Annotated in this window: 37 protein-coding genes (2 of these 37 only partly in view); 27 read left to right on the top strand and 10 right to left on the bottom strand. The window is 74.1% G+C overall.

The genetic code is table 11. The features are described from left to right. The 12 genes in view from ACIQ7Q_RS30375 to ACIQ7Q_RS30320 are tightly spaced (at most 44 nt apart) and all read left to right on the top strand, a layout consistent with a single transcriptional unit that may run on beyond the window. Window positions 1–2,684: the final stretch of an amino acid adenylation domain-containing protein gene (locus ACIQ7Q_RS30375; RefSeq protein ID WP_403869077.1), read on the top strand. The gene continues 12,748 nt to the left of window position 1, outside the view; the window shows 2,684 of its 15,432 coding nt (coding positions 12,749–15,432); its start codon lies beyond the left edge, outside the window; it ends in the stop codon at window positions 2,682–2,684. Next, window positions 2,681–10,015 carry a beta-ketoacyl synthase N-terminal-like domain-containing protein gene (locus tag ACIQ7Q_RS30370; RefSeq protein WP_403869073.1) on the top strand — a complete coding sequence of 2,445 codons (7,335 nt, stop codon included), beginning with the start codon at window positions 2,681–2,683 and terminating at the stop codon, window positions 10,013–10,015. The genes ACIQ7Q_RS30375 and ACIQ7Q_RS30370 overlap by 4 nt, the downstream gene beginning before the upstream one ends. Before the next feature lie 15 nt (window positions 10,016–10,030). Then, the gene (locus tag ACIQ7Q_RS30365; protein WP_403869071.1) at window positions 10,031–10,282 is read left to right on the top strand and encodes an acyl carrier protein; all 252 of its coding nucleotides are present in this window, start codon (window positions 10,031–10,033) and stop codon (window positions 10,280–10,282) included. Beyond that, on the top strand, window positions 10,279–11,547 hold the full coding sequence (locus ACIQ7Q_RS30360) for a beta-ketoacyl synthase N-terminal-like domain-containing protein (protein WP_403869068.1): 1,269 nt from the start codon (window positions 10,279–10,281) through the stop codon (window positions 11,545–11,547). The genes ACIQ7Q_RS30365 and ACIQ7Q_RS30360 overlap by 4 nt, the downstream gene beginning before the upstream one ends. Window positions 11,548–11,580: 33 nt before the next feature. Further along, window positions 11,581–12,831 carry a hydroxymethylglutaryl-CoA synthase family protein gene (locus ACIQ7Q_RS30355; RefSeq protein ID WP_403869065.1) on the top strand — a complete coding sequence of 417 codons (1,251 nt, stop codon included), beginning with the start codon at window positions 11,581–11,583 and terminating at the stop codon, window positions 12,829–12,831. Next, the gene (locus ACIQ7Q_RS30350; RefSeq protein WP_403869062.1) at window positions 12,828–13,580 is read left to right on the top strand and encodes an enoyl-CoA hydratase/isomerase family protein; all 753 of its coding nucleotides are present in this window, start codon (window positions 12,828–12,830) and stop codon (window positions 13,578–13,580) included. The genes ACIQ7Q_RS30355 and ACIQ7Q_RS30350 overlap by 4 nt, the downstream gene beginning before the upstream one ends. Beyond that, entirely contained in the window at window positions 13,577–14,341 is a 765-nt protein-coding gene (locus ACIQ7Q_RS30345; RefSeq protein WP_403869060.1) for a polyketide synthase, read from the top strand. Before ACIQ7Q_RS30350 ends, ACIQ7Q_RS30345 begins: the two co-directional genes overlap by 4 nt. 44 nt (window positions 14,342–14,385) lie before the next feature. After that, window positions 14,386–20,766 carry an SDR family NAD(P)-dependent oxidoreductase gene (locus ACIQ7Q_RS30340; protein ID WP_403869057.1) on the top strand — a complete coding sequence of 2,127 codons (6,381 nt, stop codon included), beginning with the start codon at window positions 14,386–14,388 and terminating at the stop codon, window positions 20,764–20,766. Window positions 20,767–20,791: 25 nt separating this feature from the next. Beyond that, window positions 20,792–28,930, top strand: coding sequence for an amino acid adenylation domain-containing protein (locus ACIQ7Q_RS30335; protein WP_403869053.1), 8,139 nt, complete (start codon window positions 20,792–20,794; stop codon window positions 28,928–28,930). 40 nt (window positions 28,931–28,970) lie between these two features. Next, the gene (fabD, locus tag ACIQ7Q_RS30330) at window positions 28,971–29,849 is read left to right on the top strand and encodes an ACP S-malonyltransferase (protein ID WP_403869050.1); all 879 of its coding nucleotides are present in this window, start codon (window positions 28,971–28,973) and stop codon (window positions 29,847–29,849) included. Continuing rightward, entirely contained in the window at window positions 29,846–30,694 is an 849-nt protein-coding gene (locus ACIQ7Q_RS30325; RefSeq protein WP_403869047.1) for a 4'-phosphopantetheinyl transferase family protein, read from the top strand. Before fabD ends, ACIQ7Q_RS30325 begins: the two co-directional genes overlap by 4 nt. Window positions 30,695–30,725: 31 nt before the next feature. Beyond that, window positions 30,726–31,259 (top strand): flavin reductase family protein, encoded by a 534-nt coding sequence (locus ACIQ7Q_RS30320; RefSeq protein WP_403869044.1) that lies wholly within the window; start codon window positions 30,726–30,728, stop codon window positions 31,257–31,259. A gap of 103 nt (window positions 31,260–31,362) precedes the next feature. On the opposite strand, the gene ACIQ7Q_RS30315 is transcribed toward ACIQ7Q_RS30320, so the two are convergent. The 7 genes from ACIQ7Q_RS30315 to ACIQ7Q_RS30285 all read right to left on the bottom strand — a co-directional run bounded on the left by ACIQ7Q_RS30315 (window position 31,363) and on the right by ACIQ7Q_RS30285 (window position 37,427). Further along, window positions 31,363–31,575: a hypothetical protein gene (locus tag ACIQ7Q_RS30315; protein ID WP_403869041.1), complete on the bottom strand. Its 213-nt coding sequence runs from the start codon at window positions 31,573–31,575 to the stop codon at window positions 31,363–31,365. Window positions 31,576–31,674: 99 nt separating this feature from the next. After that, window positions 31,675–32,811 carry a Fic family protein gene (locus tag ACIQ7Q_RS30310; protein WP_403869038.1) on the bottom strand — a complete coding sequence of 379 codons (1,137 nt, stop codon included), beginning with the start codon at window positions 32,809–32,811 and terminating at the stop codon, window positions 31,675–31,677. Window positions 32,812–32,947: 136 nt separating this feature from the next. Next, entirely contained in the window at window positions 32,948–33,949 is a 1,002-nt protein-coding gene (locus ACIQ7Q_RS30305; protein WP_403869035.1) for a BTAD domain-containing putative transcriptional regulator, read from the bottom strand. Between the two features lie 19 nt (window positions 33,950–33,968). Continuing rightward, entirely contained in the window at window positions 33,969–35,120 is a 1,152-nt protein-coding gene (gene solA / locus ACIQ7Q_RS30300; RefSeq protein ID WP_403869032.1) for an N-methyl-L-tryptophan oxidase, read from the bottom strand. Then, entirely contained in the window at window positions 35,117–35,881 is a 765-nt protein-coding gene (locus ACIQ7Q_RS30295) for a thioesterase II family protein (RefSeq protein WP_403869029.1), read from the bottom strand. Before ACIQ7Q_RS30295 ends, solA begins: the two co-directional genes overlap by 4 nt. 27 nt (window positions 35,882–35,908) lie before the next feature. Next, window positions 35,909–36,997 carry an LLM class flavin-dependent oxidoreductase gene (locus ACIQ7Q_RS30290; protein WP_403869026.1) on the bottom strand — a complete coding sequence of 363 codons (1,089 nt, stop codon included), beginning with the start codon at window positions 36,995–36,997 and terminating at the stop codon, window positions 35,909–35,911. 145 nt (window positions 36,998–37,142) lie between these two features. Next, entirely contained in the window at window positions 37,143–37,427 is a 285-nt protein-coding gene (locus ACIQ7Q_RS30285; RefSeq protein WP_403869023.1) for a phosphopantetheine-binding protein, read from the bottom strand. A gap of 294 nt (window positions 37,428–37,721) precedes the next feature. On the opposite strand from ACIQ7Q_RS30285, the gene ACIQ7Q_RS30280 reads away from it, so the two are divergent. The 8 genes from ACIQ7Q_RS30280 (at window position 37,722) to ACIQ7Q_RS30245 (ending at window position 46,280) form a co-directional block, all read left to right on the top strand. Next, window positions 37,722–38,543, top strand: a complete 822-nt coding sequence (locus tag ACIQ7Q_RS30280; protein WP_403869020.1) for a BTAD domain-containing putative transcriptional regulator — start codon at window positions 37,722–37,724, stop codon at window positions 38,541–38,543. Between the two features lie 99 nt (window positions 38,544–38,642). Continuing rightward, window positions 38,643–39,449: a thioesterase II family protein gene (locus ACIQ7Q_RS30275; RefSeq protein ID WP_403869017.1), complete on the top strand. Its 807-nt coding sequence runs from the start codon at window positions 38,643–38,645 to the stop codon at window positions 39,447–39,449. After that, window positions 39,446–40,714, top strand: a complete 1,269-nt coding sequence (locus tag ACIQ7Q_RS30270; RefSeq protein ID WP_403869014.1) for a beta-ketoacyl-[acyl-carrier-protein] synthase family protein — start codon at window positions 39,446–39,448, stop codon at window positions 40,712–40,714. Before ACIQ7Q_RS30275 ends, ACIQ7Q_RS30270 begins: the two co-directional genes overlap by 4 nt. Beyond that, window positions 40,711–41,997 carry a ketosynthase chain-length factor gene (locus ACIQ7Q_RS30265; protein WP_403869011.1) on the top strand — a complete coding sequence of 429 codons (1,287 nt, stop codon included), beginning with the start codon at window positions 40,711–40,713 and terminating at the stop codon, window positions 41,995–41,997. Before ACIQ7Q_RS30270 ends, ACIQ7Q_RS30265 begins: the two co-directional genes overlap by 4 nt. Window positions 41,998–42,022: 25 nt before the next feature. Next, on the top strand, window positions 42,023–42,286 hold the full coding sequence (locus ACIQ7Q_RS30260) for an acyl carrier protein (protein ID WP_356635859.1): 264 nt from the start codon (window positions 42,023–42,025) through the stop codon (window positions 42,284–42,286). Beyond that, the gene (locus ACIQ7Q_RS30255) at window positions 42,283–43,566 is read left to right on the top strand and encodes an FAD-dependent monooxygenase (protein ID WP_403869008.1); all 1,284 of its coding nucleotides are present in this window, start codon (window positions 42,283–42,285) and stop codon (window positions 43,564–43,566) included. The genes ACIQ7Q_RS30260 and ACIQ7Q_RS30255 overlap by 4 nt, the downstream gene beginning before the upstream one ends. Beyond that, a complete protein-coding gene (locus tag ACIQ7Q_RS30250) occupies window positions 43,563–45,197 on the top strand; it encodes an FAD-binding oxidoreductase (protein WP_403869005.1) in 1,635 nt (544 codons plus the stop codon). The genes ACIQ7Q_RS30255 and ACIQ7Q_RS30250 overlap by 4 nt, the downstream gene beginning before the upstream one ends. Before the next feature lie 138 nt (window positions 45,198–45,335). Further along, complete coding sequence (locus ACIQ7Q_RS30245; RefSeq protein ID WP_403869002.1) at window positions 45,336–46,280, top strand: MBL fold metallo-hydrolase; 945 nt, start codon at window positions 45,336–45,338, stop codon at window positions 46,278–46,280. A gap of 80 nt (window positions 46,281–46,360) precedes the next feature. Here the strand turns inward: ACIQ7Q_RS30245 and ACIQ7Q_RS30240 are convergent, their stop codons facing one another. Beyond that, window positions 46,361–46,810, bottom strand: a complete 450-nt coding sequence (locus tag ACIQ7Q_RS30240) for a nuclear transport factor 2 family protein (RefSeq protein WP_403868999.1) — start codon at window positions 46,808–46,810, stop codon at window positions 46,361–46,363. 295 nt (window positions 46,811–47,105) lie between these two features. Between ACIQ7Q_RS30240 and ACIQ7Q_RS30235 the strand changes: the two genes are divergently transcribed. Further along, entirely contained in the window at window positions 47,106–48,101 is a 996-nt protein-coding gene (locus tag ACIQ7Q_RS30235; RefSeq protein WP_403868996.1) for an acyltransferase domain-containing protein, read from the top strand. 100 nt (window positions 48,102–48,201) lie between these two features. Here ACIQ7Q_RS30235 and ACIQ7Q_RS30230 read toward each other — a convergent pair whose 3' ends face one another. Both ACIQ7Q_RS30230 and ACIQ7Q_RS30225 read right to left on the bottom strand, forming a co-directional pair. Continuing rightward, window positions 48,202–48,993, bottom strand: coding sequence for an SDR family NAD(P)-dependent oxidoreductase (locus ACIQ7Q_RS30230; RefSeq protein WP_403868994.1), 792 nt, complete (start codon window positions 48,991–48,993; stop codon window positions 48,202–48,204). A gap of 408 nt (window positions 48,994–49,401) precedes the next feature. Beyond that, window positions 49,402–49,695 (bottom strand): antibiotic biosynthesis monooxygenase family protein, encoded by a 294-nt coding sequence (locus ACIQ7Q_RS30225; protein ID WP_403868992.1) that lies wholly within the window; start codon window positions 49,693–49,695, stop codon window positions 49,402–49,404. Window positions 49,696–49,935: 240 nt separating this feature from the next. On the opposite strand from ACIQ7Q_RS30225, the gene ACIQ7Q_RS30220 reads away from it, so the two are divergent. From ACIQ7Q_RS30220 to ACIQ7Q_RS30195, 6 genes are all read left to right on the top strand, one after another. After that, window positions 49,936–50,919, top strand: a complete 984-nt coding sequence (locus tag ACIQ7Q_RS30220; protein WP_403868989.1) for an ATP-binding cassette domain-containing protein — start codon at window positions 49,936–49,938, stop codon at window positions 50,917–50,919. Then, window positions 50,916–51,770 carry an ABC transporter permease gene (locus tag ACIQ7Q_RS30215; protein ID WP_403868986.1) on the top strand — a complete coding sequence of 285 codons (855 nt, stop codon included), beginning with the start codon at window positions 50,916–50,918 and terminating at the stop codon, window positions 51,768–51,770. Before ACIQ7Q_RS30220 ends, ACIQ7Q_RS30215 begins: the two co-directional genes overlap by 4 nt. 85 nt (window positions 51,771–51,855) lie before the next feature. Then, window positions 51,856–54,687, top strand: coding sequence for a DEAD/DEAH box helicase (locus ACIQ7Q_RS30210; protein ID WP_403868983.1), 2,832 nt, complete (start codon window positions 51,856–51,858; stop codon window positions 54,685–54,687). Continuing rightward, window positions 54,687–55,949 carry a hypothetical protein gene (locus tag ACIQ7Q_RS30205; protein WP_403868980.1) on the top strand — a complete coding sequence of 421 codons (1,263 nt, stop codon included), beginning with the start codon at window positions 54,687–54,689 and terminating at the stop codon, window positions 55,947–55,949. Before ACIQ7Q_RS30210 ends, ACIQ7Q_RS30205 begins: the two co-directional genes overlap by 1 nt. Window positions 55,950–56,709: 760 nt before the next feature. Further along, the gene (locus ACIQ7Q_RS30200; protein WP_403868977.1) at window positions 56,710–57,456 is read left to right on the top strand and encodes a DUF5819 family protein; all 747 of its coding nucleotides are present in this window, start codon (window positions 56,710–56,712) and stop codon (window positions 57,454–57,456) included. Beyond that, a protein-coding gene (locus tag ACIQ7Q_RS30195) for an HTTM domain-containing protein (RefSeq protein WP_403868974.1) crosses the window boundary here: on the top strand, window positions 57,453–57,671 show its beginning. It continues 1,011 nt past the right edge of the window; 219 of the gene's 1,230 nt are visible here — the first part of the coding sequence; its start codon is at window positions 57,453–57,455; the stop codon falls past the right edge of the window. Before ACIQ7Q_RS30200 ends, ACIQ7Q_RS30195 begins: the two co-directional genes overlap by 4 nt.

Genomic DNA, 57,671 nt, shown 5'->3' with positions numbered 1-57,671 from the left:
TGTTCTCCGGAGGCGGCGAGCAGGCCGGCGCCGCCGGAGCGCACCGCGAGTACCGGATGCCGCCGGCCCTGTCCCACACCCTCGCCACCGTCGCGCAGGCCATGGGAGTGCCCCCGTTCACCGTGCTGCTGGGCGCGTTCGCCGCCGCCCTGTCCCGGGCCACCGGGCACCGCTCCGTCCTCATCGCCGTCCCCACCTACGGGCGCACCTCAAGGGACGAGGACAGGACTGTCGGCTGCTTCGTCAACACCGTGCCGCTGCGCATCGACCTGGAGCCCGGCCGGCCGGTGGCCGCCTGGCTGGCCGAACTGAACCAGCACGTCCGCGGCGCCCTCGGCCACGCCCGCATGCCCTACCCGCACCTCGTCGACCTGTGCCGGGCAGCAGGCGGCGCCGACGCCGTGCCCACCGTCACCCTCGCCTACCAGAACTGGACACGCACCGACTCCGGCGCCGGCAGGCCGGCCGGCGGCTGGGAGCCGGTGTACCGGCGCGGGCAGCGCGGCCACTTCGACCTCGGCCTGGAGGTCACCGACACCCCCGAGGGCGTGGAGATCCTCGCCAACCACCGCACCGCCGTCCTCGACGGCGCACAGGTCGACGGCTTCGTCGACGACCTGCGGCGCATGGCGGGCGAGCTCGAGCACGGCGCCGCCACGGTGGGGCAGCTGCTCGACCCCGCCGCATCCACCCTCGTCGCCCGCATCGACGCCACCGTGCGCCGCCACGGGCAGGCCACCGCCGTCGAGGACGGCAGCGACAGCCTCACCTACGCCGAACTCGACGCCCTGTCCGACGACATCGCCCGCCGCGTCTCCCGTCTGACGCCGCCCGGCGCGCCCGTCGCCGTACTGATGCACCGCACCGTGCGGCTGCCCGCCGTCCTGCTCGGCATCCTCAAGAGCGGACGCCCCTACGTGCCGCTGGACGACTCCTACCCGAGCGAACGGCTGAAGCTGGTCGTCGAGGGCGCCGGCTGCGAGGTGGCCGTCGCCGACCGCGAGCTGACCTGGCTGCTGCCGCAGCGGCTGCGGATCGTGGACCCCACCGCCACCGCCACCGCCACCGGCGACGACGGCGCCACCGGCGACGACGGCGCCGGGACCAGGACCGCGGCCGAGGCCGGGGCCGGTGTGTGCCGGCCGGACGACCTCGCCTACCTGATGTTCACCTCCGGCAGCACCGGACGGCCCAAGGGCGTCGGCGTCACCCACGCCAACGTCGTGCACACCCTGGAGGCGATCGCCCGCACGGTCGGCATCACCGACCACGCACCGGCACGGCTGCTGGCGGTCACCACCGTGTGCTTCGACATCTCCGTCCTCGAACTGTTCCTCCCGCTGCTGAGCGGCGGCACCGTCGTCGTCGCCGAACGCGCCGACGTCATCGACGCCCGCCGCCTGGCCCGGCTGCTGACCGAGCGCCGCATCACCGCCATGCAGGCCACCCCCGCCGGCTGGCAGCTCCTCGTGGACGGCGGCTGGAGCGGCCGGCCGGAGCTGACCGCCCTGTGCGGCGGGGAAGCACTGCCGCCCCACCTCGCCGCCGCGCTCGCCGAACGCACCGGCAGCCTGTGGAACGTCTACGGCCCCACCGAGGCGACCATCTGGTCCACCATCGCACCTGTCACCGCCACCGGCCCCGTCCACCTCGGCGAACCGATCGGCGCCACCGACCTCCTGCTCACCGACACCGCCGCCCGCCGCGCAGCGGCACCGGGCGAGAGCGGCGAACTGTGGATCGGCGGCCCCGGCGTGGCCCGCGGCTACTGGCAGCAGCCGCAGCTGACGGCCGAACGCTTCACCGGCCATCCGCTGCGCCCCGAGGGCGGCGGCCGATGGTTCCGCACCGGCGACCTCGTACGCCGCGACGACGACGGGCGGCTGATCTTCCTCGGCCGGGCCGACAGCCAGGTCAAGGTCCGCGGCCACCGCATGGAACTGGGCGAGATCGAGACCGTGTTGGCCACCCACCCCGCGATCGCCCGCGTCGTCGTCGCCGTGCGCGGCGAAGGCCCCTCGGCCCGGCTCCTGGCGATCGCCGTGCCGCGCGCCGGCGCCGGCCTGCCCGATCTGGGCGAACTGCGCGAGTACGCCTCGGCGACGCTGCCGCCGTGGATGCTGCCGGACCGCCTGGTCGCAGCCGAAGAGCTTCCGCTCACCCCCAACCGCAAGGTCGACCGCCAGGCGGCCCTGCGCCTCGCGGACACCACCCCCGCGGCCACCCCACCCAGCCGCCCCGCCGCTCCCGCACCGGCGCCCGCTCCTGCACCGGCGGCCGCGCCCGCTCCCGTACCGGCGGTCGCACGCGCGGACCTCGCGCGGCACGTCGGCCGGCTGTGGGCCGAACTGCTCGAACTCGACGACGTGCCGCACGACCGGAGGTTCTTCGACCTCGGCGGGAACTCCCTGCTGCTGGGACGGCTGTTCGCCCGGCTCGACGACGCCTACCCCGGCACCGGCCTGGAACTGGCCGACCTGTTCGCCCGGCCCACCGTCGACGACCTCGCCGGCCTGCTCGCCACCCGCCTGGACGCAGCCGCCACCACCACGGCCCCCGAACCGCGACCGGCCCCCGAACCGCAACCGCGACCGGTCTCCGGCAACGCCCCGGACCCGGTCGCCTCCGCCCGCCCCTCCCGCCGTGAGCTGCGGCGCGCGTTCCGACTCGGAGACGAACGATGACCCCACCCCCCGGCCCCGACCTCGCGCAGGACCCGAACGCCGTCGCCGTCGTCGGCATGGCCTGCCGGTTCGGGCCCGCCACCTCCGTCGACCGGCTCTGGGAGCTGCTCGAGCAGCAGCGCACCGGCATCCGCCGCTACAGCACCGACGAGCTGATCGGCCTCGGCCACGACCCGCAGACCGTGCGGCACGAGGCGTTCGTGCCGGCCGGTGCCGTCCTGGAGGACGCCGACGCCTTCGACGCCGAGTTCTTCGGCTACAGCGCCCAGCACGCCGAGTGGCTCGACCCCCAGCAGCGGCTGCTGCTGGAAGTGGCCTGGCACGCCCTGGAGGACGCCGGGTTCGCCCCCGACGACACGGGGCTGCGCACCGCCGCCTACGTCTCGGTCGGACAGCCCGTGCGGCCACCGGTGGCGATCACCGAGCTCGACGCCGCCGGGATGATTCGTTTCTCCTCCTCCGACAAGGACTTCGCGGCCGGCCGCATCTCCTACAAACTCGGTCTGACCGGCCCGAGCATGACCGTGCAGACCGCCTGCTCCAGCACTCTGGTCGGCCTGCACCTGGCCGCCGAGAGCCTGCTGGCCGAGGAGTGCGACCTCGCCGTGGTCGCCGGCGCGTCGCTGCACTTCCCGCAGGCCGGCTACCTCGCCGCCCCCGGCATGATTCTCTCGCCCAGCGGCCAGTGCCGGCCCTTCGACGACAGCGCCGACGGCACCGTGTTCGGCAACGGCGGCGGCGCCCTCGTCCTGCGCCGCCTCGCCGACGCGCTGCGCGAGGGCGACCCGGTACGCGCCGTGCTGCGCGGCAGCGCCGTCAACAACGACGGCGCCCGCAAGATGGACTACCACGCACCCTCCCCCGAGGGGCAGGAGGCGGTGATCCGCGAGGCACTGGCCGTCGCGGGCGTCGACCCGCACTCGGTGGGCTGCCTGGAGACCCACGGAACCGGCACCCACCTGGGCGACCCGGTCGAATTCGCCGCCCTGGAACGCGTCTACGGCGGCGAGCGGCCCCACCCGGCGGCCGTCGGATCGGTCAAGTCCGTCCTCGGCCACCTCAACACCGCCGCCGGCGTCGCCGGCGTCATCAAGGCCGTCCTGGCGCTGGAACACGCCACCGTGCCCCGCCAGGTCCCCTTCAGCGAACCCAACCGCGCCCTCGGCGGAGCGGGCGGCCTGCGCATCGCACAGGACAGCGTCGTCCAGGACGGCTGGCCGGTGCCCGACGGGCCGCGCCGCGCCGCCGTCAGCTCCTTCGGTATCGGCGGCACCAACGCCCACGCCGTCCTCGAACAGGCCCCCGGCCCCGCCCCGGCCGGCGACGGCGACCCCCACGACCGCGACGGCGAGGGCCGGGTGCGGTGGGCCGTGCTGTCCGCCCACACCGAGACCGCGCTGCGCCTCTGGGCCGCCGCCCTGGCCGGCCCGGTCGCCGCCCTGCCGCTCGCCGACGTCGTGCACACCCTGCGCACCGGACGCAGCCACCGGCGGGTGCGATGCGCACTGTCGGCCACCACCCCGGCCGAACTCGCCGCCAAACTCCGCGCGCTGGCCAACGGCGCAGACCTGAACGCCGACACCCCGCCCGCAGACCTGCGCACCTGGCTCACCGGCCACGGACCCCTGCCCGGCACCGGCACCGGCACCGGCACCGGCACCGGCACCGGCGCGGGGGCCGGTGGGTCCGAGGGGCGTGCCGCCCGGCGGGTGCGGCTGCCCGGCTACCCGTTCGCCCGCACCCGCTGGCCGCTGCCGGGCACCGGCCAGGCGCGCACCGTACGGCCCGACGAGGCGGTCGCCGCCGACCATGTGGTCGCCGGCCGGCCCGTGCTGCCCGCCGCCGCCCAGCTCGACCTCGCCCTGACCGCCGCCCGGCACACCACCCCCGCGGCCACCGGCCTCGCCGACATCGCCTTCCACCGCCCGGTGGAGGTGACCGGACCCGTGACCCTGCGCGCGGTGACCGACGGCGACAGCGTCCGCATCGTCTCCGACCACACCCACACCCAGGCCCGCGTCCTGACCGAACAGGCCGACGCCCCCCACCGCCCCGACACGGCCACCCTGCACGCCCAGTACCCCGACACCGCGCAACCGGCCGAGCTGTACCGGTACTTCGAGGACAACGGCGTGAGGTACGGCCCGGCCTTCCAGGTGCTGCGCGAGCTGCGCCACGGCCCCAGCGGCGCGCTGGCCGAAGTCGCCGTCACCCCCGGCACGAGTGACGGCTGGGGCGGCGGCGGGCAGAGCCTGTCGCCGTACGTCCTCGACGGCGCCCTGCAGACCGTGATCGGTTGTGTGCTGCGCGAGGACCTGGGCGGGCAGACGTTCATCCCGTTCGCCGTCGACGCGCTGCACGTGCACGGCGAGCTGCCGCACGAGGTGTGGGTGCAGGTCCGCCCGGTACGCCTGGCCGGCGGCGGCCGCCAGGTACGCAAGTACGACGTGCACGTCACCGCACCCGACGGCACACCGGTCCTGACCCTCACCGGCCTGGCCCTGCGCCCCACCGGCCCCGCCACGTCCGCCGTGCCGGCCCCCCGGGCCGCGCAACTGCCGTCCGCGGTGCACCTGTTCGCGCCCGCCACCGAGCCCTGCGATCCCGGCACCATTACCGACGAGCGGCCCGCTGCGCTCGTTGCCATCGGCGACACCCCGCTGGAGGGCGCCGACCTGACACTGCCCGATCCGGCCGGCCCGCAGGCCGCCGCGGCCGCCGGCGCCGAGATCGCGGGCCGGCTGCCCGACGGCGGCCGGCCCGTCATCGTCTGGCCCCTGGCCGCCACCGCGAACCCCGCCCCCGGCCGGCCGGCCGCCGACGCGCTGCGCGTCCTGGCGCTGCTGCGCGCCCTGCTGGGCCCGCTCGCGCGGCGCGGCGCCCGGATCGTGGTGCCCTTCCCCGTGGACGCCCTCGACGACGCGGCCGCCGTCACCGGCGGCGGACTGGCCGCGCTGGGCCGCTCGCTCACCGGGGAGAACCCGCGCTTCGACCTCACCGCCCTCGCCGTCGGCTCCGACGCCGACCCGGGCGCCTGGAGGCGCGCCGTGCACGCCGCCGCCCAGGCGCCGGCCGGCGGCCGGCTGACCGCCGGGCGCGACGGCACCCTCACCCGCACCGTGCTGCGCCCGCTGACCGTCCCGGCGTCCTCAAAAGCCCCGTTCCGCCGCGGCGGCCGCTACTGGATCAACGGGATGGGCGGCCTGGCCGCACTCCTGGCCGGTCACCTCGCCGACACCTACGGCGCGCACATCGTCTTGACCGGCCGCTCCGCCGCCGACGGCGAACGCGCCGCCGAGATCGGCCGGCTGGCCGAACGCGCGGCCCGCGCAGGCGGATCGGTGACCTACCACCGGCTCGACAGCACCGACGCCGACGCCGTGCGCGCCCTCGCCGACCGGCTGCACGGCGAGGGCGCCGTGCACGGCGTCGTGCACCTGGCCGGGACGCTGCGCGACGCGTTCATCCTGCGCAAGGACAGCGCCGACGCCGACGCCGTGATCACCACCAAACTCACCTCGGCCGCCGCGCTGGATGCGGCCACCGCCCACTGGCCGCTGGACTGCTTCGTCGTCTACTCCTCCGTCTCCGGCGCCCTCGGCAGCCCCGGCCAGGCGGACTACGCCTTCGCCAACGCCGCCGCCGACGAGCTGATCGCCCGGCGGGCCCGACGCGTCGCCTCCGGGACGCGCCAGGGGCGTTCGCTGTCCGTCGCCTGGCCCTACTGGGCCGAGGGCGGCATGCGCACCGGCGGCGACGCCGAACAGGTCCTCGGCGCGCTCGGCATGCGCCCGATGCCGGCCGACGCCGGCCTCACCGTCCTGGAAACACTCCTCGCCGCCGCCGACGACGCCGCGGAGCCCACACCCGTCGTCCTGTACGGCGACCGCGAGCAACTGCTCGCCTCCTTCCCGCTGCTGGGCACCCCACCGCCCCCTGCCGCACCCGCCACGGCCGCGCCCGCCGTGCCCGATCCCGCCCCCGGCGCGAAGACGGAGACACAAGCGGAGACGGTGGCGGTGGAGGGCGCGTTGACGGACCGGCTGCGGGCCGCCGTCGCCGAGGCCACCCGCACCCCGCTGGGCGACGTGCGACCCGACAGGCCCTTCGACGACCTCGGCATCGACTCGCTGCTCGCCATCCGCGTCGTCGAACTGCTGGAGAAGGACTTCGGCCGGCTCTCCAAGACGCTGCTCTTCGAGTGCCGTTCGGTCGCCGAACTCGCCGAACACCTCATGGAGGAGTTCCCCGAGCGGTGCGCCGAACTGACCGGAACCACCGCCACCGACGCCACCGCCGCTGCTGTGGCCGCGCCGGAGGCCGAGCCGCCCGCCTCCTCCACGGCCCCCCTGAACACCGCCCCCGCGCCCGCCGAGCACCCGCAGCCCGCCCCGCCCGGCGCCGGCGCCGACCCGCGGGCCGTCGCGATCATCGGCGTCGCCGGACGCTTCCCCGAGGCCGACGGTCTCGACGAACTGTGGGCCAACCTCCTGGCCGGCCGCGACAGCATCACCGAAGTGCCGCGCGAACGCTGGGACGCGGCCGCCCTCTACGACCCCGACAAGTCCCGCGTCGACCGCACCTACACCAAATGGGGCGGCTTCCTCGAGGGCGTGGAGAACTTCGACGCACCGCTGTTCAGCATCTCGCCCCGCGAGGCCGGCACCGTCGACCCGCAGGCCCGGCTCTTCCTCGAAGCGTGCTGGGCCGCCCTCGACGACGCCGGCTACACCCCCGACACCCTGGTGACCACCGGTGAGCGGGTGCACCGCAAGGACGTCGGTGTGTTCGTGGGCGCCATGTACGGGGAGTACCAGCTCCACGAGGCGGAGGAACGGCTGCGCGGCAACCCGGTCCTGGCCAACAGCGCCTACTGGTCCATCGCCAACCGCGTCTCGTACTTCTTCGACTTCCAGGGCCCCAGCACGGCCGTCGACACCGCCTGCTCCTCCGCGCTCACCGCCATCCATCTCGCGGTGGAGTCGCTGCGCGCCGGCAGCTCCAAGGTCGCCGTCGCCGGCGGCGTCAACGTCCTGATCCACCCCAACAAGTACTTCATGCTCGGCCAGGGCAGGTTCGCCGCCAGCGACGGACGCTGCCGCAGCTTCGGAGCCGGCGGCGACGGATACGTCCCGGGCGAGGGCGTGGGCGCGTTCGTCCTCAAACCCCTCACCGACGCCCTGCGCGACGGCGACCACATCCACGGCGTCATCCGCGGCACCGCCGCCAACCACGGCGGCCGCACCAACGGCTACACCGTGCCCAACCCGCGCGCCCAGGCCGACCTCGTCACCAAGGCGCTGCGCGACGCGGGCCTTGCGGCCACGGACCTCGACTACATCGAGACGCACGGCACCGGCACCTCGCTCGGCGACCCCATCGAGATCCGCGGCCTGGCGTCCGCGTTCTCCCGCGACGGTGTCAAGGGCGCGGGGAACCTGCCGATCGGATCGGTGAAGTCGAACGTCGGCCACCTGGAGTCGGCGGCCGGCGCGGTGGCCCTGGCGAAGGTGCTGCTGCAGATCCGCCACCGCACCCTGGTGCCGTCGCTGCACGCGAGCCCCGCCAACCCCGAAATCGACTTCGACCGTGTGCCCTTCACCGTCCAGCAGAGCACCGCGCCCTGGCACACCCACGACGGGGCCGACCGGCCGCTGCGGGCGGGCATCAGCTCGTTCGGCGCCGGCGGCGCCAACGCGCACATCGTCGTCGAGGGCCCGCCGCCCGCCGCCCCGCGGCCGCCCGCCGAGCGGCAGCAGCCGGTGGTGGTGTTCCTGTCCGCCCGCACCCCGGCGGCCCTCACAGCCACCGCCCGGCGCCTGCACACCCACCTCACCGAAGCCCGCGACCGCGGCCGGCAGCCGCACCTCGCCGACATCGCCCACACCTTCGCCGTCGGACGCGCCGACCTGGAACACCGCGCGGCGCTGGAGGCCGACTCCTTCGACACGCTGCTCGACGCCCTCAAGGCCCTCGCGGCAGGCCGCCCCCGCCCCTGGCGGCGCACCGAGGCCACCGCCGACGACCCGGTACGGGTGTGGCTGGACGGCGGCCGGATCGACCGCGCCACCGTCGGCGGCGCCGGCCCCACCGCCCGGCGCATCCCGCTGCCGCACTACCCCTTCGAGCGGATCCGCTGCTGGTACGACCTCCAGATCGAGCACCTGCACCACAAGGGCCTGGGCACCGCCGGCAACGAACCGTCCCTGTCCCGCCCCCACCTGCGCGACTTCGGCCGCACCCCGGCACAAGGCAGCCCGAGCGGTGCCGCGAGCACGGAAGGCGCCCCGAGCGGTGCCACGAGCGGTGCCGCGAGCGGCAGTTCGGCCGGCGCCGCAGCCGGCGCCGCGGCCTCCACCCCGCTCGCCGGGCCGACCGGCACCACGCCCCGCCCCCCGGCCGCGATCCGCCTGTCCGGCCCCCGGCCGGCGCCCGCGACCGATCAGCCCGAACCCCAGGCACAGGAGACGCCACCCATGACTCGTGACCGCAAGATCTCCCTCCGGCCGCTGGGCGCCGCCCCGGCCCCCGCGGTCGCCCCCGCCGCGCCCGCCCCGTCTCCCGCAGCCGCACCCGCGCCTGCCGTGTCCGCTCCGGCGGTCGCTCCCGCCGCGGTGGACGGCGCGTTCGCGGACCGGGTCGCCGAGGAGGTGGGGGAGGTGCTGGCCGGGGTGCTCTACATGGAGCCCGCCGATCTCGACCCGGAGCAGAGCTTCCAGATGCTCGGTGTCGACTCCATCCTCAGCGTCGAGTTCATCGCCCTGATCAACGCCCGCTACGCCACCGACATCAAGGCCACCGAGCTGTACGACCACCCGACGCCGGCCGCGTTCGCCCGCCGTGTCGCCCAGCAGCTGGGCGGCACACCGCCGCCCGCCCCGGCCCCCGCCGCCCCCGCCGCGCCCGCGGCGCCCGTGGCTTCAGCTCCGGCGCCCGTGCCGGCGCCGGCACGGGCGACGGCCGACGTTCTTGCCACGCTGCGCGAGCAGCTCGCCCAGACCCTGTACTGCGACGTGTGGGACATCGACACCGACGCCACCTTCAACAGCCTGGGCCTGGACTCGATCCTCGGTGTCGAGTTCGTCGCGTTCCTCAACAACACCTACGGCCTCGACGAGAAGGCCGGCGTCCTGTACGACCACCCCAGCCTCGCCGCGCTCGCCGCCCACATCACCTCCCGCGCCATCCCCGCCCCGGCCGGCGGCGGCGCCGATGCCGGCGCGGGGGCGCCGGCCGTGAGCGCGGCGGACCTCGACGCGCTGCTCGCCGCCGTACGCGACAACCGGCTCACCGTCGAGCAGGCGCTCTCGCTCCTGCCCCAGCACACCTGAGAGGACGAACCACCCATGACCGAGGACGAGATCTTCGCCGTCATCCGCGCCCAGATCGTGGACGTACTGCCCGAGACCGCCGACATCGAGATCACCCTCGACCACAGCATGCGCGAGCTGGGCGCCAACTCCATCGACCGTATGGACGTGGTGATCGCCGCCCAGGACGAGCTGGGCATCACGGTGCCCGGCGCGGCCCTCACCAAGGCCGACGACCTGCGTTCGCTGGTCGCGGTCTTCCGCGCCCACCACAGCACGCACGCGTGAGCCGGCAGCCCGGCCCGGTGGCCGTCACGGCCGCCGCGGTGCTCACCCCGCTCGCCGAGGACCTGGACGGCTTCACCGCCGCCCTGCTCGCCGGCCGCAGCGCGGTGACCCTCGGCGGCGAACAGGGCGACGCGCTGCCCCTCGCCGCCCTCGCCGCCTTCGACCTCGCCTCCTGGGCCGGGCGCCACCTCGCCGACGCACCTGAGGCCGCGGCCCGGCTGCGGAAGGTCGCGGGCCGCGCGGCGCTGCCCGCGCGCAGCGCCGCCTGCGTCGCGCTGCGCGCCGTGCGCGACGCCCGCCTGGAAGAGGAGCAACTCGCCGATTCCACCGTGCTGATCGTCGCCGGCAGCAACCTCGCCCTCGCCCACCAGGCGCAGACCGTCCTGGGCCACGACCGGGCGCCCGGCCGGCTGCGCGCCTCCTACGCGCTGACCCACCTCGACGTGGACGTCGTCGGCGCGGTCAGCGAGCTCACCGGCATCCGTGCCGAGGGCTGGGCGCTGGGCGGCGCGTCGGCCAGCGGCACCCTCGCACTGATCCAGGCGGCACGCACGGTGGCCGCCGGCTGGGCCGAACGCGCCCTCGTCGTCGCCCCGGTGGCCGAACTGTCACCGGTGGAGGCCGAGGCGCTGCGCCGCACCGGCGCGATGGCGCACGAGCACTTCCGCGACGAACCCGCCCACATGTGCCGCCCGTTCGACACCGCCCGCCAGGGCTTCGTCCGCGGCGAGGGCGCCGCCGCGTTCGTCCTGGAACACCCGGACGCCGCCCACCGGCGCGGAGCCCCCGTGCTGGCGGAGATCACCGGCCACGGGCAGCGCCTGGACGCCCGCCGCGGCACCGAGCCCGACGCCGCCGGCCAGGAGGCGGCCATGCGCACCGCGCTCACCGCCGCGGGCATCGGCCCCGGCGACATCGACTATGTCAACGCGCACGGCACCGGCTCCAGGCTGGGCGACGCGACCGAAGCAGCGTCGCTGCAGGCGGTGTTCGGCATCCGGCCCTCGCTGCGCATCAACTCCACCAAGCCGCTGACCGGCCACTGCCTGTCCGCGGCCGGGCTGATCGAGGCGGTCGCCACCGTCGCGCAACTACGGGCGGGCACCGTTCACCCCAACGTGAACCTGCACCAGCCCGACACCGCCCTGCCACTGGCCGGCCGCACCGCCGAACAGCGGCCGCTGCGCTGCGCGCTGAGCAACAGCTTCGCCTTCGGCGGCATCAACGCCTCCGTGGTGATCCGCCTCCCCGACCCCCGGCCCTGAAGCCGCACGATCCTGTCAGTTACGGAGAAGACCATGAAGCAGGTCGGCATCGAAGCCATCAACGCCTACTGCGGTGAGACCTACGTCGACGTGCCGACCCTGTTCGCGGCCCGCGGCCTCGACGACAGCCGGATCGGCAACCTGATGATGGCCCGCAAGAGCGTCGCCTTGCACTGCGAGGACGCCGTGTCCTTCGCCGTCAACGCCGCCAAACCCCTCGTCGACGCCCTCACCGACGCCGAACGCGACTCGATCGAACTCCTCATCGTCGGCACCGAGTCCGGCGTCGACTTCGGCAAGTCGCTCGCCACCTACGTCCACGACCACCTCGGCCTGCCGCGCAGCTGCCGCCTGTTCGAGACCAAGCAGGCCTGCTACAGCGGCACCGCCGCCCTGCAGATGGCCGCCGCCGTCGTCGCCGCCAGCCCCTTCGAGGGCACCAAGGCCCTCGTCATCAGCAGCGACGTGGCCCGCCCCGTGCCGCACACCTACGTCGAACCCAGCCAGGGCGCCGGCGCCATGGCCATGCTCGTCGGCGACAACCCCGTCGTCGCCGCCTTCGACCCCGGCGCCAACGGCTTCCACTCCTACGAGGTCATGGACACCTGCCGCCCCGACCCGGAGGCCGAGGCCGGCGACACCGACCTGTCGCTCCTGACGTTCATCGACTGCCTCAAGGGCTCCTTCACCGACTACGCCCGCAAGGTCGAGGGCGCCGACTTCGTCGACACCTTCGACCTGCTGGCCATGCACACCCCCTTCCCCGGCATGGTCAAGGGCGCACACCGGGCCGCGCTGCGCAAACTCAAGCGCGGCCTTGCCCCCCAGGCCGTCGAGGACGACTTCACCACCCGCCTCGGCGCAGCCATCCAATACCCCCAGCAGGTCGGCAACATCTACGCCGGCACCGTCCACCTCGCTCTCGCCTCCACCATCGCCAACGCCGTCGTCGACGGCGAACGCCGCGTCGGCGTCTTCTCCTACGGCTCCGGCTGCGCCTCCGAGTTCTACAGCGTCACCATCACCCCCGACTCGCAGCGCGCCGTGCGCGCCATGGGCATCCGCGAAGCACTCGACGCCCGCTACGAGCTGAGCATGGACGAGTACGACGAACTCCTGACCGCAACCGCCGAACTGAAGTTCGGCATGCGGGACTTCACCTTCGACCTCGACCGCTTCCCGCAGATCACCAAGGCCCGCTTCACCGGCGGACGCCGCCTGGTCCTGTCCGCCGTGCGCGACTACCACCGCGAATACGTGTGGCTCGACGGAGGCGCCCGATGACCGCCGTCACCCTCACCCGCGCCCGCGGCGTGATCCGCGCCCGCCTCGAGGACCCCGACCGCCGCAACGCCATCACCGCCCTGCTCCTGGACAACCTGCACGCCGCCCTGGACGCCGCCGAGGCCGACCCCGGCTGCCGCGTCCTGGTCCTGTGCGCGAGCGGCGACGACTTCTGCGCCGGAACCGACCTGTCGGACGGTGTGCCCGACACCCGTCACGCCACCGGCGCCATGGAAGAACTCCCGTACTGGCGACTGCTGGAACGCCTGACCCGCACCCCCGTCGTCACCATCGCCGTCGTCGACGGGCGCGCGAGCGCCGGAGGAGTGGGACTGGCCGCCGCCTGCGACCTCGTCATCGCCGGCCCCGGCGCCCGCTTCCGGCTCACCGAAGCCCTGGTGGGCCTCGTGCCCGCGATGGCCCTGCCGTTCGTGGCCCGCCGCACCGGCGAACAGCGCGCCTTCACCGCCACCCTGCTGGCCGAAGACCTCGATGCGGCCGCAGCCCTCGCCGCCGGCCTCGCCGACGAGGCCACCATCGACGCCGAAGGCGCACTGCGCCGCACCCTGGTCCACCTCAGCCGCGTCGACCGGAACACCACCGGCGCACTCAAGGAATACCGGGCCCGGCTCTTCCCCCGCGACACACACCTGGGCCTGGACGCCACACGCACCTTCCTCGACCGGCTCGCCGACCCGGCCGTCCACCGGCTCATCGGCCGGCTGGCCACACCGGAGCGTGCCGCATGAACGCACCCGCCGATACCGTCGTCCGGCTCACCCGGGAAGGTCCGCTCGCCGTCGTCACCCTGGACGACACCGCAAGCCGCAACACCTTCTCGCCCGCACTGACCGCAGGACTCGTCGACTGCGTCGAACGCGCCGCCGCCGACCCGCACACCCGCGCCGTCCTCGTCGAAGGCCGGCCCGAACTGTTCTGCGCCGGCGGCACCCGCCGCGAACTGATCAACTTCGCCCGCGGCGACGCCACCTTCGACACCGACGACTTCTTCCGCGTCTTCGCCCGCTGCCCGCTGCCGGTGATCGCCTCCCTCCAGGGCCACGCCATCGGCGGCGGCCTCGTCCTGGCCCTGTACGCCGACTTCGCCGTCTTCAGCGAACGCTCCATGTACGCGGGCAACTTCATGAACTACGGCTTCACCCCCGGCATGGGCGCCACCCACCTGTTCCCCTCCCGCTTCGGCCGCGAACTGGGCACCGAAATGCTCTACACCGCACGCAACTACCGCGGCGCCGAACTACGCGAGCGCGGCGCCCCGATCCGCGTGGCCGCGCACGCCGACGTACCGCGCACCGCACGGGAGCTGGCGCTGTCGATGTGCGGGCCGCCCCGCGCCTCGGTCGAACTCCTCAAACAAGAACTCGCCGAACCGCTGCTGGCCGCCACCGACACCGCGATCGCCCGCGAGGCCGCCCTGCACCGCACCTCGTTCCGGCTGCCCGAGGTGCTCGAACGCATCGTCGCCGGATACGGCGACACCGGCCGCTGACCGCACGACCGCCCGCCCCTGCCATGCGAGGACCGAGGGAACCGATGGACGCGAAAGAGATCCTGACCCGATTCAAGAACGGCACCCTGGACACCGCGTCCACCACCGCCGCCCTCCTGCGCACGACCACCCCGCCGACGACGTCGCAGCCCCCCGCCCCGGCCGGCCCCGGGCCGGCGGCCACAGCCGCGACCGGCACGGTGGACCGCGCGCAGGCGGCGGCGCTGCTGCGAGCGGCCGCGGGGCAGGGCCCCTCGCCGGCGCCCGGCCCGGGCGACGCCCCGGTACCCGCTTCGGCGAACCGGGCCCCGGCCGGCCAGGCGACCGCACCGGCAGCCCCAGCCGCGGCGCGCGACGCGGTCAGCCGCGCGCAGGCGGCAGCGCTGCTGCGAGCAGCCGCCGCCGAGGCAGGCCGCGCCGTCCCGGCGACGGCCGGCGCTGCGGGAGGGACCCGGCCCGCGGCGCCCACCGGTGCGGCAGCCGAGGCCGGCGGTGTGGACCCCGCTGCAGCGGCCGCAGTCGACGCGGGCCGCCACGCTTTCGCGACCGGCACGGTGGACCGCGCGCAGGCGGCAGCGCTGCTACGGGCGGCGGGGGAGGGCTCTTCGCCCGCGCCCGGCCCGGGCGACGCCCCGGCGCCCGCGGAGGGCGGCGTGGACCAGGCGCAGGCGGCGGCGCTGCAGCCGGCAGCCGCCGAGGCGAACCCCGCTCAGGCGGCCGCGGCCACCGCCCCGGCGGGCGGCGAGCGGGAGGCCATCGCCGTCATCGGCTACAGCGCCCGCTTCCCGGGGGCCGGTGACGCCGACACGTTCTGGCAGCGGCTCCTGGACGGCGACGACCTCGTCACCGAGGTGCCCGCCGAACGGTGGCGGATCGAGGAGCACTACGACCCCAGCCCCGAGGCCGAGGGCAAGTCCGTGTCCAAGTGGGGCGCGTTCGTCGACGACGTCGACCGGTTCGACGCCGAGTTCTTCAAGATGCCGCCCCGCGAGGCCGAACTCACCGACCCGCAGGCCCGCCTCTTCCTCCAAGAGGCCTGGCGGGCCCTGGAGCACGCCGGGCAGCGCACCGCCGACCTCGCCGGCACCCGCTGCGGCGTCCACGCCGGGGTCATGATGAACGACTACCAGGACCTCATCGAACGGACCAGCGAACACGCCCGTCTCGCCCAGGTCATGCAGGGCAACTCCAACTCCCTCCTCGCCGCCCGCATCGCCTACCACCTCGACCTCAAAGGCCCCGCCGTCACCGTCGACACGGCCTGCTCGTCCTCCCTCGTCGCCCTCCACCAGGCCTGCCAGTCACTGTGGCTCGGCGAAGCCGACATGATGCTCGTCGGCGGCGTCACCCTCTACCTCACCGAACTGCCGCACGTGTTCATGAGCCGCGCCGGGATGCTCTCGCCCACCGGCCGCTGCCGCCCCTTCGACGCCGCCGCCGACGGCATCGTCCCCGGCGAGGGCTGCGCCGTGGTCGTTCTCAAACCCCTGTCGCGGGCACGTGCCGACGGCGACCCCGTCCACGCCGTCATCCGCGCCGGCGGCCTGGGCCAGGACGGCCGCACCAACGGCATCACCGCCCCCAGCGCCGCCTCCCAGGCCCGCCTCGTCGCCGACACCCTGCACCGCTTCGGCCTCGACCCGTCCGGCATCGACTACGTCGAGTGCCACGGCACCGGCACCCCCCTCGGCGACCCCATCGAAGTCACCGCGCTCAACCGGGTGTTCGCCCCCGCCGGCCTGCCGCCCGGCAGCATCCCGATCGGCTCGGTCAAGGGCAACGTCGGCCACACCTCCGCCGCCGCCGGCCTCGCCGGCCTGCTCAAGGCCATCGGCGTCGTACGCACCGGCCACATCCCGCCGTCCCTGCACTGCACCGCCGACACCCTCAACCCGGCCATCCCCTTCGACGAGGGGCCCTTCACCGTCGCCACCGAGCGCCGTACCCTGCCCGCCACCCCGGGCGGGCGGCCCCGCCGCGCCTCCGTCAGCTCCTTCGGATTCAGCGGCACCAACGCCTACGTCGTCATCGAACAGGCCCCGCCGACCCCCACCACCACTCCCGCCGCCGACCGGCCGGTGACCGTGCCCCTCTCCGGCCGCCGGCCCACCGCCCCGGCCGCCCGCGCCGCCGAACTCGCCCGCTGGCTGCGCTCACCCGCCGGCGCCGACGCCGCCCTCACCGACCTCGCCCACACCCTCGCCTGCGCCCGCGACCACCACCGCCACCGGGTGGCGCTCCTGGTCGCCGACCGCGACGAACTCCTCGACTCCCTCGACCGGCTCGCCGCCGGCCAGGCCGACGAACGCCGCATCGACCCCACCCCCCACCACCCCCACGACGACCACCCCGACCCCGACCCGCGCCGTGAGACGGCCCGCCGCTACGTGGCAGGCCACCGGGTCGACTGGACCCGCGTCTGCCCGCCCACGCAGCACCGCACGATCCCCGCACCCGGCTACGCCTTCGCCACCGACCGCCACTACGCCACCCCCGCCGCCGGCAACCCAGCGACCGCCGGCAACCCAGCGACCGCCGGCAACCCAGCGACCGCCGGCGACACAGCGGTCGCCGGCGACCCGCAGGAGGGCCTCCTCGACGCACTGGTGCTGTACACGCCGGGCTGGCTGGACACCCCGCTGCCCGACCGGCAGCCGCCCACCACGGCGCTCCTCGCACACGATGCGGCCGGCGACCTGGCCGCCGCACTGGGCGCGCACCACCCCGGCGACCTGGCGGCGCTGCAGGACACCGCGCCCGCCTCCGTCGCCCTCGTGCTGCGCCTCACCGGCGGCGACACGGCCGAGGACGTGGCCGCCTTCGACACACTGCGCCGGGTGCTGGCGGCCTTCCGCACCCAGCGCATCACCCTTCTTGCCGTCACCACCGACCCGCTGCGCGCCGACGCGGCCCGCGCCCTGCTGCAGAGCCTGCGCCAGGAGAACCCCCGCATCGACGGCCGCGCCCTCCTCGTCCACGACGACGGCGCCCCGGCCGCCCCCCGCATCCGGGCCGAACTGGCCGCTCCCGAAGCCGAGTTCGGCCACCTCGCCGACCTGCGCGACGGCAGCAGGAAGCGCCGCGTCCTGCACCCGGCCCACCTGCCCCCAGGCGCCTGGACCCCCCGCCCCGACGGGGTCTACCTGATCACCGGCGGCACCGGCGGCATCGGACGCGACCTCGCCCGCCGGCTCACCGCCACCCCCGGCACCCGCGTCGTCGTGTGCGGCCGCACCCCGTGGGCCGACCTCGATCAAGCACAGCGACCCGCCGCCGGCACCGCGGTGCGCTACGTGCAGGCCGACATCACCGCACCCGGCGCGGCCACCGCACTCGTCCGCGACATCCTCGACCACGAAGGCGCACTGCACGGCGTCTTCCACGCGGCCGGCGTGGTCCGCGACGCCTACCTGCTGCGCAAGAACTCCGAGGACGTGGCCGCGGTCCTGGCCCCCAAGGCCGCCGGCGCCACCGCGCTGGACGAGGCCACCGCCCACCTGCCGCTGGACGTCTTCGCCCTGTTCTCCTCGGTCGCGGCCGTCACCGGCAACATCGGCCAGTGCGACTACGCCTACGCCAACGGCCGGCTGGACGCCTTCGCCGAACAGCGCGCCGCCCGCGTCGCGGCGGGGGAGCGGCACGGACGCACCCTGTCGGTGCAGTGGCCGCTGTGGGACGTGCCGGGCATGATGATCCCCGAGCCGGTACGGCAGGTGGTCGAGGAACGGGTCGGCATGGTTCCGCTGCCCGCCGGCCTCGGCGTCCGCGCACTGCAGCGGCTGCTGGCCGGCGACGGCCCGAGCGTGGTCTCCCTCTTCCACGGCAGGGCCGACGCCTGGCGCCGCCACCTGGATGAACTCCACCTGCTGCCCCAGGCGGACGAGCCGGGAGCGGCCCGCACCGCCGCCGAACCAGCGGCCGCACCTGCGGCCCCGGCCGGGGCGCGGGGAGCGGACCGGGACCTGGTGGCGCTGGTCGCCCGCACCGTCGCCGAGACCCTGGGCCACACCGTCGACACGATCGGCCCGCGCACTTCGCTGGAGGCGCTGGGCCTGGACTCGGTGATGATCCGCACCCTCGCCTCGAAACTGAGCAGCCGTATCGCACCGATCGGCCCGGACGCCCTGTTCGGCCTGCGCGACGTGAACGACCTCGCGGACCACCTCGCCCGTGCGCGCCCCACCGAGGCCGCCGCCCGGCCGGCACCGGCAACCGCCCGTGCAACGGCCCCGGTTCCCGCGGCCGTTCCCGTTTCCGGGCCGGGCGAGGAGGGGCCGGTGGACGAGGCGTTCGCCGTCGTCGGTCTCGCCGGACGCTTCCCCGGCGCCGACAGTCCGGACGGCTTCTGGGAGAACCTCCTCGTCGGCAAGGACACCGTCGGCGACCTGCCCGCCGACCGGTGGGCCGACAGCGGCGGCGTCCGGGCCAAGGGGCACTTCCTCGACCGCGTCGACGCCTTCGACGCGGCGTTCTTCGGACTGTCCGCCCGCGAGGCCGCGTTCACCGACCCCCAGGAGCGGCTGTTCCTCGAGGTCGCCTGGGAGGCGATGGAGGACGCCTCACTGACCGGCGCCCGGCTCGACGCGCTCACCGCACCCGACGGCGAACCCCGCAGCGTCGGCGTCTTCGCCGGCATCACCTCCGCCGACTACCCGCTCCTGGGCGCCGAGCGCTGGGCGGCCGGCGAGCGCGACATGCCCTCCGGCCACTACTGGTCGCTGCCCAACCGGCTCTCCTACCTTCTCGACCTGCGCGGCCCCAGCCAGCCCGTCGACACCGCCTGCTCGTCCTCCCTCGTCGCCGTGCACCAGGCCGTCGAGGCGCTGCGGCACGGCGAGTGCGCCGCCGCCCTGGTCGGCGGCGTCAACCTCTACCTGCACCCGTCCCGCTTCCGGATGCTGCGCCAGTCGGGCTTCCTCGCCGAGGACGGCCTGTGCCGCAGCTTCGGCGCCGGCGGCGCCGGCTTCGGGCCGGGCGAGGCCGCCGGGGCCGTCGTTCTCAAGCGGCTCTCGAGGGCACTGGCCGACGGTGACACCGTGTACGCCCTCGTCCGCGGCACCGCCGTCGCGCACGGCGGCCGCACCAACGGTTTCACCGCGCCCAGCCCCCAGGCGCAGGCCCGCGTCCTGCGCGAGGCGTTGCGCCGCTCGGGGGTCGACGCGGCGAGCGTGAACGTGATCGAAGCCCACGGCACCGGCACCGAACTCGGCGACCCCGTCGAACTCGCCGCCCTGGAGGACGCCTACGGCCACGGCGCCGCGGCCGGTGTGCCGTGCTCGATCGGCTCGGTCAAGTCCGCCGTCGGCCACGGCGAGTCGGCCGCCGGCATCACGGCCCTGACCAAGGTGCTGCTCCAGCTGCGGCACAAGACGCTCGCCCCGACCCTGCACGCCGATCCGGTCAACCCCCAACTGCGCCTTGCCGACAGCCGGTTCACGGTCCAGCACGAGGCCGCTCCCTGGCCCCGCCTGCGGGACGCGGAGGGAACCGAACTGCCGCGGCGGGCCGGCATCAGCTCCTTCGGCGCCGGCGGCGTCAACGCCCATGTGATCGTCGAGGAGTACGAGCCGCCCGTCCCGCCGCCCGCCCACGACGGCACACCGCAGCTGGTGGTGCTGTCCGCCCCCAGCCGTGAGCACCTCACCGCCACCGCCCGCCGCCTGGCCGACCATCTGGCCGGCCCCGGCAGCTCCACGAGCCTGCGCGCCCTCGCCCGCACCCTGCGCACCGGCCGCGCGGCGCACGACCACCGCCTCGCGCTCGTCGCCACCGACGCCGCCGAACTCGCCGACGCCCTCGCCGCGTTCGCGGACGGCCGGCCGTCCGGGCGGGCACTGCACACCGGCACCGCATCGCGCGACCGGGCGGCCCAGGCACCGGAGACCGACGAACTCATCGCCACCCTGTGGCGGGCCGGACGCCTGGACCAGCTGGCCGACCTGTGGTCGACCGGCTGGGAGATCGACTGGAACACCCTCGACACCGACACGGGTGCGGGGGTGGTGCCACTGCCGCCGTCCGCGTTCCTGCGCACCCGGCGCTGGCTGCCGGACCCGGCCACCACCCCGCCGCCCGCCCCCGCCCCCGAAACGCCGCCCGCCCCCGGACCGGCCCCCGCGCCCGAGCCGGCCGCGGCAGCACCCGAACCGGCCCCCGCGCCCGCCTCTGCTGCCGTGTCCGACCCGCGCCTTGCGGGCGTCGTCGCCCTCGTCGGCGAACTCGCCGCCGGCCCCGGCGCCGAGGGCCCCATCGACACCGGCCGCACCCTCGTCGAGCTCGGCGTGGACTCCCTGGGGCTGATGAACCTCCGCTTCGAGATCACCGAGCGGTTCGGCCAGATGCTCCCGCTCCAGCTGCTGAGCGAGTTCAGCGTCGACGAACTCCTCGCCCACCTGTCCGCCCTTCACGCCCCCGACCGGGCCTGACCGCAGAGGGAACCGGAGCTCCGCCATGCCGCAGACCGACCCCGACACCCGCTACGAGCCGTTCGCGCTCACAGAAGTCCAGGAGTCCTTCCTCGCAGCACGCACCCTGGGCGGCGGCACCGGCGCGGGAACCCAGATCCATCTGGAGTTCGAGGCGGACCACCTCGACACCGACCGCATGGAAGCCGCCTGGAACGACGTGGTGGCCGCCACCGACATGCTGCGCGCCCAGGTCCTGCCCGACGGCCGCCAGCAGGTCCTCGCGCACGTGCCCGCCTACCGCCTGGAACGCACCGACCTGACCGCCGCCGCCCCCGCCGAGGCGGCCGCGGCGCTGGAGCAGCTGCGCCACCGCGCCCTGGAAGGCTTCGACGCCCACCAGTGGCCGCTGTTCGCCGTCCGCGTCGCGCGGCTGCCCGCACAGCGCGCCCGGGTGCTGTTCACCGTCGACGAGCTGATCGCCGACGGGCCGAGCGTCTCGCTGCTCCTGCAGCAGTGGTACGCCCGCTACACCGAGGGCAGCCTGCCGAAGGCCCCCGGCATCTCCTTCCGCCAGTACGTCACCACCGCCCGGCAGACCCCGGTGCCGGCCGTGTCCCTCGACTACTGGCGAACCCAGCTCGCCGGCGTCGACTTCGACCGGCCGCTGCCGCTCGCCGCACCGCCCGGCCGGAACACCGGCCCGGGCACGGCGGCGCACGACCGGCTCGCGCTGCGCCTGGAGCCCGACCGGTGGGAGCGGGTGAAGGCCGCGGCCAAGCAGGTACGCGCCACCCCCACCGCCCTGCTGCTGGCGCTGTGCACGGCCGTGGTGCAGGGCGAGGGCGACGCGCCGCTGCCGGTGGTGCTCACCACCTACAACCGGCGCCCCGTGCACCGGGACGTGGCACGGGTGGTGGGCCCGTTCCTGTCCACCTCCGTGTTCGTGGCACCGCCGCCGCAGGGCACCCTGGGGGAGCGGCTGGATGTGGTGCGCAGCCGGCTGTGGCAGGACCTGGAGCACTCCGCGGTCAGCGGGGTGCGCGCCCTGCGCGAGCGGGCCAGGACCGAGCCCGGCCGCCGGGGCGTCGCGGTCCCCATGGTCTTCACCAGCCTCCTCGGCAGCCTCAGCACCCTGGGTGCCGCCGCCGACCCGGCCCACTGGGCGTCCCGGATCGACCAGGACGCCTCGGCGACCCTCACCTCCGGTGTGCAGCTGGAAAGCTGCGTCCAGGAACGCGACGGGGCCCTGCTGCTGTCGTGGGACTACGCACCGACCGCCCTCGACGCGGCCCGCACCCGGGCCGCGTTCGCCGCCCTGCGGGCGCTGCTGGACCGGATCGCCGACGACGGCGCGGCGGCCCTGGCGGCCCCCGCCGCCCAGCCCCGCACCACCCCCGCAGCCACCACTCCCGCGTCCTCGGCCGCGCCTTCGCCGGCCCCGGAAGACGACGGCGCCTCGGCCGACGACGACGCGCCGGTGCCGCTCACCGAGGTCCAGTCCGCCTACCTGGTGGGGCGGATCGGCGGCCTCGACGGCGGCGCCCAGACCCGCGTCTACCAGGAGTTCGACCTCCAACGGCACGACATCGACCGCCTGGAGCGGGCCTGGAACCGGCTCGTGGCCCACCACCCCATGCTGCGCGCCGCCGTCCATGCCGACGGCACCCTCACCGTCGCACCGTACGACCCCGCCGCCGGCTACCGCATCGCCCGCCACGACCTCACCGCCGTCGCCGACCCCCAGGCCGCGCTCGCCGCCACCGGCGAACGGCTGCGCGCCGAAGCGTTCCCGCTCGGCGCCGCGCCCCTGTACGCGCTGGAAGCCAGCGCCCTGCCCGACGGCACCACCGTGCTGCACGTCGTCCTCGACGCCCTGCTCGCCGACGCCCGCAGCTTCGCCCTGCTGTTCGGGCAGCTCTTCGCCCTCCACGACGGCGACGACAGCGTCCTTGCCGCACCGGCCGACCCGCGGCCCCATCTGCGGTCCCTCGCCGGCAGGCCCGGCAGCCCAGAGGGCGAGGCGGCCCGCACGGCCTGGCGTGAGAAGTTCGCCGCCATGCCGCCCGGGCCGGCGCTGCCCGCCCCCGAACCCGGCGCCCCGCGCGCCCACCGCAGGGCCCCGCTCGGCTCCTGGCGGCAGCTGACCGAACGCGCCGCCGCCATCGGCGTCCCCGCCGACATGGTCCTGCTCACCGCCTACACCGACGAACTGCGTGCCGAGTTCGCCGACGGCTCGCCCTTCACCGTCACCGTCGTCTCCTGGGACCGGCCCGCCGGCCTGCCCGGCGCCGCCGCCATGGTCGCCGACTTCACCCAGCTCGCCTGGCTCACCCTCGACGACACCCTGCCCGACGACTTCGCCGCCCGCGCCCGCGAACTGTGGGCCCGCGTGCGCACCGACCTCGAACGCTCCGACATCCGCCCCGGACTCGGCGAACTGCGCACCCGCGTCTTCCGCTCCGGCGGCGCCCTGCGCCTGCCGGTCGTCTTCACCCGCGTCCCCGAGATCGACCCGGCCCTGCACCCGGCCGGCGTGGCACTGCGCACCAGCCAGTCGCAGACCGCGCAGGTCGCACTCGACCATGTGCCGCTCCTGGTCGGTGACGACCTCGTCGGCCAGTGGGACGCCGCCGACGGCACCCTCGACGCCCACCGCCTGGACGCCATGTTCGACCGCTACGCCCGCCGGGTCCGGCAATTCCTCACCACCGCCGCGACCGGCCCGGCAGGGCTGCTGGCCGCCGACGCCCACCTGGACGCCGACACCTACCCGCCCACCCCCGACGCCCTCGCCCCCCTACTGCCCACGGCAGCGGCCCCATCGGCGCGGCCCGGGCCGGCCGCCACCGCCGACGGGCACATCGACGGGCACACCGACGAGGACGAGGAGGAGGACACCGGCCTGCGCGTCGTCGGCCCCGTCGACAACAACAGCGCCCTCACCCTCGCCGGCCTCCTCGAGTCCGGGCTCGCCGGCCGCGCCGACCGCACCGCCGTGCGCTACGAGGGCCGCGAGGTGACCTACCGTCAGCTCGGCGGGCGAACCGCCCGCCTGGCCCATCACCTGCACGCCCTGGGCGTCCGCCCCGGCGACCACGTCGCCGTGCACATGGACCGCTCGCCCGACCTGGTCACCGCGCTCGTCGGCATCGTGCGCGCCGGAGCCGTCTACGTGCCCGTCGACCCGGCCAACCCGCCCGAGCGGGTGCGCTACCTCCTCGACGACAGCGGTGCCCGCGTCGTCGTCGCCGACCAGGCGCACGCCGACGTGCCCGCCGCCGCGGGCGCCCACGTGGTCTGCCTCGACCGGCCCGCCGACCGGGCCGTGCTGGCGGCGTACCCGAGCACCCCGCCCGCCGTCACCCTCGGCGCCGACGACCCCGTCTACACGATCTACACCTCCGGGACCACCGGAAAGCCCAAGGGCTGCCGCAACACCCAGCAGGGCGTCGCCAACCGCCTGCTGTGGATGCAGGAACGCTTCCCCCTCGACGGTGCCGACCGTGTCGCGCAGAAGACGCCGTACGGGTTCGACGTGTCGGCCTGGGAGTTCTTCTGGCCCCTGATCGCCGGCGCCTGCATCGTCGTCGCCCGCCCCGACGGCCACACCGACCCCGCCTACCTGGCCCGGCTGCTGCGCGACGAGAAGGTCACCGTCACCCACTTCGTGCCCTCCGTGCTCGGCATGTTCCTGCGCCACCCCACGGCCGCCGAATGCACCGCCCTGCGCTACGTGTTCGCCAGCGGCGAGGCCCTGCCCGTCGCCACGATGCGCCACTTCTACGACGTCCTGGGAACAGGTACCCAGCTGCACAACCTCTACGGGCCCACCGAGGCCGCCATCGACGTCACCCACTGGGCCTGCCGCCCCGACTGGGACGAGCCGACCGTGCCGATCGGCCGGCCCGTCGCCCACACCACCATCCACCTCCTGGACGAACACCTGCGCCCGGTCGAGCCCGGAGAGGCCGGGGAGATCGTCATCGGCGGCCGCCAGGTCGCCCTCGGCTACCACCAGCGGCCCGAGATGACCGCACAGCGCTTCATCGACTCGCCCTTCCCCACACGCGACCCGTCACCGCGCCTGTACCGCACGGGCGATCTGGGACTGCTCGGCCCGGACGGGCAGATCCGCTACCTCGGCCGGATCGACAGCCAGTTCAAGCTGCGCGGGCTGCGCATCGAACCGGAGGAGATCGAGGCGGCGCTCACCGCGGTGAACGGCATCGCCGAGGCGCGTGTCCTGCCGGTCGCCGACGAGGCGTCCGGCGAGCAGGCCCTGGCCGCGGTGTGCGTGGCAGCGGCCGGGGCCGGCGAGCCGAAGGTCTCCGCCGTGCGCCGCGCCCTGGGCGAGACCCTGCCGGCCTATCTGGTGCCGAGCCGCTTCTGCTTCGTGGCCCGGTTGCCGCTGACGACGAACGGCAAACTCGACCGGCAGGCCGCCGCCCGCCTCTTCGAGACCCCGCCCCGCCCCGAACCCGCCCGCGACACCGCCCCGGAACCCGCCCGTGCGTCCGCCGCGGCAGCAGTCCCGGAAGCTGCCCGCGCGCTTGCTGCGGCCGCGGACGGCGGGCAGATCCGCGCGCGGGTCCGTGCCGCCGTCGCCGCCGTCCTGGGCGTTGCCGAACTCGACGGCGACGCCGACCTGTTCGACCTCGGCGCGACCTCCTTCACCATGATCCGCCTCGCCCAGGAGATCGAGCGGCTCACCGGTACCGCCCTGCCCGTCGACGCGCTCATCAGCAAGCCGACGCTCAACGCCCTGATGGCCGCAGCCCTGCCCGCGGCCCTGCCCGCCGCCGCGCAGGCGCAGCCCGCGCCGGCCGGCGGCACGGTCACCGCCGAGACGGTCGCCCGCACGGCCGCCGCCGTCCTGGGCGTGGACCGGGTCGGCGTGGACGACGACCTGTTCGACCTCGGCGCGACCTCCTTCACGATGATCCGCCTCGCCCAGGAGATCGAGACGGCATCGGGCGCGCAGGTCCCCGTCGACGTACTGATCCAAAGCCCCACGCCCCGCAGCATCGCCGCCTCCGTCGCCTCCGTGGCCCCGGCCGCGCCCGCCACGGCCCCGGCGGCCGGGCGGGCGGCCGATGTGCGCATCGCGCTCGACCCGAAGGCCAAGGCCGCCTTCAAGGACGCCCGCGTCGCCGAACGGCGCCTGCCGCAGACCATGCGCCGCATACCGGTGCCGGCCGCCGGACCCGGTGAGGCCCGCGCCCTGTTCGACGCCTCCTCGTTCCGCGAGTTCGCCGACGGCCCGCTGCCCGCGCACGACCTGCTGCGTCTGCTGTCCACCGTCACCTGGGGCGAACTGGAGGGCCGCGCCAAACGCCGCTACCCCTCCGGCGGCGGCTTCTACCCCGTCCAGGTGTACGTCTACATCGCGCCCGGCGCCGTCGACGGCACCGAGGGCGGCCTGTACTACCTGCACCCCGCCGAGCGGTCCCTCATCGCGCTGGCGCCCGACGCCCGCTACGGCACCGACCTCCACGTCCTGCACAACCGCGCCCTCGTCGAGGCCTCCGCGTTCGGCGTGTTCCTCGTGTCCACCCCCGCCGCCATCGCCCCCGCCTACGGCGAGCGCAACGCCGCCCGCTTCTCCACCATCGAGGCCGGACACATCGCCCAGCTGCTGCTGACCGGCGCCCCCGAACAGGGCCTTGGCCTGTGCGCGGTGGGCGAGATGGACTTCGACGCCGTCCGCGGCGACTTCGCCCTCGACACCGACCAGGAACTGCTGCTGTCCCTGTGGGGCGGGGCCCTCACCCCCGCCGGCCGCGCCACCCGCGCCGCCCTCACCCCCACCCTCGCCCCGGCCCCCGCCGCCCCCACCGTGGATGCGGCACCGGCCGGCGGCGGGGGAGCGGGCGACCAGGAGCGGGCCGTCGCCGTCGTCGGCTTCGCCGCCGACCTGCCCGGCGCCCGCACCCTGGACGAACTCGACACGCTCCTGGCCGACGGCGCCACCGCGACCGGGCCCGCCCCGCACGAGCGCTGGGCACCGCTGCGCTCCCACGCCCGCCGCCAGGGCGCACAGGTCGGCGGCTACCTCACGGACGTCCTGTCCGTGGAGGCCGAGGAGTTCGGCATCGAGGACGCCGAGGGCGCCGCCATCGACCCGCAGGAGCGGCTGCTGCTGTCCGTGACCCGCCGCTGCCTCGAGGACGCCGCGCTCACCCCGCAGCGCCTGGCGGCCGGCGGCCCGGTCGGCGTGTTCGTCGGCAGCATGTGGCAGGACCACGCCCTGTACGGGGTCGCCGCCCGCACCGGACAGCGCCCCGCCGGCAGTACGCACGCCACCCGCGGCGGGCTCGCCCACCGCACCTCGCACGCCTTCGGACTGACCGGACCGAGCGTGGTGATCGACACCGGCTGCGTGTCCGGACTCGCCGCCGTCGAGGCCGCGTTCCGGGCCGTGGCGAGCGGCCGCTGCCAGGCCGCGCTCGCCGCCGGATCCAACCTGGTGCTCCACCCCGACCACCTCGACGTCCTGTCCGAGATGGGCCTGATCGCCGACGACGCCGACTCGTGCGCCTTCACCGACCGCGCCGGCGGCTGGCTGGTCGGCGAAGGCGTCGGCGCCGTACTCCTCAAACCGCTGGAGCGCGCCCTGGCCGACGGCGACCCGGTGCACGCCGTCCTGCGCGGCGCGGCGCTCCAGCACTCCGGCACCACACGGCAGTTCGGCATCCCCGACCCGCGGCGGCAGGAGGAGACGATGCGCGCCGCCCTCGACGACGCCGGCCTCACGCCCGCCGACATCGGCTACGTGGAGGCCGCAGCGGCCGGCGCAGCGCTCGCCGACGCGCTCGAGTTCACCGCCCTCAAGCGGCTGTTCGACCAGGGCGGCCACCACCGCGCGGCCCCGGTGCCGGTGGGCACCGTCAAACCGAACACCGGGCACCTGGAGGCCGCGTCGGTCTTCGCGCAGCTCGGCAAGCTCGTCGCCCAGTTCCGCCGCCCCGCCCTGTATCCGACCCGGCTGACGTCGGCCCTCAACCCCGCGCTCGCAAGCGCCGAAGGCACGGTGACCCTGGTCCGGCCCGGCGCCGACCACTGGCGCACCGCACCGGGAGCACCCCGCCGGGTCCTCGTCAACGGCTTCGCCGGCGGCGGCTCCTACGGCAGCCTCGTCGTGGAAGAGCCCCCCGCACCGGCGGCGGGCAGCGGCGACACGGCAGCCCTGGCGCTGCCGCTGTCGGCGGACACGCCTGAGAACCTGGCCGACCTCGCCGACCACCTGGCGACCGTCTGGGAGGACGACCCGCACCTGGACACCGGCCCGGTGGCCCGCGCCCTGCGCGAGGGCCGCCCCGACCGCCCGGCCCGCGCCGGCATCCTGGCGGACCGCACCACCGCCCCGGCCGCCCTGCGCGCCCTGGCCCGCCGCGTGCGCGCCGAAGGCCCCGGCATCGTGGAACGCCACGCCCCGGCATCCGGCGCGGAGACCGCCGCGCTCGAGGCCTGGCTGAGCGGCCAGGCCCCGGCCTGGCCGCCGCTGACCACCCCCCGCGCCTCCCTCCCCACCACCCCCCTGACCCGCCGCACCTTCCCCCTGCCCACCCCACCCGCCGACACCGCGCCCACGGCGCCTGCAGCGGGAGCCGGCACGCCCGCCGCGTCCCCGCCTTCTGCGCCCTCCGAGCCGGCGGCTGCCGAAGCCGGGCCTGCGGCAGCCGCCGGAACCGGGACGCCCGTCCCGGCGCCCGCTACGGGAGCGTCGCCCCCGCAGGACGGGCACACACCGCCCGCTACGCCCGCCGCGCCCACGGCGCCGCGCAGCACGGCGGACGGAACGCCCGCCGCGTCCGTGTCCGCCGCCTCGCTGTCCGCGCGGATGGAGGCCGTGTGGGGAATCGGGGGCAGCGCCACCGCCCCCGAGACCTCCGCATCCCACGCTCCCGCAGCCGCCGCCCCGGCATCCGGCGTCGCCGATACCGCGTTCGCGCGGCTCGCGCGGCTCGTCGCCGCGGAGATCGGCGTGGATACGGGACAACTCGACGCACATCAGGACCTGTTCGCGCTCGGGGCGACCAGCCGGCAGCTGCTGCGGATCGCCGCGCGGATCGCCGCGGACGGCGGACGCGAGCTTGCGCTGGAGACCCTGTTCACCGCGGCCGACCTCGGCGCCCTCGCCGACGAGGCCTACCCCGCCACGGCCACCGCTGTCGCCGTCTGACCCGACCCACCGACTTCCGCACCAGAAGGCAGTGATCACGATGACCCGGATCCTCATGTTCCCCGGCCAGGGCGCCCAGCGCGTCGGCATGGGACGGGAGTTGTTCGACCGCTTCGACGAACTGGAGCAGCAGGCCAGCGACGTGCTCGGCTACAGCCTGCGCCGGCTGTGCCTGGAGGACCCCGACGACCAGCTCGGCAACACCCGCTACACGCAGCCGGCGATGTTCGCCGTCAACGCCCTCGCCCACCGCGCCGCCCTCCAGGACACCGGCGTGCGGGCCGATGCCGCCGTGGGCCACAGCCTGGGCGAGTACAACGCGCTGGAGGCGGCGGGCGCGTTCGGCTTCGCCGACGGTCTGCGTCTGGTGGCCGCCCGGGCCGCCGCGATGGCCCGCATCCAGGGCGGCGGCATGAGCGCCGTCGTCGGTCTGCCCGAGGCGCAGCTGCGTTTCCTGCTGCTGCGCGCCGGGTTCGCCTCCCTGGACCTGGCCAACCTCAACACGCCCGCCCAGATCGTCCTGGCGGGCCCGGCGACCGACCTCGAGGAGGCCGGGCCGATCCTCGAGGACGCGGGCGCCCGCATGGTGCGCCGGCTCGCCGTCAGCGGCGCCTTCCACTCCCGCTACATGGCCCCGGCCGCACAGGAGCTGTACCCGGTCGTCGAGCAGACCGTCTTCGGCCCGCTCGCCTTCCCCGTGATCGCGAACGCCACCGCCCGCCCCTACACGCCCGAGCAGGTCGGCGAGCTGCTGCTGCAGCAGATCCACCAGCCGGTGCGCTGGCGCGAGACGATCGATTCGATCCTCGACGAGGAGTACGGCGCCGAGCCGGAGTTCACCGAGATCGGCACCGGGAACGTGCTGACGGGCATGCTGCGCCAGATACGGCGCGAGCGGGTGCCCGCGGGGGCCCGGTGAGCGCCACCACCGCCGGCCCGGACACGGTCCAGCTCTGGTTCTGCCTCAACGAGGCACTCGACGAGGCGACCAGCACCCTGCTGGCCGGGCACTGGCTCGACGAGCACGAACGCGAGATCGCCGGCCGTTTCCTGTTCGACCGCGACCGCCGCCAGTACCTGGTCGCCCACGCGCTGGTGCGGCGGGTGCTCTCCTTGGAGACCGGCGTCCCGGAGGCGGAGGCGACGATCTGGCGTTCCTCGCGCGGCCGCCCGTTCCTGCAGATGCCGCCCGCCCCGCACGGCCTGCCCGGCCCCGGCGGGGCGGAGCTGGACTTCAACCTGTCGCACGCGCACGGCTGCAACGTCGTCGCCGTCACCCGCGGCCGCCGCGTCGGTGTCGACGTCGAGCGGCTCGACCGGGGCGGCGAACGCGGCCTGGACTGGATCGTGGAGAGCTTCGCCCCCGAGGAACGCGCCTACCTCACCGGCATCGGGCCGGGCAGCAGACGCGACCGGGCCACCTTGCGGCTGTGGACGCTGAAAGAGGCCTACGCCAAGGCCCGCGGCCTGGGACTCGGCCTGCCGTTCGACTCGTTCGCCTTCGAACTCGCCGAGGACCGCGGGGTGGTGGGCTTCCGGCCCCCGGAGGGCGACAGCGCGGAGCGCTGGCTGTTCGCCGAACTCGAGCCCAGACCGCAGGTGCTGGTGTCCCTCGCCGTGGAAAGGACGGCGCACGACGCCGCGCCGCCCGCCCGCCTGCTGATCCACGACGGATTCCCCTGGGGCCGTGCCGCACCCCGCGAGGTGGCGCTGCCCGCCGGGCACCGCCACCTGCCGGCCCTCGCGGGCGCCGCCGCCCACTGACCGAGCACCCACCATCCGACGGAGGAGCACCGTGACAGGAGCATCTCAGGACACGGCACGGCCCGTGGCCGACCCGCAGATCTTCCGGGACGCGATGGCGCTGCTGGCCGCGCCCGTCACCGTCGTCACCGCCCTCGACGCGGCGGGACGCCGGTATGCCTTCACCGCCAGCTCGGTGACCTCGGTGTCGCTGGACCCGCCGCTGGTGATGGTGGGCATCGCGCTCACCTCGAGCTGCCATACGGCGATGGCCGAGGCCGGCGAGTTCTGCGTCAACATCCTCGGCGAGGACCACCGCGACGTCGCCCAGCGGTGCGCGACGCACGGCGCCGACCGGTTCACGGGCGGCGAGTTCGCCGCATGGGACGGGACGGGGGTGCCGTATCTGCCGGACGCCACGGTCCTGCTGCGCTGCCGCACCACGGACCTGGTGCGCGCCGGCGACCACGATCTTGTCCTGGGCACCCCGGTGGAGATACGCACCGGCGACTCGGCGACGCCCCCGCTGCTGTGGTACCGCCGCGGCTTCCACACCTGCGCCCCGTCGGCGGCCGCCCTCGTGTGACCTGGGCCTGCGGCCGAGCGCCGCCCTCGCCTGTCGTCCGCCGGGCCGGAGCCTGACGGCGCGGAGGTCCTCTCGTAGCGGATGACGATGCCGCGCCTTTGCGTTACCAGACCGGTCCGCCGTCGTGCAGATACACCGGCCCCTGCCCGTCCAAGCCCCGGACAGCGGCGTCGAGCCGCGTCCGCAGCCGTTTCCTCGGCAACTCCCGCGCCTCGTCCAAGGGGACGAACACCGCCTTGGAGAGCTCTCCGTCTTGGGGACGCATCTCCCGCGCCTGCCGGGCGTCCAGCGTGCCACCGTCGAAGATGAACGCCATCTGGTCGTCCTACGGCCCGTACGGGGGCAGCCAGTCGACCACGAGAAGGCCGCGCAGGGTGATGTCTTCTTGGTGGATCCGGGCCGTTCGTCGGACGGGTCAGCTCCGATAGGGGTCGGCGTACGGTTCGAGTGACTGGCGGACTGTCTCCTGCACAGACGCCATGCGCGGACCGGGCCCGTAGAAGCGCGCCCTGGCCTTTCCGTGCGGCACCAGCCAGTCCAGGCGGACGAGCTCGCGCATGTCGCGGATGGCCTGCTGGTCGGAGAGTTCGGCATCCTGCTGATAGACGGTGCGCCGCACCTTCGACCCCCAGAAGGCCGGCAACAGCGCGTAGACGACACGCTCGTCCAGGCTCATCCCAGTTGCGGCTTCGCCCAGGTGGATCCAGGCCCGCGACAGCAGGTCGGTGCGGCGCTGGGCTTGCTGGGCCTGCCGGTGGTGGGCCTCAAGGCAGAAGCGGATCCACGTGTGCGTGTCCCGTCCCGGGCTCCACTTCGGGCCGCCGACCTGCTGCAGCACGCGGTAGTAGCCGTAGGTGTTCTGGCCGCGGCCGAGCCATTCCTCGATGGAGGAGAACTCCGGCGGCATCAGCGCCTCACGGGCGAACACCAGCGTCGACAGCGCGCGGGACATGCGCCCGTTGCCGTCCTTCCAGGGGTGGATGTTGACCAGGTTCAGGTGCGCCATCGACGCGCGCACGTGCACCGGAGCGTCCAGGTCTCCGGTGTTGAGCCAGTCGATCAGCTCCCCCATCAGCAAGGCCACCTGCTCGCAGTCGGGAGCGGTGTAGGCGGGGACGAGCGGGTCGTCGGGGCTGGTGACGAAGACCGGTCCGTCGCGCCACCTGCCGGGCCGCTTGTCCAGGTGATGGCCCTGCAGCATGAAGTGCAGGCCGTTGAGCAGGCCCGCGTCATACCGGAAGCCGTCATCCGTGTCCGCGAGGGCCTGGATATAGGTCATCGCACGCTGATAGCCCTCCAACTCCACCCGGGTGCGATCCTCCGTCTCCAGCGGCTCCTCTCCCGCCATCAGCGCCTCGACATCGTCCACGGTCGCGGCATAACCCTCGATCGTGTTCGACCCGGCGATCGCCCGCGCCGTGAGATTCCGCCGTAGCTGCCCCGACCAACGAGGCTGCGCGCGCAGCTGATGTCGCAGCCGCAGCCGCATCTCCTCGATCTCCTCAAGGACACGACGATCTTCAGCATCCAGCGTCGGCGTCTCATACAACATGCCTTCATGACGCCATGACACAATCATTATGTCAAATCGTGTCGGCTCCTCTCGACCGTGCGGGCTGACCGGCGTATTCCAACGTGCAGACCCCGCCCTCGGCCCCAGTCCGCACGGTGATTCACAAGGAGACCTCCTACTGTCCCGCCGCCGGGTGGGCGACCAACGCATCGAAGCGGCGCATCAGGGCTTCCTGTTCGAGGGAGAGCCGCTCGATGCGGCTGCGCAGGCGGGCGATCTCCCCGGTCAGGCTCAGCACCGTCGCGTCCGGGCCCGCCTCCGGGCCGGTCTGCGGACCGGACGGCAGGGGCGCGGACGGCAGCGGCATGGGGTGGATGCGGGCCGTGAACTCGGCGGTGCCCGGTACGGCCAGCCGCGGGTCGTGCTGCAGGATCGACTCCATGCGGGCGCGCAAGGCCGGGCCCGGTTCGACGCCCAGCTCGTGGACGAGCCGTTTGCGTGCCCGGTCGTAGACGCTCAGCGCTTCCGCCTGCCGGCCGCACCGGTACAGGGCGACCATCAGCAGGTCGTAGAAACGTTCCCGCATCGGGTGGTCGGTGGTCAGTTCCTCGAGCTCGCCGGTGATCTCACCGTGCCGCGAGGCCCGCAGGCACGCGTCGTACAGGGCCTCCAGGGCGGTCAGCCGGTTCTCCTCCAGCTGGGCGGCCTCGGCCGCGCAGATGTCGCCCAGGACGCTGCCCTCCAAAGCAGGGCCGCGCCACAACGCCAAAGCCTGGCGCAGCAGTTCGGCGGCCTGCTCGGGGTCGGCGGCGGCCGCCGCGCGGCCCTGGGCGGCCAGCCGGTGGAAGGTGTCGGCGTCGGTGCCGGCCCGGCCCAGCCGCAGCACGTAGCCCAGGGAGCGGGTCACGATCCACTCGTGGTGCTGTTCGCCGGAGCCCGGCTCGGGCACCGGCAGCAGCCGGCGCAGCCGCGCCACATGGGCCTGGAGCGCGTTGGTCGCGTTCGCCGGCGGCTGCTCCCCCCACAGCTCGTCGATGAGCCGGTGCACGGACACGATCTGTCCCGACTTCACCACGAGCGCGCCCAGCAGGGCACGCTGTTTGGCGCCCGTGGGAAGGATCCGGACACCGGTTCGCTCGTCGTGGATTTCCACCGGACCGAGAATGCGGAACTTCATCGTCTTCCTCGCACGTCCCTCAGAATCGGTCGGGATCGGTGAACCCCAGCGGCACGGCCGGCTCCTTGCCCAGCGCGAGGTCGGCCACCACCTCGCCGATGCCCGTGGAGTGCTTGAAGCCGTGGCTGTTGCAGCCGCCTGCGACCAGCAGGCGGGCGTCGCGCCCGGGCCGGCCGATGACGAACTGACCGTCGGGGGTGCGGGCGTAGACGTTCGCCACCGCCCGGGTGGGCGCCTCGCCCACCCCGGGCACGGCGCCGGCCAGATGCTTGGCCAGCACGCTCCAGTCGGCGGGGGACACCGAGCGGTCCACGGACTCGATGTCGACGGTCGCAAAGTGCCGGCCGCCGTCCTCCAGGCCCAGCTTGAGCTCCGTGCCGCCGGGCAGCACTCCGTGCCCCCAGATCACGTCACCGCCGTCGAGTTCGCGCATGAACACCGGCAGGCGGCGCAGCGTGAACCGTCCGTGCGGCCGGGCGGGGGTGAACCAGGTGGTGGGCATCCGCACCACCTCGAGCGGCAGTGAGGGCACCAGCTGGGACAGCCACGGGCCCGCGGTGACCACCGCCTGCCCGGCCCGCAGCACCCGGCCGGTGGCCGTGTGAACGGCCACGCCCGAGCCGGTGAACTCCAGCGCCACCACCCGGGTTTCGGTCAGTACCTCGGCGCCCGCGGAGCGGGCCGCGCCGACCGCCGCCCGGATCGTCATCTCCGGCAGGGTCAGCCCGCCGGCCGGCTCCACGACGCCGATGTCGCCGGGCGCGAGCCCGTCGTGGGCGGGCGCCCGGCGGCGCAGCTCCCGCTCCTCGAGCACTTCGATGTCCAGGCCGTGCTCCTTCGCGGCCCGCAGCGCGCCGCCCACGATCCGCCCGTCGGGCGGGCCGATCAGCATCGCCCCGGTCGCATCGAGCAGATGGGCGCCGCTGTCCCGCTCCAGCTCCTGCCACAGGTGCCGCGAGCGCTGCGCCAGCGGCACGAGCCCGGGATGCTCCAGGCACGCCGTGCGGAACATGCGGCTCTCCCCGTACGAGGAGCCGTGGGGGCCGGCCAGGCCGTACCGTTCGACGCCGATCACCCGCGCCCCGCGCCGGGCCAGCTGCCACAGCGCGCACGCGCCCCAGGCGCCGAGCCCGACGACAACTATGTCCGCGTCCTGGCTGCTGCCGCTCACGGTGCCCCCACCGGCCCCACCGCGCCCACCGTGCCCGCCGCGTTCAGTGCGGCCGTCGCGTCCCGGGCCACGTGCTCCAGCAGTGGCCGCGGGTCGGCCTGGAAGTAGAAGTGCCCGCCGTCGAACATCCGCAGCCCCGTGAAGCGGGCGCAGTGCTGCTCCCAGCCGGCCAGCCGCTCCGGCGAGACGACGACATCGCCTTCCCCGCCGTAGACGGACACCGGCATGCTCAACGCCGGCGCGCCGGGCAGCGGACGCCAGCTCTCCACCAGCTTCAGGTCGTTGCGCAGCGCCGGGGCGAACATCTCCCACAAATCCGGGTCCTGGAGGACCTCCAGCGGCGTGCCGCCCATCGCCGCCAGATGCAGGCGCAGTTCGTCGTCGGGCAGTTCATGACGGCGGGTGCCGTCGCCCGTCGGGCGCGGCGCGCCGCGCGCGGACAGCCCCAGCCACACCGGCAGCCGCCCTCCTTCCCGGGCCAGCTGCTGGGTGAGCTCGTAGGCGGTCAGGGCGCCCATGCTGTGTCCGAAGAACGCGAAATCGCCGGTCAGGTCGACCGCCAGCCGGCGCCGGAAGAAACCGGCCAGAGCGCGGGCATCGTCGATCTGCGGCTCACCGGTGAGCCGGCCGCGGCCCGGCGCGTCGAGCAGCCGCACGTCCCACGACGCGGGCAGCAGGCCCGGCCAGTCGCGGTACAGCAGATGGGAGCCGCCCGCGTGATGGAAGACGAACAGCCGCAGCCCGCCCTGAGTGCCGTACATGTGTGCTCCCTTGAGATCGGGCCGCGCTCACGCGGCGGCCGCGGCAGCGGCCACGCCGTCGCCGGCGAACGCGGGAGCGACGTGCTGGGCGAACAGTTCCATGGCGCGCTCGGCGCGCTCGTAGGGCAGATGGCCGGGATTGAACTGCAGGCTCAGGCACACGTCCGAGCCGTACCAGCCGCGGATCGTGTCGACCTGCGCGCTCACCTCGTCGGGCGTGCCGGCCAGCACCTTGTTGTCGGCCAGCGCCGTATCGAAGCTGTAGCCGCGGGCCTTGTCGGCGAACTTCTCGTAGCCGGGGTACTGCGCGGAGCGCGCACCCGCCCAGGACGCCACCGCCGCCGCCATCTGCTCCACATAGTTGTGCTCGCACGCACGGGCGTCGGCCAGGACCGTGTCGCGGTCCTCGCCGAGGTAGCAGGTGTACTTGATCTGGACACGGCCCGGGCCCTCATGCCCCGCGGCCTGCCGCGACCGCCGGTAGGCGTCGACCATCCCCACCAGCTGCTCCCGGCTGGTGACCGACGGCACGACCTGCAGATGGTGTCCCTGCTCACCGGCGAGCGCACACGACTCGGCGCTCGTCGCGGAGGCCACGAACACCGGCGGATGCGGCCGCTGGTAGGGCCGCGGGAAACCGGTGACCGGCCCGAAGCGGTGCACCTGCCCCTCGAAGCGGACCTCCTGCCCGCTCCACAGCGCCACGCACGCCTCGACGACCTCCGTGAATCGGGTCCGGCTCTCCTGCATCGGCACCCCGAACAGCTCGAACTCGTCGGGCAGGAAACCACGCCCGAAGCCCACGTCCAGGCGCCCGTGGGACAGGTTGTCGAGCAGTGCGAGACGCGCCGCGACCTGCACCGGGTGCGCGAAGGAGGCGATCACCGCACCGGTCACCAGCCGTATGCGGCTGGTGCGCGCCGCCGCGGCGGTCAAGAACACCGTCGGATCGGGGCTGTAGCCGCCGTAGGGGGAGCCGTAGTGCTCGACGGTCTGGACATGCTCGTAGTCCAGCGCCTCGGCCAGCTCGACCAGTTGGAGACTTTCGTCGTAATAGGTGCTCGCACTTTTCTTGACCGGGTCGACGACCGGGAAGAAGTTGACGCCGAATTCCATGGGGGCTCCGTCTGTGATCCGATTCCGGCTTCACGAAAAAAGCCGAGGACAGCTCTTCGACTATCGGACTTTAGACGGTGACGGAGCACAACGGGACGCGCGCGAGCGGGACTCCAGCCGTTGTATGAGGGGCCTTGAGTTTCTTTCAGGGAGTGCGGACCGCGTCCTGCCCGGAAAGCAGGTGCCACCAGTGGCCCAGCGTCGGGCGGGCCATCAGCTCCGGAAAGCCGACCTCGATGCCACGCCCGTGCCAGGCGGAGATCAGCCGCATCGTGCTGATGGAGTCCAGCCCGTGATCGACCAGGTCCTCGTCGTCGCCGGGCAGTTCGGCCGGCTCCAGACACATGCAGCGGGCGACCATCTGCCGCAGCAGCTGCCGGGTGAGCGGATCCGCGCCCGGCGGCACCTCACGTTCCGAATAGCTCTCCATGAACCGGAAACCTAACAGCGGAGCAAGCCGCCCCGGAAGACGATCCGCTATTCACGCGCGGGCCGGTCAGCCATCTGTCAGTGCCGCGTCAGAGTGCACCGTGTACAGAACTGCTCGACAGCGGCTGGAGATTGACCCGGCGCCTGAGTCGAAAAGAGCTACCGTGCGTCTCGTCCATGGATCGTGAGGAAAGGACAGCGGGTCCTGTCATGGCGCAATATCGACCGCGCCCCGGATGCCGACCCGTCAATGGGTTCGGAAGCCGGGCGCAGGCCGTCGAGGTAGGAGGAAACCATGAAGATTCAGGTTCTGGGTCCGCTGAGTGGCCACGTCAACGGGATGTCGATCGTTCCGACGGCGGGCAAGCCGCGGCAGATCCTGGCGCTGCTCGCCCTCTATCCCGGACGGGTCATGCCCGTCCCCACCCTCATGGAGGAGATCTGGGGCACCGAACTGCCCCTCAGCGCGCTCACCACACTCCAGACATACATACTCCAGCTGCGCCGCCGGCTGGGCACCGCCATGGGCCCGGACGCCCCCGGTACCGCGAAGGACGTGCTGGCCACCCGGCACGGTGGCTACCTGCTGCAGATACCGCCCGAAGCGGTCGACGTGCACGAGTACGAGCGGCTCGTCGCCGAGGGCCAGCAGGCCTTCGAGGAGGGCGAGGACGAGCGCGCCGCCCGCACCTACCGGCAGGCACTGGAACTGTGGCAGGGCTCCGCCCTGGTCGACGTCCGCCTCGGCCCCATCCTGGAGATCGAGGTCATGCGGCTGGAGGAGAGCCGACTGGTCACCCGCGAGCGCCGTATCGACGCCGATCTGCGCCTGGGCCGCCACGTCGAAGTGATCGCCGAGCTCGCCGACCTCATCGCCCGCCACCCCCAGCACGAAGGGCTGCATTCGCAGGCCATGGTGGCGCTCTACCGCTCCGGCCGGCAGGCCACCGCCCTCGACGTCTTCCACCGGCTGCGCCGGCGCCTGATCGACGAGCTCGGCGTGGAGCCCTCACCGCAACTGCAGCGCCTGCACCAGGCCATGCTCGCCGTCGACCCCCAGCTGGACATCTCTTCCAGCCCCCGCCGCACTTCCACGTTCAACCTGTACGCCGCCTGACCCCGGGCAACGCTCAACCACCGGCGCGGGGGCGGCGGTTGGCTGATTCGAGCCGTTCTCCAGGCCAGTGGTCGAGGCTCGGTGCCCATGAACGGTTCCGTGCAGAAAACAGTCGAAGGAGGTGGCCCCGCCCCGGCGGGCCGCCCACCGCTGCGGCTGTACTGCTTCGCGCACGCCGGCGCCGGGGTCACCGGCTTCGCCCGCTGGCCCGCCCGCTCGGGCCCGGACCTCGACATCATCCCCGTGCTGCTGCCCGGCCGGGAGGCCAGGCGCCGCGAAACGCGCCTGACCACACGGGCCGGCCTGCTCGCCGACCTGCTCGACGACATGACGCGCGCCGCGCACCACGGCCCCTACGTCCTGTACGGGCACAGCCTGGGCGGCATGGTCGCCTACACCCTGGCCCGCGCCCTGATCGACAAGGGCCTGCCACCACCGGCGCTGGTGGCCGTCGGCGCCTGCCCGCCGCCGGACGCCGTACCCGCCAACCGCGGGAGCGAGTTGAGCGACGAGCAGCTCCTCGCCTTCCTCGGCGATCTGGGCTCGGCACCCACCGGCCTGCTCGCCGACGCGGGCAGCGTGTGGCACCGCACCGTGCTGCCCGTCCTGCGCGACGACCTCGCCCTGGGCGCCGACCTGCGGGCGGCCGCCCTCGATCCGGCCACCGGAGGGCCCCTGCCGCTGCCCGTCCTGGCCGTCGACGGAGCCGACGACCCGGTCGTCGGCGCCGAGACGATGGACGGCTGGCGGCGCTGGACCAGCGGCCGGCTGGTGCGCCGCACCGTCCCCGGCGACCACTTCTTCGTACGCGGCCGGGAGATCCCCCGGCTCATCGGGCGAGCCTGCCGCATCGTGCAGCGCACCGAGCCCCTATCTGGAGGACCAACTGTGAGGGACAACCGATGAGACGGGTCGTCATCACCGGCATAGGCGTCGTCGCCCCCGGCGGCGTGGGCACCCGACGCTTCTGGGACACGCTCACCGCGGGCCGCACCGCCACCCGCAGCATCACCCTGTTCGACGCGTCCGGCTACCGCTCCCGCATCGCCGCCGAGGCCGACTTCGACCCCGCCGCCCACGGCTTCACCCCCGCCGAGGCCGCCCGCCTGGACCGGGCCGCCCAGTTCGCCCTCGTCAGCGCCCGCGAGGCCCTTGACGACAGCGGACTTGCGCCCGGCGGCAGCGACCCGCTGCGCACCGGCGTCACCCTCGGCAGCGCGGTCGGCTGCACCACCGGCCTCGACGACGAGTACGCCGTCGTCAGCGAACGGGGCAGCACCTGGGAGGTCGACCACACCCGCGCCGTCGCCCACCTCTTCGACTACTTCGTGCCCAGCTCCATGGCCGCCGAAGTGGCCCGCGCCAGCGGCGCCCAGGGCCCCGTGTCCCTCGTGTCCACCGGCTGCACCTCGGGCCTGGACTCCATCGGCCACGCCGTCGACCTCATCCGCGAGGGCAGCGCCGACGTCATGGTCACCGGCGCCACCGAAGCACCCATCTCGCCGATCACCGTCGCCTGCTTCGACGCCATCAAGGCCACCAGCCCCCGCAACGACGAGCCGGCCACCGCCTCGAGGCCCTTCGACCGCACCCGCAACGGATTTGTCCTCGGCGAGGGCTCCGCCGTCCTGGTCCTGGAGGAGTTCGAGCACGCCAGACGCCGCGGCGCCCACATCTACGCCGAGATCGCCGGGTTCGCCGGCCGCAGCAACGCCTACCACATGACCGGCCTGAAAACCGACGGCACCGAGATGGCCGAGGCGATCACCGCCGCCCTGGACGAGGCCCGGCTCGATCCCACCGCCGTCGACTACATCAACGCCCACGGCTCGGGCACCAAGCAGAACGACCGGCACGAGACCGCCGCCTTCAAACGCAGCCTCGGCGCGCACGCCCACACCGTCCCGGTCAGCTCCATCAAGTCGATGATCGGGCACTCCCTCGGCGCGATCGGCTCCCTCGAGGTCGCCGCCAGCGCCCTGGCCATCGAACACAACACCGTGCCGCCGACGGCGAACCTGCACGAGCCCGACCCGGCCTGCGACCTCGACTACACCCCCCTGACCGCCCGCGAACAGCGCACCGACACCGTCCTGAGCGTCGGCAGCGGCTTCGGCGGCTTCCAGAGCGCCATCGTCCTGACCCGGCCGCGCCTGAAGGAGGCAGCATGACCACGGCCCTGGCGGACCACCGTGCCACCCAGCCCGCCGTGCGGCCCGCGCAGCGGCCCGCCGCCCCGCGCACCGCAGCCACCGTCGTCACCGGCATCGGCGTCGCCGCACCCAACGGCCTGGGCACCGAGACCTGGTGGCAGGCCGTCCTCGCCGGCGAGAGCGGCATCCGCCCCCTCACCCGCTTCGACGCCACCCGCTACCCGGTCCGCATCGCCGGCGAGGTCCCCGGCTTCGTCGACGAGGACCACCTGCCCAGCCGGCTGCTGCCGCAGACCGACCGGGTCACCCGGCTGTCCCTGGCCGCCGCCAAGGAAGCACTCGACGACTGGGGCCAGGACCCCGCCACCCTGCCCGACTACAGCGCCGGCGTCGTCACCGCCAGCTCCGCCGGCGGCTTCGAGTTCGGCCAGCGCGAACTGCAGGCCCTGTGGAGCAAGGGCGGCCAGCACGTCAGCGCCTACCAGTCCTTCGCCTGGTTCTACGCCGTCAACACCGGCCAGATCTCCATCCGGCACGGCCTGCGCGGCGCCAGCGGCGTCGTCGTCGCCGAACAGGCCGGCGGTCTCGACGCCCTCGCCCAGGCCCGCCGCCACATCCGCAAGGGCAGCCGGCTCATGATCACCGGCGGTGTCGACTCCGCCCTGTGCCCCTGGGGCTGGGCCGCCCACCTGGCCGGCGGCGCGCTGAGCCCCACCACCGACCCCGCCCGCGCCTACCTGCCCTTCGACACCGCGGCGAACGGCCACGTGGTCGGCGAGGGCGGCGCCCTGTTCGTCCTCGAAAGCGCCCACGCCGCCCAGGCACGCGACGCCCGCGTCTACGGCGCCCTCGCCGGATACGCGGCCACCTTCGACGGCCCCGGCACCCCCCGGCTGGCCGACGCCGCCCGCCTGGCCCTCGCCGACGCCGGCAAACGCCCCGACGAGATCGACGTCGTCTTCGCCGACGCCGCCGGCGAACGCGGCGCCGACCGGGCCGAAGCCGACGCGCTGGCCGCCCTGTTCGGCCCCGCCGGCGTGCCCGTCACCGCCCCCAAGACGATGACCGGCCGTCTCCTGGCCGGCGGTGCCTGCCTGGATGTGGCAGCCGCCCTGCTCAGCCTGCGCGACCAGGTCATCCCCCCGACCGTCGGCACCCGGCGCCCCGCCGACGACTGCCCCGTCGACCTGGTCACCACCCCCCGCCATGGCATGCGACTGCGCAACGCGCTCGTCCTGGCCCGCGGCCGGGGCGGATTCAACTCCGCGGCCGTACTCAGCCAGGGCCCCGGACCGAGATGACACGCAACGAAGAGGAGACACCGGCATGGACCGCCTGGAACTGACCGACCTGAAGGCTTTGCTGCGCGAGTGCGCCGGCGTCGAGGAAGGCGTCGACCTCGACGGCGACGTCCTCGACGTCCCCTTCCTCGCCCTCGGCTACGACTCGCTGGCCCTGCTGCAGACCACCGGCCGCATCGAACGCGACTACGACATCGCCCTCGATGAAGAAGGCCTCGACGAGGCGGAAACCCCCCGCGACTACCTCGCCCTGGTCAACCGCGCCCTGTCCGCCCGGGCAGCGGTGTGACCTCCGCCGGGCCGGCGCCGCACACGGCCGCGCACACCGACGTCCTGGTCGTCGGCGCCGGCCCGGCCGGACTCGCCCTGAGCCTGCTGCTGCTGCGCTCCGGGATCCAGGTCACCCTCGCCGAGAAGTCGACCTCCTTCGCCCGAGACTTCCACGGCGAGATCCTCCAGCCCGGCGGCCAGCGCATCCTCGACCACCTCGGCGTGCTGGCCGCCGCACGCGAGCGCGGCGCCCGCACCCTCGACGGCTTCCAGGTCCTCGAAGGCGGCCGCGTCCTGCTCGACATCGACTACCGGCGCCTTGCGCCCCCCTACGCGCAGCTGCTGGCCCTGCCCCAGCGCCACCTGCTCGAAGAACTCCTCGCCGCCTGCCACCGGCTGCCCGGCTTCACCTACCTGCCCGGCCACCGCATCCACGCCCTTCTCCACGAACGCGGCCGCTGCGCCGGCGCCACCCTGACCGGCCCCGCCGCGCGCACCACCGTCGCCGCTCACGTCGTCGTCGCCGCCGACGGACGGTTCTCCAAGACCCGCACCCTGGCCGGCATCGACGCCGCACGCACCGAGGCGTTCGACCAGGACATCGTCTGGTTCACCCTGCCGGCACCCGGCCGCGCCACCCATCGCGTGCGCATCCACCGCGCCGCCGGCACCGCCGTACTCGTCCACGACACCCACCCCGACCGGCTCCGCATCGGCTGGGCCCTGCCGCACCGCGGCTGGCAGGCGGCCGCCGCCCGCGGCATCGCCCCCCTCAAGGACGAACTGGCCGCCGCCGTCCCCGAACTGGCCGACCTCCTCCAGACGCACCTGAGAAGCCTGTCGGACCTGACCCTGCTGGACGTGTTCGCCGCCCACGCCCAGCACTGGGTCCACGACGGCCTCGTCCTGATCGGCGACGCCGCCCACACCCACGGCCCGCTCGGCGCCCAGGGCATCAACCTCGCCCTGCAGGACGCCGCCGCCCTGCACCCCGTCCTCGTCGACGCCCTGCACACCGGCGGCTGCACCCGCGAACGCCTCGCCCCCTTCCAGCACGCGCGCGAAAGAGCCGCCACCCAGGTCACCCGGGTGCAGCGCATGCAGGCCAAGGCGTTCCTCGGCTCCGCCGGACCCCTCCCCACCTACCTGCGCGCCCGCGCCGCCGCCCTGGTCACCCGCACCCGCCTCGGCGCACACCTCACCTCCCGCATCGCCTTCGGCCCCACCCCCGCCGAGGTGCGGACCGACCTGCTCACCGCCGCCCCCGCACCCCTCCAGAAAGGCGCACCGACACCATGACTGCCCCCAGCCGCCGGCGTTTCGTCGCCCAGGCCCTCACCGCGGGCGCCGCCGCCTCCCTGACCACCACCGGCCTCGCCCCCGCCGCCCGCGCCACCACCCCCACCACCACCGCCGCGCAGGCGCACGCCGCCCTGGTCACCCCCGACGACCCGCGCTACCCGGCCCTGTCGGTACGCGGCAGCAACAAACGCTTCACCGCCCGCCCGGACGCCTTCTGCCTCCCCGCCACCACCGCCGACGTCGTGCGCGCCGTCACCGACGCCGTACGCCGCCGCCGGCGCATCGCCGTCCGCAGCGGCGGCCACTGCTACGAGAACGTCGTCGGCGATGCGGCCGTCCAGCTCGTCATCGACCTCGCCGCCATGAACGCCGTCACCTACGACCCGAAGCGACGCGCCTTCATGGTCGAAGCCGGCGCCCAGCTCATCGACGTCTACAAAAGCCTCTACTACGGCTGGGGCGTCACCCTGCCCGGCGGCGCCAGCGCCACCGTCGGCTTCGGCGGCCACATCACCGGCGGCGGCTACGGCGCCCTCAGCCGCGCCCACGGCCTCGCCTCCGACCACCTGTACGCGATCGAGGTCGTCGTCGTCGACGCCGCAGGACGCGCCCGCGCCGTCGTCGCCACCCGCGAAGGCGACGACCCCCGCCGCGACCTGTGGTGGGCCCACACCGGAGGCGGCGGCGGCAACTTCGGCATCGTCACCCGCTACTGGTTCCGCTCCCCGCACGCCGACGGCGACGACCCCGCCCACCTGCTGCCGCGCCCGCCCGCCGACATCATCTCAGGCGCGGTCATCTACCCCCGCGACGGCATGGACCAGGCCTCCTTCGGCCGCCTCATACGCAACCACGGCCAGTGGCACGAACAGCACAGCCACCCCACCTCGCGGTACACCGGCCTGTACAGCGGACTGGTGCTGCCCGGCCGGCTGAAGGACAACGACCCCGGGCAGAGCGCCATCGTCTTCACCCACCTCGACGGCACCCCGGGCGACGCCCGCGACCTGCTGGACCGCTACGTCGCCGCACTCACCGAAGGCGTCGCCGCCACCCCCTACATCACCGACACCGCGAGCGAACCATGGCTGACCGCCACCGTCGCGCTCGCCGAGTCGCAGGACACCGACAAGGGCCGGCACAAGATCAAGTCCGCGTATCTGCGGCGCGCTTTCACCCCCGCCCAGACCGACGCCCTCCACACCCACCTGAACTCCACCGACCACCGCAACGACAGCGCGTCGGTGTCCATCCAGTCCTACGGCGGCCGCATCAACACCCTGGCGCCGGACGCCACCGCCGGCGCTCACCGCGACAGCGTCCTCAACGTGATCTTCATGAACACCTGGCAGGACCCCGAGGCCGACGCCCCCAACATCGACTGGCTGCGCCGCACCTACCGCGACGTGTTCGCCGCCACCGGGGGAGTGCCCGTCCCGGGCCGCGGCAGCGACGGCTGCTACATCAACTACCCGGACATCGACATGGCCGACCCGAGCTGGAACACCTCCGGCGTGCCCTGGCACCACCTCTACTACAAGGACAACTACCCCCGCCTGCAGCGCATCAAGGCCAAGTGGGACCCGCGCGGCGTCTTCCGCCACACCCTGTCCGTCCGCCCCGCCTGAACACCCGATCAGGCGACGGACGGCACCGCCCCGCCGGCACCAGAGCGATGCCGGCGGGCATCGGAGGGAGAGTCCAGGGCGCCACGAGCGGGGCTCACCAGACTCGGCCCGTCCGCGACACCTGCGTGAGGAGAGGCCGTGCCGTCCAGCACCACCGTCCCCAACCAAGCCCCCGCGCCCGCCGGCCGGGCGACGAAGGTGGCACCAGGCGTCCACGCCTACCTCCAGCCACCCGGCGGCTGGTGCCTGAACAACGCCGGCATCATCGTCTCCGGCGGCGAGAGCGCCCTCGTCGACACCGCCGCCACCGAGTCACGCGCCCGGCATCTGCGCACCACCGCACTCGGCCTGAACGCGGCCGCCCCGCGCACGATCGTCACCACCCACTTCCACGGCGACCACGCCTTCGGCAACCACCTGTTCCCCGAAGCGCTCGTCATCGGCCACGAACGCACCCGCAGCGAGATGATCGCCGCCGGGCTGCACCTGACCGGCCTGTGGCCCGACGTCGACTGGGGCACCATCCACCTCGCCCCGCCCCAGCTGACCTTCACCGACCGGCTGACCCTGCACGTCGGAGCACTGCGCGCCGAACTGGAGCACATCGGCCCCGCGCACACCTCCAACGACACCGTGGTGTGGCTGCCCGAACACAAGGTGCTGTTCACCGGCGACCTGGTGATGAACGGCGTGACGCCGTTCTGCCTGATGGGCTCGATCACCGGCTCGCTGAAGGCGCTGGAGCGGCTGCGGGCCTTCGGCGCCACCACGATCGTCCCCGGCCACGGCCCCCTCGGCGGGCCCGAGATCCTCGACCGCGTCGAGGACTATCTGCGCCTGGTCCAGCAGCTCGCCGCCGAGGGCCACCGGGCCGGCCTGACCCCGCTCGAGACCGCCCGCGACGCCGACCTCGGCCCCTACGCACAACTGTTGGACAACGAACGGCTGGTGCCCAATCTGCACCGCGCCTTCGCCGAACTCGACGGCGCCGGCGAGGCGGACCCGCTGCCGATGCCCGTCATGCAGACGGCGCTCGGCGAGATGATCGACCACCACGGCGCGCTGCCCTGCTGCCTGGCCTGACCTCCCGGCCCCGCCCGCGCACGCACGAGAGGCGGCCCGCCGGAGCGGGCCGCCTCTCGTGCGTGCGCGGGGCGGGGGTGTCAGACGATGTGATCCGGGCTGACCTTGCGGAACTTCGTCCGCAGTTGGCCGTCCTCGTAGGCGAGGACGTCGGTGACGAAGCAGCTCGGACCGACCATCGGCTCCCGCACACCCGGGCGGGTCTGCACCACCAGCGCGTAGTACTCGGTGCGCAGCGTGCCGTCGTCCTGCGGGAAGACCTGCAGCATGTTGAACCAGTGGCGGCGCTGCACCGGGTCAGCGGCATGCGTGGTCCTCTGGTACTCGCCGATCGCCGCGGCGATCGCCTCCCGGCCCACCAGCGGGTCGCCGCCCGGACGGTGGTCGAAGACACCGTCCGCGGTGAACGAGCCGGCGAACTCCTCGGCCCGCATGCCGTCCAGGTGACGCACCTGGCCGGCGTAGAACTGCTGCACTTGTGCGTATGTCTCGCTCTGCGACACGGCGGCCGCCATGGCTGTGCTGGTCACATTTCTCCCTGGGTCACGACATCACGACATCGAAGAAGGCGTCTGCGGCCACGGACCGCACCGCACGCGCCAGCTGCGCCGGGCCGGCCCGCCGGGCCGTCCTGCGCGCGCACTGTCGCGGCCCGCCGAGTTTCGCTGCGCGAAGTGGATCCGCCCTCGAGCCGCACTGGGCCCGGCCCCGCCGCCCCGGTGCCCGTGGACCGGCTCTCGAGCCAACCTCCATATGCGCACGGCACATTGGCCCCCGACCCACCCCACCCGCACGGGCATCGGGGCGGACGAAGGAGGCCCGCGCATGGACCACACGTTCCGGGACGTCGTGCTGCTGCTGCCCGGCCAGGGCGCGCAGTACCCGCGCATGGCCGCCGGGCTCTACGACAGCGACCCCGTCTTCACCGACGCCGTCGACCGGTGCCTCGCCCTCTTCGGAGGCGGCGAAGAACTGCGCGCCGACTGGCTCGGCGACCACCCCACCATCGGCATCGACGACGTCCGCCGTGCCCAGCCGCTGCTGTTCACCCTCGACTACGCGCTCGGCCGCATGATCCTGTCCTGGGGCGTGCGCCCCGCCGCTCTCCTCGGCCACAGCGTCGGCGAACTCGCCGCCGCGACCCTGGCCGGCGTGTTCAGCCTCCAGGACGCGGTGGCCGTCATGCGCGACCGGGTCGCCCGCATCGCCCCCACCGACCCCGGCGGGCTGCTGACCGTCGCCGGCACCCCCGACGACGTACGCCCCTTCCTCGCCCGGCACCCGCAGATCGCCATCGGCGCGCTCAACGCCCCCCGCCAGACCGTTCTCGCCGGCCTCACCGGCCCGCTTCACGCCATTGCGGCCGACCTGCGCCGCGCCGGGATCACCACCCTGCCGGTGGCCGCCCACCACCCCTTCCACAGCCCGGTCCTGGCGCCTTTGTTCCAGGACCTGACCCTGTACCGGCGGATCACCGCCCGCCCGCCGCGCATCCCGCTGTGGTCCGCCTTCACCCGCACCCGGCTGGAAGCGGACACCGTCGCCGACCCGGCCCTGTGGGCGAGCCACCCCGTCGCCCCCGTCCACTTCTGGCCGACCCTCGACAAGCTCCTGTCCACCGGCCGCCACCTGCTGGTGGAGACCGGACCCGGCAAGGGACTCACCACGCTCGCCTGCCGCCACCCGGCCGTGAGGCTGGGCCACCACACCACCACCGCGCTGCTGCCCGCCCGCTCCCGCACCCCGGACGGCGACCGGCAGCACACGGCCCGGGCCCGGGAACAGCTGCTCGCCGCCACCACAGCCCCGCAATGGGCCTGAACGGACCGCGGGGCCGGGCGAGCACCCCGCCCGCCCGGGGCGGCAGGCGCTCACCACAGCCTGCCTGGTTGCCGCACCACCGCGGACCCGGCCCGGACGATCAGTAGTTCCCCAGGCCGCCGCAGACGTTGAGCGCCTGCGCGGTCACGGCCGCCGCGTCGTCGCCGACCAGGTACTCGACCATCGCCGCGACCTCCCGCACCTGCACGTAACGGCCGTTGGGCACCCGGGTGGTGATGCGCTCGTACGCCTCCTCCTCGCTCACGCCCCACGCGCCCGCATAACCGGCGCGGACCCTTTCCGCCATCGGCGTCTCGACGAAGCCGGGGCACACCGCGTTGACGGTGATGCCGGTACGGGCCAGCTCCAGGCCGAGCGCCTTGCTGAAGCCCACGACACCGTGCTTCGACGCCGAGTACGGGGCGGCCAGCACCACGCCCTGCTTGCCGCCGGTCGAGGCGATGTTGATGATCCGGCCCTGCCCCGCCTCCTGCATGCCGCCCGCCGTCAGGACCTCCTTGGTGACCCGGAAGACACTGGTGAGGTTGGTGGCGATGACGTCGGTCCACAGCTCGTCGGTGATCTGGGCGGTCGGCCCGCCGCCACTGCGGCCGGCGTTGTTGACCAGGATCCGTATCGGGCCGTGCTGCTCCACGACCGTGCGCACCAGCTCGCCGATCTGCTCCTGCTCGCGCACGTCGCACACGGAACCGGAGACCGCCAAGCCCTCCTCCACGAGCTCCTTGACCGTGCTGCTCACCGTCTCCTGGGAGCGCCCGCACAGGTGCACCGGGATGCCGGCGGACGCCAGCCTGCGCACGATCTCCAGACCGATACCGCTGGTACCGCCCGTCACCAGGGCGATCCGCTGATCCTTGATGGTCTTGCTCATCGGTTACTCCTCGGGGTCGATGGCTGCCCGGCCCGGGCCGGGGGACAAAAGGCACAGGGGTGCCACACAGTTGCGCAGTGGGGGAGCACACCGGCCCCGCCCCGGTTCGGTCCCCTCGGATGGGCCGCCACGGGCGCGGGACCGGCCGTCCAGGCGACTGTGCCACCGACCGCAAGGCAGCGGCCCGGTCATGGACACGAGCTCGACGGGACCTCGGCCCCCGCCCGAGCCGGCCCCCAGCCGGATTCGAGCGGTCGCCCCACGACGACCCGTTCCCGGCGCCCGCCGCAGCCCCGGTCGGGGAACGCTCGACGTCCGGTCGAGGACCGCTCGACGAGCGCTCGGGCGGGCCGGGCAGCCAGACCCCGCGAACCGCCGGTCGAACAACGGCCGGTGGGCGAACGGAACTCAGCGCGCGACCCGCTCCAGCAGCGGCACGTACAGGTTCGGGTCGCTGCTGCTGAGCGTGCGCAGCCTGGTGCGGTGCGCAGCGAACTCGGGGCGGGCCAGAGCGGCACGGAAGGACTCCTCGTCCTTCCAGTCGGCGATGTTCACGTACAGGTGCGGCTCGTCGACGTGCTGCAGGAGCCGGTGGTTCAAGAACCCGGGCTGGCCGGCGAAGAACGCCGACGTCTCGTCGAAGGCCGCCTCGAACTCCTCGGCGGAGCCGGTGACGTTGAACCGGTTGATGAAAGTGATCACAGTGGCTTCTCTTCTCCGCAGTCCGGGTCCGTGTGCGTGCTCGTGTGCACGCCAGGCTCCCGCCCGCCGCTAGAGCAGCCGTCGAACCAACCCGCCCGCCCGGCGCCCGCGAGCGGCCCCTGCACACTCCTCGACCGGATGCCGAGCGGACGTCGAGCGGTGTCCGACCGGCGCTCCGCCCGCGCTCCGGCGCGCTTTGGGACCCTCGGCCGGATACCCGCTACCCGTAAGGAAGCCGACGTGGATCCGACCAGCCCGGCAGTCCTCGCCGAAGGACTGCGCAAACGCTACGGCGACCGTTATGCCCTCGACGGATTCGACCTGCGCGTGCCCGCCGGCACCGTCCACGGCCTGCTGGGCCCCAACGGTGCGGGCAAGACCACCTCGGTTGGCATCCTGTCGACCCTGCTGAAGGCCGACGGCGGACGCGCCGAGGTGGCCGGCTACGACGTCGTCCGGCAGGCCGCGGAAGTGCGGGCGAGCATCGGCCTCGTCGGCCAGTACGCCGCCGTGGACGAGGTCCTCAGCGGACGGCAGAACCTCGTCATGTTCGGCCGCCTGCACCACCTGTCCCCGGCCGCCGCCCGCCGCCGCGCCGACGAACTGCTCGAGCACTTCCGGCTCGCCGACACCGGCAAGAAGCCGCTGAAGGAGTACTCGGGCGGCATGCGCCGCCGCCTGGACCTCGCGGCCGGCATGGTGCTCGCCCCGCCGGTGCTGTTCCTGGACGAGCCGACCACCGGCCTCGACCCGCGCAGCCGCGGCGAGGTGTGGGAAGCGGTCCGCGGCCTGGTCGAGGTCGGCACCACCGTGCTGCTGACCACCCAGTACCTGGAGGAGGCCGACCAGCTCGCCCACGCCGTCTCCGTCATCGACTCCGGCAAGGTCATCGCCGAGGGCACCCCCGACGAGCTCAAGAGCCGCATCGGCGGCGACCGCATCGACGTCGTCGTGCGCCGCGCCGACCAACTGCCCGCCGCCGCCGCCGCACTGGCGCGCGTGGGCGCCGGCGAGCCGGACACCGACCCCGACACCCGCCGCGTCAGCGCACCCGTCACGGACCGCGCCGCCGCGCTCGCGGAGATCGTCCGCGCCCTGGACGCGGCCGGCGTGGCCGCCGAGGACATCGCGCTGCGCCGCCCCACCCTCGACGAGGTGTTCCTGCACCTGACCGGCACCGGCACGGACGCCCCGGCGGCCGACCGAGAGGCGGTGGCGGCATGAGCATCACCGCACCCCGCCCGCTGGGCCAGGGCCTCGCCCCGGTCATCGCGCGCACCCCGCTCGCCCGGCTGCGCTGGGCGGCCGCCGACGGCTGGACCGTCACCCTGCGCGGCCTGACCCACTGGGTACGCGAACCGGGCACCCTCATCGGGTCGCTGGCCTTCCCCGTCATGATGGTGCTGATGTTCGGGTACTTCTTCGGCGGCGCCATGCAGGTACCCGGCGGCGGAAACTACCGCGAGTTCCTGGTGCCCGGCATGTTCGTCATGACGATGGTCTTCGGCATGGGCGAGACGGTCACCGCCGTCGCCGCCGACAAGAACCGGGGCGTCACCTCCCGCTTCCGCACCATGCCCATGGCCCCCTCCGCGGTGGTCGTCGGACGCGCCGTGACCGACATGCTCTCCTCCCTGCTGGCCCTGGCCGTCCTGTTCGCCACCGGCCTCGCCATCGGCTGGGACGCACACGGCACCCTCGGCGAAACCACCCTCGCCGTCGGCCTGTTGCTGCTGCTGCGCTTCGCCCTGGTGTGGGCGGGCATCTACCTCGGACTGCTGATGAAGGGCCCCGAGGGCATCACCATGGTGCAGACCCTGGAATTCCCGATCGGCTTCCTCACCAGCGCGTTCGTCGCACCGTCGACGATGCCGGGCTGGCTGGGCACGATCGCCGAGTGGAACCCGTTGTCCTCCACGGTGCTCGCGGTGCGGGAACTGTTCGGCAACCCGGGCTTCGGCGGAGACTCGTGGATCGCGCAGCACGCACTGCTGATGGCCGTGGTGTGGCCCGTCGTCCTGTGCGCGATCTTCTTCCCTTTGTCGGTGCGCCGCTTCCGCAACCTGACAAGCTGATCACCGACGAACCACGTACCAGGGTCGACCATCGATGATCGACGAACGACGCGACACAAGAGAACAGCAAGAGAGAGCGGGACGCATGGTGTGGTTGGCGCCTGAGCAGGCCGGACTGCTGGCGCAGTGCGCGGTGGTCTTCGAGGCAGGGGACCCGGCGCGCACGGGCCGCCTCGTCTTCTGGAACCCGGACGGCGCCCCGCTGCCCCATGAGGCGGCGGGGGAGGCCGGCGAGGCGGGCGAGACCCGTCTCGTCGTCCCGCACGACGGCGGCGTCGCCCTGCGCACCCTGCCCGCCGTGCGCCTGCCCCTCCCCGCGGCGCTGCCGGCCCTCATCGAGGCACGCCGCCGCTACGGCCACGACGGCGCCGGTGTGCATCCGGCCGCCGCGTTCTGGGGGGCAGCAGCCGCCCTCGGGCTGCACCTGGCGGCCCGGGAACGGCTGCTGCCCGGCGTCTCCGCCGGCGGCTACGACACCTGGCGCGCCGGGCCGCTCGACCCCGAGGACGTCCTGCGGCTGCGCGAACTGGCCCAGGCCGCCCCCGGCGAGGCCGTCGCCGCCCCCGGCAGCGACACGACCGCCCTGCTGCGCGCCTTCCTCGACGCCGTCGCCGACACCCTGCCGCGCACCGCCGCCGCCCAGGCCGCCACCGGGCGGGCCGCGTTCTCCGCCACCGCACCCCAGCACGTGCCGCAACTGCGCGCCTGGGCCGAGGAGATCTCCGCCGGACTCGACTCCGGCGTACGGGTGTCCCTGCACGTCGACCTCGCCGACACCGCCGACGGACCGCCCGCCCTGCACCTCGTCCCGCGCGCCCACAGCCTCGCCGACCCCACCCTCGCGCTGGACGCCGGCGAACTGTTCGCCAGCGCCGACCACGCGCTCGGCCCGCGCGCCCAGACCGACACCGTCCTCGCGCTGCGCCGGGCCGCCGGCGTGTGGGAGCCGCTGGAGCGGCTGCTGCCCGTACCGTCCGCCCTGGCGCTGACCGACCGGGAGACGACCGACCTGCTCGGCACCGGCGCGGCCCGCCTGCGCGCCCACGGCATCGACGTCCACTGGCCCGAAGGCGCCGCCCGGTCCCTGACCGCCCGTGCGGTCGTCGGCGCCGACCGTGTCCCGCCCACCGACCTGCGTTCCTTCCTCGGCGGCGACGGCACCGTCGACCTGCGCTGGCAGCTCGCCCTCGACGGCGAGCCGCTCACCGAGGACGAGACGGCCCACGTCGCCGACGCGGGCCGCCCCGTCGTCCACCTCCGCGGCCGCTGGACCCTCGTCGGCGCCGGCCTCGCGCGCAAGGCCCGCGAACGCGACCTCGGACCGCTGACCGCCATCGAAGCCCTCGCCGTCGCCCTCACCGGCCACACCCGCATCGGCACCGAACAGGTCCCGGTCGCCCCCAGCGAGTGGCTGCTGGCCCTGCGCGCCCGCCTCGCCGACCCCGACGGCGGCACCGAACCCCTGCGCCGGCCCGAAGCACTGGCCGCGACCCTGCGCGACTACCAACTGCGCGGCCTGCGCTGGCTCGAGCGCATGACCTCCCTCGGCCTCGGCGGCTGCCTCGCCGACGACATGGGCCTGGGCAAGACCATCCAGCTCATCGCCCTCCACCTGCTGCGCCAGGAACACGACGACACCCGCGGCCCGACCCTCGTCGTGTGCCCCGCCTCCCTGCTGGGCAACTGGCAGCGCGAGATCGGCAGATTCGCCCCCGGCACGCCCGTGCGCCGCTACCACGGCACCGGCCGCACCCTCGAGGGCGCCGACGACGGCTTCGTCCTGACCACCTACGGCACCATGCGCCTGGACGCCGAACACCTCGGCGCCCACCGGTGGAGCATGGTCGTCGCCGACGAGGCCCAGCACGTCAAGAACCCGCTCTCCGGCACCGCCAAGGCCCTGCGCCTGATCCCCGCCGACGCGAAGATCGCCCTGACCGGCACCCCCGTGGAGAACAGCCTCTCCGAACTGTGGGCCGTCCTGGACTGGACCACCCCCGGACTGCTCGGCACCCACGGCCACTTCCGCCGCCGCTGGATCGCCCCGATCGACGCCGAACGCGCCGACGCCGCCGGCGAGCAACCCACCGCCCGCCGCCTGGCCGGCCTGGTGAAACCGTTCCTGCTGCGGCGCCGCAAGTCCGACCCGGGCATCGCACCCGAACTGCCGCCCAAGACCGAGACCGACCGGCCCGTCGCCCTCACCGCCGAACAGTCCACCCTCTACCGCAAACACGTCGACGACGTCATGGGCCAGATCCGCGCCAGCCAGGGCATCGCCCGCAGCGGCCTGGTCCTCAAACTCCTCACCGGCCTGAAGCAGATCTGCAACCACCCGGCCCACTTCCTGAAGGAAGACGCCCAGGGGCCGGGCACCACGGTCCTGTCCGGCCGCTCAGGAAAGCTCGAACTCCTCGACGAACTCCTCGACACCATCACCGCCGAGGACGGCGCGGTACTGGTGTTCACCCAGTACGTCGCCATGGCCAAACTCCTCGAGCGGCACCTGCGCACCCGCGGCATCGGCGCCCAGCTCCTGCACGGGGGCACCCCCGTGCCCCGCCGCGAGGAACTCGTCCAACGCTTCCAGGACGGCGAAGTCCCCGTGTTCCTGCTGTCGCTGAAGGCCGCCGGCACCGGACTGAACCTCACCCGCGCCGACCACGTCGTGCACTACGACCGCTGGTGGAACCCGGCCGTGGAGGCCCAGGCCACTGACCGCGCCTACCGCATCGGCCAGACCAGAACCGTCCAGGTCCACAAGATGATCGCCGAAGGCACCATCGAGGACCGTATCGCCGCCCTCCTCGAGTCCAAGAAGGAACTCGCGGACGCCGTCCTCGGCTCCGGCGAACAGGCCCTGACGGAACTGACCAACGACGAGCTGGCCAACCTGGTCGAACTGAGGAGCATCTGATGCGCGAGCACGAGGCGAGCGGCGCCCGCGGCTTTCCCGCTTTCCCGGCCCGCAAGGGCGGCCGCGCCCGCGGCCAGTCGTTCTGGGCCGCCCAGTGGACCCAGGCCGTCGAGGACACCTGGCCGGAGGAGGAGCCCCTGAAGAAGGGCCGCGCCTTCTCCCGCACCGGACGCATCGGCCCCCTCACCGTCAGCGCCGGCCGCGTCGCCGCCGAGGTCTACGGCGGCGACGCCGCCCACACCACCACCCTCACCCTCAAGGCCTGGGACGACGACGAGTGGGACCTCTTGTGGGAGAGCACCGCCGACCGGCCCGCGGAGACCGAGGCGCTGCTCGCCGGCGAACTGCCCGAGGACCTCCTCGAAGCGGTCGAGGACGCCCGCCTGCGGCTGCTGCCCGGATACGGCGACCTGGACGCGGACTGCGACTGCGACGCGCTCGACCACCCCTGCCCGCACGCCACGGCGCTCAGCTACCAGCTGTCCTGGCTCCTCGACGAGGACCCCTGGCTGCTGCTCCTGATCCGCGGCCGGGACACCGCACAGGCGCTCGAGGAGCTGAAATCGGTCCTGCTACTGCGGGCGATGACCGCCACGGACGACGACGTCGAAGAGCCCGAGCCCGAGGCGCAGGACCAGCCGCCCCAGGAGACCTACGAGAGCAACCGCGAGGCCTACGCCCGCCCCGCCGTCGCGCTGCCCGCCCTGCCGCCGCTGCCCGAACCGCCGGCCTCCGACGGCGAACCGGTCACCGGCATCGAGGCCGACCCGCTGGAACGCCTGGTCTCCGACGCCGCCGTGCGCGCGCGTGAACTGCTCACCCACATCGCCGGTTTCGGCGAGGCACCCGCCCCGCCGCTCGACGAGTGGCACGACACGGTCCGCATCGCCGCCACCCACCCCGACCCGCGTGTTCCGGCCCGGCTGCGCGAGGCCTGCGGCCGCCCCGACGAACTGGACCGCGCCGCCGAGGCCTGGCGCACCGGCGGCCTCGCCGGCCTGGAGGTTCTCGAACACCCCTGGACCCCCTCCGAACAGGACACCGCCCGCGCCCGTACTGCCCTCGCCGCCGGCTGGGACGACGACCTGCCACCCCTGGCAGTGGACGGCAACCACTGGACCCTGACCGGCCGCGGCCTCCAGCTCCGCCAGGGCCGCGACAGCCGCTGGTACCCCTACCGCGACCGCTCCGGCACCTGGTGGCCCGCCGGCCCCCCGGACACCGACCCGGCCGTCGCCCTCACCGAACTCCTCGGAGCATGACGACGCAGGCCGAGGCGGGACCGGTGCCCGCCCGGTCCTGAGGAGCCGCCGCAGGCCCGGTGTCCGTGCCCCGGCACCGCGGACGCCGGACCTGCGACACGCACCGGCACGGGCCGTGCGGTCCGCGTCACCGGCTGCGAGATCCCGGAGCTCTCTGTCGGCGGCGTGGCGGGCAGAGAGCCCGCAGCCGAGTTGAACATCACTGAAAACAAAGTAAATTCGGTATCGGGACCGCCTGCGCGCAGAAGGAGCAGATCTCACCGAAGGGAAGATCCGGCCCCGCTCGCGCGGCGCTACGGCTTGACCGGCGACGGACTCGATGGAGAAGTCACCGGAGGCAGTTCCCCGCGGGCCGGTGGTCCGTGCACAAAGGACCGGCCCTTCTTCCCTGATCGTCCGAGAGGACGAGACGAGCCTTGTTCGTTGAATCGGGAAGAAGCAGCGCCGAGGGTATGCAGTCGCGTCGTCACAACGGCCGCGCGTCCGGCGCGTTCACGCGCAGGTTCCACGCCACCCTCATCGAGGGTGCGACCACGAATCATGCACGGCTTCCCCACCAGGGTCACTCGATATTTCTCGCGAGGACGATCATGAAGAAGCAGATACGGCAGAGCGTCGGTGTGACGACAGCCGCTTGCCTGGCGGGAGGCGGGTACGGCGTCCCAGGCTCCCGATCAACGAGTGCGTCCACGCGCGCGGCGCACCACGATATTCGTGGTACTGCCACCGATCCCGAGCCGGTTCCGGACGCGGGAACGCCATGCGACCGCCTGATGTGAAGGCCTCGGACGAGGCACCACCGGACCGGTACACGCCGACCGGACGAACTCCAAGAGGCGCGGATCAGGACAACGGACTGCCGGCGGACCATGCCGGCGGACCCAGCGGAACATCAGGTCTCTCACCGCTGTCGCTGATCGTCATCGCGCTCTCGGTGGTGGGTGTCCTCGTCGCGGTCGCCGTGCACTCGGTGGTGCTCTTCCTCAACTCCGCCCCGTCGAATGCGCTCTCCCGGCAGCACGTCGCCGGCATCGACAAGTACATCAACCCCGAATTCACACAGAACTGGCAGCTCTTCGCCCCCGACCCGATGTCGACGAACATCCATGTGCAGGCGCGCGTGCAGGTCATGCGGCCGGGCGGGGTCCCGTTCACCACCGGATGGGTCGACCTGACCACGCTGGACGAGAGGTGGATCAAACACCATCCTCTCCCCAGCCAAACGCAACAGAACCAACTCCGATCCGCCTGGGACGGTTTCGTCTCCTCGCTCGATGACAAAGGCCGCCCGACAGGCCTGTACGGAGAACTGATGCAGCAGTACCTGTTGCGGATCGCTGCCCACCGTTTCGGACCGCACGTCAGCGGTGGCGCCGTGCAAGCCATACAGCTGCGCTCGGCCAGCACGCCCATCGCGGCACCTGCGTGGAGCGATCGTTACGTCAACACCCAGACCGGCTATCTGGTCGAGCCGTGGTGGACCGTCAAGGCGGAGGACTTCCAGTGACTGCCTACTCTCCGGCGAAACCCGGCCGTGAACCCGCACAGCCCCCTCCTACCCGCCTGTGGCGCCGCATCGGCGCCACTGTCCGTCAGGGCCTCGCGCGTATCACCAGCGGCGCCGTCGCGCCCTACCAGGCGGCCGTCATCCGGATCGGGTTCTCGCTCACCTGGCTCGCCCTGCTGCTGCGCGAGTGGGTGCACCGCCACGAGCTCTACGGG

It is taken from the genome of Streptomyces sp. NPDC096176, assembly GCF_044763255.1.
Taxonomy (GTDB): domain Bacteria; phylum Actinomycetota; class Actinomycetes; order Streptomycetales; family Streptomycetaceae; genus Streptomyces.
Note: the sequence above shows the minus strand (reverse complement) of the source record. Positions and strands in the feature narration are given on the sequence as shown.

Bases quoted from the DNA above. Each gene is read 5' to 3' on its own strand.
- ACIQ7Q_RS30370 (WP_403869073.1), top strand. From the start codon at position 2,681: ATGACCCCACCCCCCGGCCCCGACCTCGCGCAGGACCCGAACGCCGTC.
- ACIQ7Q_RS30365 (WP_403869071.1), top strand. From the start codon at position 10,031: ATGACCGAGGACGAGATCTTCGCCGTCATCCGCGCCCAGATCGTGGAC.
- ACIQ7Q_RS30355 (WP_403869065.1), top strand. From the start codon at position 11,581: ATGAAGCAGGTCGGCATCGAAGCCATCAACGCCTACTGCGGTGAGACC.
- ACIQ7Q_RS30350 (WP_403869062.1), top strand. From the start codon at position 12,828: ATGACCGCCGTCACCCTCACCCGCGCCCGCGGCGTGATCCGCGCCCGC.
- ACIQ7Q_RS30345 (WP_403869060.1), top strand. From the start codon at position 13,577: ATGAACGCACCCGCCGATACCGTCGTCCGGCTCACCCGGGAAGGTCCG.
- ACIQ7Q_RS30340 (WP_403869057.1), top strand. From the start codon at position 14,386: ATGGACGCGAAAGAGATCCTGACCCGATTCAAGAACGGCACCCTGGAC.
- ACIQ7Q_RS30335 (WP_403869053.1), top strand. From the start codon at position 20,792: ATGCCGCAGACCGACCCCGACACCCGCTACGAGCCGTTCGCGCTCACA.
- fabD (WP_403869050.1), top strand. From the start codon at position 28,971: ATGACCCGGATCCTCATGTTCCCCGGCCAGGGCGCCCAGCGCGTCGGC.
- ACIQ7Q_RS30315 (WP_403869041.1), bottom strand. From the start codon at position 31,575: ATGGCGTTCATCTTCGACGGTGGCACGCTGGACGCCCGGCAGGCGCGG.
- ACIQ7Q_RS30310 (WP_403869038.1), bottom strand. From the start codon at position 32,811: ATGTTGTATGAGACGCCGACGCTGGATGCTGAAGATCGTCGTGTCCTT.
- ACIQ7Q_RS30305 (WP_403869035.1), bottom strand. From the start codon at position 33,949: ATGAAGTTCCGCATTCTCGGTCCGGTGGAAATCCACGACGAGCGAACC.
- ACIQ7Q_RS30295 (WP_403869029.1), bottom strand. From the start codon at position 35,881: ATGTACGGCACTCAGGGCGGGCTGCGGCTGTTCGTCTTCCATCACGCG.
- ACIQ7Q_RS30290 (WP_403869026.1), bottom strand. From the start codon at position 36,997: ATGGAATTCGGCGTCAACTTCTTCCCGGTCGTCGACCCGGTCAAGAAA.
- ACIQ7Q_RS30285 (WP_403869023.1), bottom strand. From the start codon at position 37,427: ATGGAGAGCTATTCGGAACGTGAGGTGCCGCCGGGCGCGGATCCGCTC.
- ACIQ7Q_RS30280 (WP_403869020.1), top strand. From the start codon at position 37,722: ATGAAGATTCAGGTTCTGGGTCCGCTGAGTGGCCACGTCAACGGGATG.
- ACIQ7Q_RS30270 (WP_403869014.1), top strand. From the start codon at position 39,446: ATGAGACGGGTCGTCATCACCGGCATAGGCGTCGTCGCCCCCGGCGGC.
- ACIQ7Q_RS30265 (WP_403869011.1), top strand. From the start codon at position 40,711: ATGACCACGGCCCTGGCGGACCACCGTGCCACCCAGCCCGCCGTGCGG.
- ACIQ7Q_RS30260 (WP_356635859.1), top strand. From the start codon at position 42,023: ATGGACCGCCTGGAACTGACCGACCTGAAGGCTTTGCTGCGCGAGTGC.
- ACIQ7Q_RS30250 (WP_403869005.1), top strand. From the start codon at position 43,563: ATGACTGCCCCCAGCCGCCGGCGTTTCGTCGCCCAGGCCCTCACCGCG.
- ACIQ7Q_RS30235 (WP_403868996.1), top strand. From the start codon at position 47,106: ATGGACCACACGTTCCGGGACGTCGTGCTGCTGCTGCCCGGCCAGGGC.
- ACIQ7Q_RS30230 (WP_403868994.1), bottom strand. From the start codon at position 48,993: ATGAGCAAGACCATCAAGGATCAGCGGATCGCCCTGGTGACGGGCGGT.
- ACIQ7Q_RS30215 (WP_403868986.1), top strand. From the start codon at position 50,916: ATGAGCATCACCGCACCCCGCCCGCTGGGCCAGGGCCTCGCCCCGGTC.
- ACIQ7Q_RS30210 (WP_403868983.1), top strand. From the start codon at position 51,856: ATGGTGTGGTTGGCGCCTGAGCAGGCCGGACTGCTGGCGCAGTGCGCG.
- ACIQ7Q_RS30205 (WP_403868980.1), top strand. From the start codon at position 54,687: ATGCGCGAGCACGAGGCGAGCGGCGCCCGCGGCTTTCCCGCTTTCCCG.
- ACIQ7Q_RS30200 (WP_403868977.1), top strand. From the start codon at position 56,710: ATGCGACCGCCTGATGTGAAGGCCTCGGACGAGGCACCACCGGACCGG.